Genomic DNA, 57,551 nt, shown 5'->3' on the forward strand with positions numbered 1-57,551 from the left:
ATTAGGCCGTAAAATGGGTAAAAAATTACATGTCTATCGTGGCGCTGACCATAAACATGAGGCACAAAAACCAGAAGTTTACGAACTTCGCGGATAATTAAAAGGAGGTTACCATAGTGGCACAAGTACAATATTACGGTACCGGACGCCGTAAAAGTTCAACTGCTCGTGTACGTTTAGTTCCAGGTACTGGACGTATTCTTGTTAATAAACGTGACGCGGAGAGCTATTTCCCTTACGAAACTCTTCGTACAATTATCAAACAACCATTAGTAGCTACAGAAACAGAAGGCAGCTATGATGTATTAGTAAACGTAGATGGCGGAGGTTTCACTGGTCAAGCTGGTGCAATCCGTCACGGAGTTGCTCGTGCATTATTAGAAGCTGATCCTGAATACCGCGCTACATTGAAGCGTGCAGGATTCTTAACACGTGACGCACGTGAGAAAGAACGTAAGAAGCCAGGTCTTAAGAAAGCCCGTCGTGCTCCTCAGTTCTCAAAACGTTAATAAACCAACGTTCAAAGGCTCTTTTCACTTATGTGGAAAGGGTCTTTTTTTGGGGTAATTAAGTATTAAATATGTTTTGTAGAATTGATGTGAAAGGCTTATTTGTTTTGCTATACTTACTATAAGTGTAATAGGGCTTTCATGGGTGTGGTTCGCCTCTTTTTGAGAGGGGGTGACACTATGTAAGTATTCGAAACATTAATGTTTATCTATACTATAATATTGAGTAGGTAATAACGTATTCCACGTTATTATTTACTCTTTTTTTATATCTACATACTTCTATTAACTGTACTTTTAATATATAGTATTTATAGTTTACATAGATAATAAGCGTTAAGGGAGTGATAGATTGAAGGTTCAAGAAATATACGTAGATGGAAGTACAAGATACATGCTGCTTGATTCAGAAGGATCACCTGTAATTGTGGTTACTAAGTATTTAAAGTGTTTGGATCAGATAGGTAAAGCAGGAAACACTCTTAAATCTTACTCTTATCATTTAAAATTATACTTTCAGTTTTTAAGGGAAAATCAAATTGATTACAAAAATGTAGCCCTTAATATATTGGCCAATTTTATTGGATGGTTAAGGAGCCCATATCAATCCACAAAAATATTGACTTTGAAAAGCGCTAAAGCAAGACGCTCAGAAAGATTAGTAAACACTACTTTAACTTGTATACTAAGCTTTTACGATTTTTTATCAAGGTTAGATCAGGACAAGAAATGATGTATATCTAAAGTTTGATTATATTATTTTAAATCCTCATATTAAGAGAGAAATTAGATATTCTATTGCTTATCGGTTAACAGATGTATTTTGCAAGGGAAATGTACACAAAATTGCAATGAAAATATACATAAGCTTGCCAGCCTAATTTAGTCAGTTATTTCTCGATAATGCATGGGTGATTCTAAAACTATCACCAGTGAAATTCTGAAAGAAGAGTTCAGCACCCTCGGTGGTAAAAAGGACGTATCCCATTTCATCCAAAATGATGAGATCAACATTTCTGAATTTGCTTTGGAAAGCCCCCAGCTTATCCTCTTTCCAAGCTTTCTCCAAGTTCCCCACCAGATCAAATACACTGTAAAACCTTATTTCCACTCCTATCTTGCAGTGCCTCATAGCCGATGGCAGTCGCTAAATGTGTTTTTCCTGTACCTGGCGATCCCGTTAAAATTAGATTTTCTTTTACTTGAATAAAATGTAGCCTCTCCAGCTCTTTCGCATCCATTCGAGGAGGAAAGTGAATTTGGTCGTGCCATTGAAAAGAAGAAAGAGGCTTTTCTTGAAGAAAGTGAGCCTTCTTAATTAATCTTTCTACTTTTGCTTCTACACGTAGCTCCAATTCCTTCGCTAGTATAGACTCCAAATACTGGCGTGGATTCTCAAAAGGGATACTTTCATACCCGTATAGGCGAGGCGAAGAGATTTACAGATAGCTTTCAATTCACTCATCTTGCTTCACCTGCCAAACCAGTTAACTTTTGAAGCTAATCATATTTGGACCAATCAATGTCATAAGGGTGGTGAGCCGGCTCCTTAAGAGCTGAAGGTTGCATACTTACCAACTCATAAAACTGTTCATTGATCTCTGTTATCTCATAAATGGCAAGTAATGAAATTAACCACTTCATTCTTTCTTTTCTGATGTCGTGGTTCTATTCAGCGATACGGCCAGGCAAATAAGTAGCGTGAGCTGCATTATTATGTACTTTTATTTTGCCAAATACATCATGAACCTTTTTTTATTCATTTTTCGACATAAAACACCCCTTTAGACAATTATATCCAAAGGGGTAAAACGGTACGATTTTATTTAAAACGATACATCTTTTTTATAAACGGTGCAACTTTATTTCAAATCCACATCAGTTGGATTCTTTTTTTGTTAGGTAATACCGTACTTATCTAAACTAACATACCCATTTCCATCCAAGTGGTGATATAATACCATCGAGGGAAGACATTAACGTTACAAAGAGATTAGTCGAAGCCGGAAAGTTATTAGGCATCGAAGTACTTGATCACTTAGTGGTAAACAGTGATAACAGTTTTACTAGCTTAAAAGAAAGAGGTTATATTTAAAGGGAGAAACAACTCCCTTTTTTCATCAAGATATATGTTAATATGTTAAATAGAATGTGCATTCCTTAAATATTGAGTTATTTTATTCAATATAATTTTTCTTCAACTAACAGGTTAGTTTATTAAGAATTGATACGGAAGGCGGTTGTATTGAAGGGAATATAATTTTTAAATTATTTGGAGGGAATTATGAAAATGACACAAATTCATGACCGTTTAAAAATTAACATCACGCCAAAGGAATCAAAAACAAATGAACCCATTTCTTTTCAAATCTATACCAATGAACCATCAAGTCAAATCGTTATTAAAGCTTCAACTAAAGACGACCGCCAAGAGAGATTTGTTTCTGAAGCAACATTTATATCCGATGAAAACGGTATTATTGATTTAAATTTACATTCACCGATAGAAGGTGACTACGAAGGCATCGATGTATTTGGGTTATTTTGGTCGATGGAGTCTAAGAAAGATCGAATGTTTATCAAACACAGTTCAGATCCGTTAGTGATTAATATAGAAGTTTATCATAATGGAGCATTATTGGCTTCGGAACAAATTATTCGAACTTTTTATCAAAAAAACATTATTAAAAAAGAATTGAATGATGATTCTATGATTGGGACATTATTCTATCCTGAAAATGGTGATTCATTGCCTGCTGTTGTTATTATTGGTGGCTCAGATGCGGAAGTACACGAATCCTCTGCTGCACTCGTCGCGAGTGAGGGATACGTAGTATTAGCTCTAGCTTATTTCGGACGAAAAGGGTTGCCAAAAGGGATTGTAGAAATACCTCTTGAGTATATTGACCATGCGTTTCAATATTTAATGAACTTAAGACAAGTTGATCAAAAACGACTTGGCATCATCGGTTTTTCACGTGGTTCTGAACTAGCGTTATTATATGCAAGTCATTTTCCTAACATAAAATCAGTAATAGCTGTCGCCCCAAGTGCAATAATTTTTTCAGGGCTTGTTAATATGCAGCCAGTGGAAAAGTCAGCTTGGGCATATAAAAATGTACCACTTCCTTATTTTCGGGCACAACGCACAAAACAAGATACATTTTCCTTCTTCAAACATTGGATTCTGGGAAAACCTTATTCGGGTTTGGATGTTATGAACCGTATTATACAGGATGAGCAACAATTGGAGGAAACAGCAATTCCAATTGAAAATATTAAAACCCCAATGATGTTTTTTGCCGGAGAGGATGACCATATCCAACCTGCCGTATTTTTTACCAAACGGATAGAAAGTCTTCTACAAAATCACGAGTATAAAAAACAGAATGAGTTTATTTATTATGAAAATGTTGGGCATTTTGCCACATTTCCTGGTAGCGCTCCGAACCTCCCTCAAATCACAGGAAACATGCAATATAATATGAGGATGATTTTTGGGGGAACAAAAAAAGATAATGCAAGGGCGGCAAGTAATTCATGGGAGAAAACGGTGAAATTTTTAAACGAGACATTGAAGGGTTTAACTGAATAGGATTAATTTACACAGCCACCACTTACCATCTAATTAGCAAGTGGCTAATACATAGTTGGTGGATCTCGGTCTTTTGAAGGAGTGTTACGCTAACCAGTAACGTTAGTTTAATAAAGAACGCGACTGTCTAGGTTTGTGTGCCTGGTCAGTGACTGCTTTTTTTTGCGAGTCCGTTTAATTTATTTTGCTTAGGTGAGGATGTCGTTTGAGCATAAAGTAAAGAGAAACGCCAAGTCGAACATGATTCAGGGCTAAGGGTATACTTTCGTTAAAATGTTGGGGGTCCCACTCTCGTAATTACATGTTAAAATCAAAGTTACCCAACAAACAGGCGCTATCCTTGAATAAGGATAAGCGCTTATTTTTCATTGTAGGGCCTGAATAAGAGAAGGCATTATTCTAAGTAAAGCTATGTTATAAGTAAGATGAACTGAGGAAAATATATTCACCATCTTGACAGTTAGCGATATATCGGTTATTCTAAAATAACGATATATCGCTATTTTAGAATAACATCAACATGATGTTGTTAATATGTACAAAAGATCTGATATACCCCAATATCCTTTTTTAAAAGCACAGGGTCATTTTTATCATCAAGGTGTTGTACATTGGGTTTACACGGTAGGTATATTGGAGAAAAGATTAATTCCAGTCGTCCTTTTATCAGTTAAGAAGGGGCTCCTTGTACTTTCATGATAGAATGATGAAATTGTCCCATCATCGAGGCAGGTCGTTGCTGTGTTCAAAATAAAGGTACGTACGGTTATCAGGGGTGCGCATACAGAGAAGCCGACTCCTGTCAGAAAGGCGACTTCTTGTAGCATACATCCAACTCGTCAGGAACGATCATGTAAATGTTCCTCTAGATTTTTTTAATGCTAATAATGTCCAATATGTCTTACTAGTAAAGTTAGAGACTGGAGCGGTTTCGCTTAGCGAGCACCACCGCCGCCACCTCCACCAGCTCCGCCACCACCACCAGCGCCTGTAGCACCACCGCTGCCGCCGGAAGAAGTTGGAGTTGCAGTGATGGACTGAAATCCGCCGCTGGACAATCCTGTGGACCAGCATGTACGAGTATAGTAAGTCCCATACCAATAATGATGGTAGATCCAGTCATCATTATATTTGTTATCAGGGACTAAACCGTCTAATTTTTTAGACAATTTTTCACTTTTACCAAGTAAAACATTCCATATCATGATATCTTTAAAAGATAATTGCTTGGAATCACTCGTAAATTCCTCTATATCAACTTTATTTAAATAATTATCAAATTGAACCAAATGATCAGCTAGTTGATCGCCCTCTTTACTTGGCACGATGATAGGCTGTTTCATTCCGAATATTTTTATTTCTTCAAAGGAGAACCATCCTTTTTGGGCCAAATATTCTTCAGAGTAGTCTTTTAGATAGTCAGCAAACGTACTGACTTTATCCGCATGCTCTTTACTCCATTTTTGTATGCTGTCATCTGTAACTACTCCATTTGTATTCGCAACTTCCAAGAGCATCGTCCATAAACCAGTTTCATACGTTTCGTTATATTCTTTGGCTTCTATTTGGTTAATCATTTCATCAAAAGTTGTTGGATAATTAGCTAGTTCATGTTCAAAATTATTGATGGTAAGGGTAATGCGATGTTTTTTTCCAAAAAACTTACTTTCTTCTTCGGTTTCAATCGTAATCTTTTCCTCCACTGACCATTTCAATAGATAAGCTTGGAAGATGTCTTCAAAATAACTAAACATTTGAGTTAAAAGGGCGCTTAAACCTGCATAATCTTCACCAGAATATGGGATGGACTCGTATGTTCTATCTTTATTTTCTATTATCCGTTTATAGAGAGGCTTCATAGCGCCAGCTTCTCTTTTCACTTGATTAGTTTTGCGAATAATTAGGAAAGTTCCTACTCCAATCAACAGACAAAGGCCAACAACTGCGCTAACGATGACAAGAACAAAAGTGGTATTGTCACTTGTGTTATAGGTAGATCCCTCCATTGCTTGTTCTTGTTGTTCGGATAATGTAATGTCCTCTGTTTGTTGTGCTTGAAAAACACCTGGCGGGAATTGTGTGAGAACAATCACATCCCCATCTGCTTCACCGTTTGATTCCCATACAATTCGATCACCGACAAGCTGCATATCTCCGTCAAAACCAAATCCCCAGAAATTCACGGTTTCTTGAGTGAATGGTTGAAAACTAGAAATTTCAACCGTTAAGTTTTGAGCGGGAATATCGGAAAAGGTGTCAAAGTTCCATAACATCGCTTGTCCATCTTCTAAATTTCGAACAAGATTAGATAGTGTGTAGGTTAAGGTATACGTATTTTCACCGTAGTCACCAATTCCCCAAACTAATTCAAATCCGTCATTTGTAGATAATGTTCCATATTTTCCTGCCTTTTCTTCCCGTGAATCATCGGAGTCCCAATTGGGCTCCTCTATAAAACCATCGACTGAAAAATCCAATAGCTCTGATCCATCAAGATTGTCCATATTTATGAAAAGTTCCGTACCTTCATCCATATTCATTTGACGATGTTCTGTAATGACTCCTGATCCATCTTCTTGCAGCACTATTTCAATATGTAGATCACTCATCTTATTTTCAGCAAAGACAGTTAGTGTGAGTCCTGTGTTCAACATGATTACTATAGTAAAAGCAACAAGAATCTTTATCCATTTATTATTCATTGTGTCACTCCCTTTCGTCATTACTATCTTTATACGGTTCAACTTATCTATTAGTTTCAGTTTTTAAAGCATATTGCCGCCTGTAGTTACATTATAGCAGATAGTCACTTCGGTACAGAATGAAGTTTCAAAGACATGAGCAGTGTTTTCATACCTATAGGTTACGGATAGAACGATAAATTGCTGCTACTCTGATAATGGCTGAATAGTATCTATTATCAAACAATAGACATCGGTAACATATCACATACGTTTCATTGAGTTTTTCTTGACTGGAAGCAGGTCAATCAACCTTTTATTCTATTTGTGTGTTTCACTATAAATATTTCTAGCTTCATTTTTAAAAAAGGATTTACAATAGGGAATCAAATTGTCGTCTCACTTTTTGCAGTATAGGTTCGTTTGTTACCTTCTTTTTTGTCTTTTTATGCGACTAGAACAAAATAAAAGGGCATTTTGCTGAAAAAGGGCCAAAATACTTAGAAACTTTTAATGATTTAAGGAAGCCAGAGACATCATCATCGATGATTGTGCAAGGTGTCTTAACCCAAACTATTTCTAGAGGAAAACGTCGGTAAATCCTTACTACAAGGATTTGTGATTTCAACGAAGGCGAAGTGGAGTATAATGGACGCTAACACCTTTTTTTTGCTGTATACTAAATAGGGTATATCCCAATATCTACAGGTGAAGGAGAAAAATAAATGAAGCATATTAGTATTATTTTATTGGTAATGATAATGTTAACGGGCTGTTCCTTATTAGAGGAATATGTGGGTGAAGAAGATCAAGGTGAGCTAGAAACAGCATTTAAACAAGATACAGGAGAAGGAGTTCTTGAATTGGTCACACCAACCATTACTACTGCAGATGAGATAGTTGAAATTAAAGTGAGTGGTATAGATGAGGATAAGATCACTTTTATTTCGGTAGCAAACGAATCCGTTTTTGAAGGAACAATGGAGAATGATAAAGTATACAAATTGGATATCAGTGGTATTGAAGGGGCATTTCCAACCGATTACAAACCAAAATTACAACTGCTTCAAACGAGTGATGACAAAGAATCAGGGGATATTATTACTTTTAAACAAGTAAGATACACTGTGGAACAAAAATAAATGGTGCTTGTTTATATAGCTGGCTGGGCAGTACTTTAAGCACATAAAGGAGTTATTTATGAAAAAAATACATGCGAATGTGATCCAATTTCGCGGCAATCATTATGATTTTGGTTATTATCAGGGCCAACTATTACAAAATCACATTTTATTAGAAAATCGTGAGAGGCAATGGAAGGTGAGAAGACCGCTTTTTGATATTAAAGCAGAGGAAACCAAAGCTATTTTCCAAGAAGTGGCGCCTGCCATTTGGGAAGAGATAATCGGTCTTCAAGATGCACTCGAATGGCCGATCGATCGAGTCTTACTTGAATTCGGCGGGTACCGCAGTACATTAACTCCATCAGGGTGTTCGATCTTAAGTGGAAAAGACTTTCTTGTTCGTAACTATGATTATCATCCGAAAACATATGATGGCTGTTACACCGTCTATCAGCCAACAGATAAGGGCAATGCAGTGATTGGGGTTACTCAGAAAGTGACAGGCAGGTCAGATGGTATGAATGATAAGGGATTAGCAATGGGCTATACATTTGCTCATCGTAAAAGACCGGGAGATGGTTTTGTGTGTAATATGATCGGCAGGTTGATTTTAGAGACTTGTACAGATATAGCTGAAGCCGTTTCTTTATTAAAAAATATCCCGCATCGCGGGTCATTTAATTATGTGTTATTTGATAAGAGGCATGAAGAGTCCACAATTGTTGAAACGTCTCCGAGAAAAGTAGCGGTGCGTAACGGATCGGCATGTACAAACCACTTCCAGTTATTAACGGAAGAGAATAGATATTATCTGGAGGATTCCAAACGCCGCTTGGAATCAATCGCAGAGCGGCAAGTAAGCCCATTAAGCGGAGAAGAAGCCTTTCAATTACTAAACGGAACAGAGCACGGGGTATTCTCCAAATTGTATGGACAATGGGCAGGTACGATTCATACTTCTGCTTATTTTCCAACGAAATTAGAAACATGGTTTGCACTTGGCGGTGACCGAACCCCAGTCAGTTTTGATTTTTCTGCTTGGTTAAAGGGCTCCGATTTCTCTGTCACTAAGGTGCTGGGTGAGGTAGATACAGATATTCCATTTGTACATATGGAAAAGGTAGATTGGTATAAATCACTATAAGGCGAGATGTCATGGGATAACATCCAGAACCCCCGGCAATCGCTTTATTTACAAAATGTGATAAAATCTTTCCATTGTCAGGTTATCTTTACGGATAAATTCTATCTTTTTCGCCTTGACTAAACTCTCTAAAAAGATACAAACATGTCCAAATATCCTATATTTCCCTGTCGAAAATCGGTCGGCAGGGGCGTCATATTCTTGTACCAGAAATTCGCACACATCTTCTGCAGCAAAATCTGACTCAGGCCAAGTATAGATAAAATGAATAACACCTATTTCTAATTCTTCGTCTAAAGGGGAAGACCGTTTGATTGGAGACAGGCTGTTGTATTCTTGAATACTCCTGTTCTTTGTTTGTGATAATCGGTTCTGCTTTTCTCGTTCTAGAGCTTCTTTCTTGCGTTGCTGTTCCTGCTCCATCTTCACTTGGATTAGTTTTTTTAAACGGGAAATTTGCCTGTCTAATAACGGTATCTCATAGTCTAAATGAGCCTGAATATCATTTGGCAAGCCTGCAGGAATCTGGCCAATGCCTTCGTCTGCCAGTGTCCATCCGTCATTTATTTTTAACAGTATTTCATCTAGTTCATAATCAATTTCCGTGATCCCTTTTATAATTTGATTAGCCAGTCGAGGTGGTATGCCGGTATGTTCCCGGAAGTGATCTCTGCCAAATCGGACAATATCATTCGTTTTTCTATTCTGAACCACGTATTGATATCTTAACTTTCTGCCACACATACAATAAAGTGAGGAGTTGTTTTGCCAATTTGGTCCAGCATCTAAGTAGTCCAGCAGCTCCCAGTCATAGGTTGCCGATCCAGCCCCATCCACTGCCTTTTCTTTTGCGAGGATATTAGCAAATATCGTCCTTCTCCCGCGTTTCAGCATGTCTTCCAGGAATTCCTTTTGATTTGCAGATAAGCTGCTTGTAATAATTTGTCTTTTTTTGTCATTAAGATGGAGCGTCATATCAGCCAACCTCCCTTTTTATTATTATAGAGGATGTTAAAAAAGTTACCAAATGATAGAACAAGCTTGTTGTCAACAGGGGTTTACGGATGATTATACGGAGATGAAAAAGTCACCAGCAAAACAATAGCAATTTGAAAGAAATCTATTCATTATTTGCTTGGTATACTATAGACATTAAGGAAGGTATAGGAGGAGTATGACGATGATTACACAGGCTGTTCAACTATCTGTTTTAGTGAAAGATATGGAGGAAGCAAAACAGTTTTATACGGATGTATTAGGGTTCGTCATTCGGGACGAAATAGAGTTTACACCAGAATGGAGGTACCTGACAGTTTCGCCAAGTGCCTCTAATGAAACCAAATTAGAATTAGTCGAAGCCAAGACATCAGAACAAAGAGAAATGATTGGCAGACAAGCAGCAGATCAAGTAGTAATTATGTTTTTAAGTAATGATATAGAACAAGACTATCATGAAATGAAAGCACGTGGTGTGGTGTTTCATGGGGAGCCCAAGTCGGTTCCCGGAGGAATCGGGGTAGGCTTTGAAGATTTGTATGGCAATATTTTCGACCTGTATCAACCGACAACAGAGAATGAAAATGAGATTAGTCATTATCAGCCAAGGTTAAAGGCGGGGAATAATATTGCCCTAAAAATCCCCAAATATAAATATGAAGAGACACTGCATTTTTATCAAGAGATCGTGAGGCTTCCTTATTTGGGTTATCTGTCTGGTTCGCATGCATTTCAATTTGGGGAGATGACCTTATGGTTAGACTGTATGGAAAATTATGCACAACAAGATGTCTGGTTAGAGATAACAGCAGCTCATCTCGAAGCGGCAGCTGATTATTTGGCAGAGCACAGCGTAAATAGAAGGGACGAAGTAGAAATTCATGAAAATGCCAATGGCTATTGGATTTCTGATCCCGCTGGAACGATTTTAAGGGTAAATCCAAGAAAATAAGAGGATGTGAGCAACACTTGTCAGAAATGGCAGGTGTTGTTGCAATTGCAATGGAAGCAAAGTGAAGAAGCTGTACGAGAATTGATATGATGGGATTTATGGGAGCTCCCAGAGGGAATATGATTTATACTATAGTAAAATGAAAATCCACTTAATTCTTCCTCAAGAAACAGGAAGAGGCTGGAACAGAAAGCGAAAGAAGGGAATAAGAATGCGAAGACGGCTCTTTACTTAGCGGAAAACTCCAGCGAATTATTATCCACGATCCAAATTGGGATTACGTTAATCGGTATTATTTCTGGTACGTACTTTAAACGATTTTATGCAGGTTATTGTTAGAGAAATCCAGAGTGAAGGGAGCAGAATTAGGGCCTCCATTACTAAGCGGGATGAACAGTCTTGGCTGGCAGATGGCCAAGTTCCATTTGATACATTCCTGCGCTATTTTGACCTAGAAGATAAAGTAGATATCGATATGATAAAAGACACCTCATTTCAGACACTTGGAGGCTATCTGACGAATGAGCTGGGAAGTGTTCCAGAAGAGGGGGATTATAATTATCTAGAGGAGTTGAAATTAGAGATAGTTGATATGGATCAAGTGCTTGTTGATAAACTATTGATCACGAAACAGTCAGAAATAGAGGTGTAAAACATCTCATCCAATTTTTGTGAAATATTGAACGAAAATTCCGTGTATTGCCAAGTCAAAATAAGATAGTCAGCTGTTTTTTCTATTAAAATGTTTGTAATTTCTACATGAAAGTGTCATACAATATATGGGCAAGGAGATTGTTTCCTTTCTGCGTTACAAGTGTGATTAGACATAGAGCGGTAAAAATAATGAAGTCCCTCAGCCTGTTATAACTGAGGGACTGTATTATTTTTTATACTAAAGGAGAGCATAAAGTTTATGGGTTATAGTATAAGTAAAGCTAAGCCTTTCACCATAAAGACTTGGTGATAAGCCAAACTTTTTTAATGAAACTTTTGGTAACATTGAAACAGACATATCCATTGCTCATAAGAAATCGGAGCAGCAGGTTCTAATGGCGGGAGATTGGCTAATTTTAAAGCCGTCGAAATCTGTTTTTTTGATAATAATTTACGCTTGCCATACAATCCCCATTGAAAAGAATAGCGGAGAAATTTTTCAAAAGCTTGCAGCTCATGGAAGCCTATATCAGGGGATTCTTTTTGAGATAAATAGATCAGTACGGAGTCGACCGATGGCTTCGGGTGAAAGTCGTCTCTTTTAAAATGATAAACAATTTTAATATCCCAAAAGGGTTGGAGCAGCAACGATTTAATACTTTCATTAGGCTGCCCTAGAAAACGTTTAGCTGCTCCCTTTTCCATTGTAAGCCACATGTCGGTTGGCGGATTATGGCTTGTTGTTAATTTTTTGATAATCTTTGTGGTCAAAGAATAGGGTATATTTGCAAAAACTTTATATTGTTGTGCCGCTGGCAGCGAATATTTTAGGAAATCAGCATGTATGCAACGAATATTATAGAATGGTTTAAGCCTTTGTTTGGCCTTTCTGTACAGGACAGGGTCAATTTCAACAGAGTAGACGAGCTTACTTCTGCGTGCTAACTCTGCTGTAATATGCCCCTTCCCAGTGCCAATCTCAAGCACTGTATCCTCAGACTGAATCGTACTTCGTGCCACGATTCGCTTAATGATAGCTTTACTGGTAATAAAATTTTGTGAAATCGAAAATGAATTCTTTTTCATAAGTATCCTCCTGTTTTTTATTGCTTGAAAAATAAAAAGGCAATAAAAAACAGGAGTGTCTATCATAATTGGACAGACTAATCCTGTTACGCATTCTTAGGGAATACAGTGAAACTTCGTTCAATGGGTGGATTCCATCCCCCGCTGAACGTTAGCTGAACCGATCAGGCCGTTACACTGCGATAAACTAATACCCATGATATTAGCAATGCAAACCTTCACTAAGAAAGAGCATGACAAAAAAAGCCTACCTAAAAATGATAGTTAACAAACTGCTTTTTATTGCCATACTGTTCTTAAACGAATCGATTGCATTTGAAATTCCTCCCTATGTATTCTATGTTTATAGTATAAAAGATTGAAGATTTTTGCAAATAGCATCCGGTAATTTAATTATGCTTCAAACAGCAGATGAAGAGAAGTACTGATGTGTTGAAGAGGCAATGAAATGGATTGTTGTGCATGGGCTGGATAAAACAAACATGGTAATGATCACAAAAAAGCAGGTATTACCAAACCGCCAATCTACTATTATATTTTACTGGTCGTTATAGTCCCATGGTTGGCTCAGATTGTTTTTAGTAATTGGTGATAAAATTCCGAGATTCGTTGCGTTCTTTTTATTGGGCTTTTTGAACAACCTTCTTGAACTGCATGTATATGCCTTTAATCAAAATTTTGGTAAACTAATATGTGTAATAAACGAAAAAAAGGAGGCACCGCTCTATGGCTATAACCATCAGACCCTATAAAGAAAGTGACCTAACACAAATGATAGAAATATGGAATGAGATTGTGGAAACTGGTGATGCTTTTCCGCAGGAGCAGCCTTTAACACGTGAGGAAGCAGAATCCTTCTTTAAAGAACAATCATATACAGGTATTGCGGAAGAAAATAGTGAGATTTTAGGCCTTTATATCTTACATCCTAATAATGTGGGGCGCTGCGGCCATATTGCCAATGCCTCGTATGCTGTCAAATCAGGACAAAGAGGTAAGCGTATTGGTGAAAAGTTAGTGGTAGACTCGATACATGTGGCAGAAGACCTGTCCTTTCGAATTTTGCAATTTAATGCCGTTGTTGTTTCGAACAAGGGAGCGATTCATTTATACAAAAAATTAGGATTTACTCCATTAGGTGTCATCCCTGGTGGCTTTAAACAAAAAGACGGGAGTTATGTGGATATTTTACCTTTTTATATCGACATTGCTTCCTATAAAGATAAGCAATAGGTTATGCTTAATTCCGAGAAGCGGGGACAAACAATCTCCGTTATCGATTCATTAGATTTAACAGAAGGAGTAAGAAGGAATAATGACTGTAGAAATAAGAAAATGCAATCCAAACGATGTACAAGAACTGCAGGAGATAAGCAAGGAAACATTCTATGACAGCTTTAAGGACGATAATCCACCAGAGATAATGGAACCTTATTTAGAAAGTGCTTATCATATAGAAAAACTGCAAAGGGAGTTAAGTAATCCTTGTTCAACGTTCTTTTTTATCTATTTTAAAGAAAACTTGGCTGGATATTTGAAGATAAATATCGGTGAGGCCCAAACAGAGCAAATGGGATCCGAATCGCTGGAAATAGAGCGCATCTATCTAAGGCGTTCATTTCAGAAAAAGGGACTTGGAAAAAAATTGATCAACAAAGCAATAGACATTGCTATTCAATCACACAAAAAACAGGTTTGGTTAGGTGTGTGGGAAAAAAATGAGAACGGCCTTGCCTTTTATCGGAAAATGGGTTTTGTTCGAACGGGAGAACATTGGTTTAATGTGGGCGGTGATGAGCAAATGGACTATATCATGACCAAAACATTAACAGGGGTCACAATGCAGCAATAAGTAAGCTGAATCTATAGGAGACCGGATACGATCGAATGATTGTCTTTCCAGTCTTTCCGCTTTTTGATCAACAGATGAAGCATTTCCAATTTGGTCGTATTTCTACAGAAGGTAAGGATTCCAGATGATCTGCCAATTCCAGACACTGATGGCTGCACTGGCTGTTAACTTTGCAACATCAGTCACTAGAATCTCTCGCTCATCTTATCCGATACAGTTCCATCGCATCAAAAAGGGAAATATAATAAAAGTCCGCTTTGACTTGGATAGTTCGTTTATACCTATTTTCTTCAGGGTATACGAGAAAGAAGATATAAAGTTGGAAAGAGGTGTTTGGAATGGTTCAGCTGCTTGATAAGGCCAGATTCCCTATTGGAATGGGGACATGGCATATGGGAGATAGCCCGGCTAAATGGAAACAGGAAATAGAGGCACTTAGATATGGACTGGAACATGGTATAGAGGTGATCGATACTGCGGAAATGTATGGAGAGGGCAATGCCGAGTGTTTGATTGGCGAGGCGATTCAGGGGATAAATAGGGAAGATATTTTGCTGATTTCAAAGTTCTATCCTAATCATGCAGCAGAACCGGACTTAGGCCATGCTCTAAAGCAATCTTTGAAACGGCTGGGTACGGATTATTTAGATATGTATCTGTTACATTGGCGAGGCAGTATCCCACTTCAACAGACAATATCCGACCTTGAAAAATATGTCGAACAGGGCATTATTCGTTCATGGGGTGTTTCTAACTTTGATATGGCAGATATCCAGGAAATGTGGAAGTTAGAAGGTGGAAAACATGGTGCAGCCAATCAAGTGTTATATAATATCGCCAGCAGAGGGATTGAATATGATTTGCTTCCGCTGCAAAGAAGCAGGTCGCTGCCTACCATTGCCTATTCTCCAATTGCCCAAGGGGATACACGCGGGGATGCGGTTACAGAGAATCCAGTTGTGCAGGAAATCGCAGAGCGTCATGGAGCGACAGTATTTCAAATCATGCTGGCATGGACGATTCGCCAGGGTGATGTCGTGTCGATCCCGCAGTCCAGTAATGTGAAACATATCCAAGAAAATATAGAAGCAGCGTCTATTTCGTTTTCTGAGGAAGATATACGACTGCTGGATCAAGTGTTCCCTGCACCGATTCGCAAAATGCCATTAGATATTATTTGATAAGGTTACCGACCAGTATGATTCTGCCAGCATCGAGCATAATAGTAAGGATAATTTAACACATTATAGAAGGCAGTGGTATGTTTCTTTTGGAAGTCAGGTATAAAAGTATGACTCTATTTTTGGAGAATAAGGAAAATAACCACTATGAAAAATCAAAGGGATGGTTACTATGATCTCCGTTCAATCCACATTCAATCTAAAAGGATTAGGAATGCTGATGCGGCTGGTGGCTGTATTTTTTTCAAGTGTAGCAGCGATTCTCTCCACACTCCTGCCCTTAATTTTCCATTATACTATTCCTGGGGCAACTTTAGTGGGGATAACCTCTGTGTTACTTATCGGTGCGCTGTTGATCCATGGACTATTAACCCATGTATTAAATGATATAGCAGATTATCGGTCAGGGACGGATCAATACAGCCCTGGTATACTTTCTGGCGGGAGCAGAGTGCTCCAAACCAATACGATGACGATTACCATGCTGGAACGGATCGGGCTGCTGCTTTGTGCTTTTCTCGTGTTGATGGCATGTTTATTTTGGCTATTGGGATATTTTGAGCTGGCTGTCTTAACTTTGGTTGGTATATGGAGTGCTGTCTCCTATTCTTTGAGACCGTTTCAATTGGCCTATGTGCCGTTTGCGGGCGAGTGGCTCAGCCTATTTCCTGCTATGTTATTGCTTGGTATCGCAGCGCCATGGCTTACCCTTTCGGCTGTGCCAGTTTGGGCATGGCAAAACGCCCTTATAAATGCCATTTGGTGTATGGGATGGGTGATGTTTCATCATATTCCTGACCGGCACGCCGATCAGAAGGCCACACCGGTTAAACGCACATCAGTCGTATGGGCGTTAGAAAAATGGGGGATCAAGGGAGTTAAATATCCAGTCTTTCTGTATTTCATACTAGCAGGGCTTTTGTTTGGCTGGATCGCTGTTACTCGCCCAGTTGCGGCACTGGGTGGGATCATCATATTAGTGTACGCTATTTTTATTACGATAAGAGTGAACATGGATGATGTTGAAGATTTAACCAATAGTGAGAAAAAATTGTTGATTCTTGCCTTTGTGACGGCAGTTTGGCTAGGGGTTTTTGTTTGATGGAGAAGTCAAATTGTTTGTAAGCTTCCTATTTCCGGAATTGGAGAAATTGCCAAGAACTCGAGATGATGGTTGGACATTCCGCCTCCTATCAGCGGGGGAGAAAAGCTCCCCTGATAGATAGTACCTTCCTATAACATAAGGATTTTATGAGATTAAGTATTTCTCCCTTGCCACAATTTCTTCAAGATTATCATTATGCCCAAAATCATAACTAGGATTAAAGTAATCGTAGCTCCTGGGGGAGTGCCATATTCATAGGATGTAACCAGTCCGCTCAGCATGCCGGCTAACGCAATAGGAAAGCCAATTAGAATGGTGCCGTTAAAGCTTTTGCTTATACGCATCGAAATGGCTGCCGGCAGAATCAGGACGGCAGAGACAAGCAATGCACCGACAATCGGCATAATAATAGCGATGGTGACACCAGTTAATACATTAAACAAGATCGACATGACTTTGGTTGGCAAGCCGGCGGTAAAAGCTGTATCTTCGTCAAACGTTAATACATACATCGCTTTGTGAAAAGTGACATACAGCACAATAATGAGAATGGTCAGTATCAACAGCATCCAAACCTGCTCTGTACTAATCGTGACGATGGAGCCGAATAGAAATTGGGTGATATTGAGTGTTGTCCCGCCTTGATTCAAACTCATAAGAAACAATGCTAATGCCATTCCTGCCGACATGAGGATGGCAATCGACACCTCTGAATAACTTCGGTAAAGCATACGTAAGTATTCGAGCAGAATCGCAATGGCTACTACCATTAAGATATTGGTCCATGTTGGATTAATGCTAATTAATAGCCCCAGTGCAACCCCTGCTAAAGAAACATGGGATAAAGTGTCTGCCATAAGGGACTGCCTGCGCAGTATTAAGAGCAGCCCTAACATAGGCGCAATTAATGAGATGAGAAGTGAGGCTTGGAAAGCTCTTTGCATGAATCCATAGAGAAACATCTCCAAGGCAATCCCTCCTTTCGTACGAGTTCGATATGTTTATTACAATAGTTTCGGAGTTCTTCATGATCGTGTGAGACCATCAAAATACCCTTTCCATGCTTTTCGCTGTTATGTCGTAATAATTTATAAAATTCCTCACGTGAATGTACATCCATACCTGTAGTAGGTTCATCTAATACAAATAAATCTGGATCTGTAGCAAATACACGTGCAATAGAAATACGCTGTTTTTGTCCGCCTGATAGTTCACCAATCTTCTTATAACGCATATCCCACATCCCAACCGCGTCGAGGGAGCGCCTGATTTGTTCTTTATCTGCTTTATCTAATTTTTTCAGCCATTTTCCTCGTTGATAACGTCCCGATTGAACAAGTTCTAATACAGTACTTGGAAAACCGACATTAAATGAGGCGACTTGTTGAGGTACATAGCCAACAACTAGTTTTTGCCCGGAACGGTTTTTTACAGCCAATTTGACCTGCCCTGTGGTGGGTTTGAGCAGGCCTAAAATATTGCGTAATAACGTGGTTTTGGCGGCTCCGTTCTCGCCAGTCAGCATGACAAAATCTCCTGGGTTTACTTCGAAGGAAATATTGGTTAATACAGGTTCCTTTTCATAGTGAAAAGCGAGATCATCTACTTTAATGTAGTACATGATTAAATCTACCTTTCTATTACTGTTCTACATGGAAAAAAGGAAGCGAGGCTCTATAAAATTTTTATTTATAGAGCCTGTTCCTTTTGACTGCTACTGGATACTGAGGCGTAATGCTTCTAGGTTACTGCGCATAGCCTCCAAATACCCTAAATCTTCTTCCATTATTTCTTCAGACTGTACTTCTAAATCATATAATACAGCTGTTTCTGTTCCGGTTTCTGTAGCAACTGTTTGAGCAATTGCTGAGCTTGCACCTTGTTGATAATAGATAACTGGTACATCATATTCCTGAACCAATTCGCCAATCTCTGCCATACGGGACGGGCTTGGTTCGACTTCGGTGGACAGCCCACCAATGGCGACCTGTTCTAAGTTATAACGATCTGCAAGGTAGCCAAATGCCTGGTGCTGTACGACAAAAACGCGATTTTCCGCATCTTCAAATGCGGCTTGATATTCTTCATCTAATGTTTGAAGTTCTTCATTAAAGGCTTCTGCATTAGCTTCGTAGATGTCTTTTCCATCAGGGTCTGCCTCTATCAAGGCATCACGGATGGCAAGAACTTGATCTTGTGCTAAAACTGGATCAAGCCAAATATGCGGGTCTTGCTCTTCATGGTCATCTATGAGCACGGAAACAGGTTCTGATTCTGCGTAGACATTGTGATCATTATCATAAAGTACAGCCTTTACTTCAAAGCTTTCTCCCGTTGTTTGGTATTCAAAATGATCCGTCATTTGTTCAGGTACGGCTTCCCAGTCTTGATCCGCATCTTCTCTCATAAACCAATGCCAGTGATCATAATCTGCTGCTTCACTTAATTCAGCAATAAGTGTCACCACATCGCCTGTATGATAATGGTCTGCTAGTCCAACAATTTCAACGGTTCCTGCACCTTCTGCAGATTCTGATTCTGCATGGTCGCCATGGTCATGATCTTCATGCCCTTCGTGCTCTTCGTGCTCATGATCAGCTTCGCCACCATGCTCATGATCTCCATCATGGTTATCAATGTGAATGGCTATCGGTTCTGACTCTCCATAGACATTATGGTCATTATCATAAATAACAGCTTGAACCTCAAAACTTTCTTCTGGTGCTTCAAGGGTAAATGTTTCGGTACTTTGTCCGGAAATAGCTTCCCATTCTTCGTCAGCGTTTGTCCTTTGGTACCAATGCCAGTGATTATAATCAATATCTTCTGATAATGCAGCAGTTAATACAATTTCATCACCTGTATGATAGTGATCAGCAGCACCTTCAACTTGTACATTTCCTGTATCGCTAGGCTCTGCTTCATGATCATGCTGATGGGCTTCCTCAAGACCATCGGCCGCACGTGCTACGACTAATTTATCATTTTCTACGGTATTTAGTAAGCTTTCTACCCAAAATTCCATTTCTTCACTGCTGTATACAAAGACATCTGCTTCATTGACAGATGCAACATCTTGTGCACTTGGTTCAAAATGGTGGGCATCTTGCCCTTCAGAGACCATCAACTGTACATCTGCTCGATCTCCAGCCACCTGTTTGGTGAATTCATAGATAGGTAAAAATGAGGCAACGATAGAGATTTCGGTCTCTTCATTATCTGAACTGTCCTGTGATTGACAACCAAAAAGGACAACAGCTGCAATAAGGCAAAGCAATAGGGCTTGGGCCCATTTTCTATACATAAATTAATTCTCCTTTGTTAAAAAATAAATAAAGTGATATGTGTCCATTGTTCTATATCTAACATGTTGGGGAGTAGATGAACAAATGCACCGAGATAAATGAAAAAGCGGAGAGAAGCAAGCCGTTCATAGGCTTGCCTTCTCCTCGATTGTGGTTTGCATTGCTAAGAAAGAATATTTCTTAATGTGCCAGCATATCGCGAACTAAACCATCTGCGTCTAAATCAGAAGGGTAGTAAGTTGGCCAATTGGTTACCTCTTCTAATAACTCCTCACGATTATCGCCCCAATATAAATGGTAATGATGGGAATCGATAGGGAAAATATTGTGATCACTAAATTGAATATATTCTGGCATATCCTCTGATCCATCAACTAACTTATACACAAAACGAACGCCGCGATTACCTGCTTCATATTCTAGAATTTCATATCCATCACTTGCATATTCCCCGGATATTTCCTGATCGTCCGTAAAGAAGGTAACCATACCATCTTCAATCGTAATTCGATCTACATCTGTCTCATAACCGACGGTATAATATTCTTTGTATTCTTCGGCCGTCATATCTCCTTCTTCTGCTTTATGTTCAAATACTTCGTCCAATTCTCCGTCTAAAAGGTATGGATACACAGATTGCCAATCTCCATCCCAATCCGATAATTCACGATCTTCTACTTGTTCATCTTCAAAGTATCCTTCATAGATCTGTTGGCTTTCTTCATCATGTCCATGGTGATCGTCAATTACAACGGTAACAGGATCAGATTCAGCGTAAACCTCATGGTCTTCGTCATATAAGGTAGCTTTGATTTCTAAACCGTCAGTAGTTGCTTCACCTGTGAATGTATCCGTTTCTTGTCCATCTGCTGCTTCCCATTCGGTTTGGTCACTTTCTTTAGTAAACCAATGCCAGTGGTTATAATCGACATCTTCACTAAGTACGGCGGTCAGTTCGATAGCATCTCCTGTATGATAGTGGTCGGCGACACCTTCTATTTCTATCTCTCCTGCTGTATGTACCTCTGTTTCTGTCTCTCCCTCTTCAGTTGAGGCATCATTTGTAGCTGCATCTTCTTCTGTATTCTGGCAAGCTGCTAGAAAAATGCTTAAAGCCAATAAACTAAATAAGAATAGATATGATTTCTTCAAGTACGTTCTTCCTTTCTTTTTTTGGTTGTAAATCGTAATAGTTACGTTTTATAGATTACATGGACTTGAATAGGATGTCAAGTAGATTGTTTTTGGAACTTTCCATGAAAAAGATGTGCAGACTGCCACATTTGGTGTTACGATTAGTGTAATGAAATAACTAAAGGAGCAAGGCCAATGAAGCAAAGTCAACAAAAGAAATGGAAGTCTGCTATTGGACAATTTTTCTTAACAGGTTTTGTCTTAATAGCTGTTTTTCTGCTTCTTTCTTGGTTAGTCAGTTATGTAGGCGATTATCCGGATGAAGTACAGAATCGCCAGGGGTATAGTGAACAATACCCGGCATTAAGTGAGCAGATTTGGGAGTATAGGCCATTGGTAGAAAAGTATGCCGAACAATATGGTGTGGCTGAGCATGTCAGTACGATTTTGGCTATGATGATGCAGGAATCAGGCGGACGAGGGAACGATCCGATGCAGTCTTCTGAAAGCCTCTGCGGCGAGATTGGCTGTATTGATGATCCAGAACGCTCCATTGAACAAGGAGTTTCTTTTTTTGCCTTATCCATCGAAAATGCAGAGGGTGATGTAGAGTTGGCCGTTCAGGCATATAACTTTGGCCAAGGCTTTATTCAATATATAGAAGAAGAGCAAGAGGGCTATTCAGAAGAAGCCGCCATTGCTTTTTCACAGAAGATGTATCAAGAGGCAGGAAAAGAGGAGTCGATTTATTCCTGCCGACGGGCAGAAGCAGAGGAGTTAGAGGCTTGTTACGGTGATATCTACTATGTTCCTTCTGTCATGTCTTATAAACAAGCCATTGAAGCGGAATTAGAGAAAGGCTAGCGGTCTTTTCTGAATGGTAAGCTTTTTGACGTGTGGATAGGAGGGTTTTTAGGATAAGTCACTGCTTTAAGATCCTAAAAGCAAAGATTAGTCTGTTATTTGTTTAAAAGTCACAGCCTTAAGACCCAAACAATAAGAATAAACGTGCAATGCGATGAAAAGAGATTTTTGGAACCAATAAAAACAAATCATAGAAAAAGTAAGCAGGGACTGTTGCAACATGCGAATGATACGATTTGCACAGCCTCTGCTTATTTTTTGCTCCACAAACAAGTACCTGTGTGAGGCAGCTCTTTTATTTAATCTTTGTTGAGATTTTTTATTCCGGTGCCACAGTTCGTAAGGCCTTTACTTCAAGGTTTTGTGAGATGTAAAGGAAGTTGAAGTGGGGGACGGACACTAATACTTTATTCTCGTTATCCCATATAAACACTGTCACATGTTCCAGGCGCTGGTTCATAAAAACAATGTTGTTTAAATTGACCAGAGAAGGGTTGGTCATACCATGTTGGCGGACACGGAGCATATGGATTAAAGTACCAGAGAGCATATTTCGCTGGGTGTTCTCTCCAATGTTCCAAATTTTGCCTTGCTAATCTTCTCTCAGAGTCTCTTGCTCTTTGATAAAATACATTCCCTTTTTGAACGGCTTCAAATGAATAATTTCCTCCTTGTACGTGAAAAATGACTTGTTCAATTGTTCTTAAATCATTAAAATCACTACAATCTGCTACAGCACGATTAACAATTACATTACCGACATATAGCATCCCCTGTTTTCCCTCTCCCACAGCCTCTGCTCTCATCATCCTTGCCATTAAATCAACGTCTGCACTTCGGTAAGCTACTCTTGGCATTTTTTCACCTCCAAAATATAATATGAAGGAAAGCCTGTATTCATGCCCTTATTGGTTATACCTTATTTAAAGGTAAAGGATATATTGGTTTTTGAACATGCATTAATAAGAACGAATTGAAATATAAGCCAAACATTTACTAACCCACAGCAAGGATACGATACAGTCGATTGCTAAACAAGTTGGCTATACGAACGAAAACAGTTTTACGCGCTCTTTTAAGACAGCAGAAGGCATCACACCGAGAATGTATAGGAAGTTGCATGGTACTAAGGGCAATGATACATAACATGTCAGCCTAACGAGCCCAGAATCAAGTGAGGCTGATTTATTCATCTAAATTCCTTTGCCATATCAAGGGCTAGAAGTTAGGATCTTGCAAATGGAATAACGCGAAATTTAGGGAATTTGAAACCTTTTCGTTGAAAAAACGTATGATAGTAATGAGGGGGATAAAGTGGGAATACATATCCATTATACAGAGAAAGTGTCTTGCATAAATAAAACGGTTATTGAGGTGATTAGATGGACAAAGACAATTATCAGCAGACAGTGAATGAGGAGACAACGGACAGGAAAGAGCAAACAGAGAAGAATACTGCTGGGCAGGAAGGGCAGCAGGCTGACGGGCAAGAGAAAAAGAAAATAGGTAATTTTGATTTTGCTGAAAGTATGAAGGAAGCCCAGGGTATTGCTTTAGATGCTGTTCTAAGGCCACATAAAGTAGTAGCTTCCAATCGATCGATAAAAATAGAAACAAGTGGAATTATTTTGGCTGTATTAGCTTTATTAATCAGTATTAGTAGTTTTCTTTTTTATAAGTACGGTTTTGATGGATTGTTAAGCTATTTTGAAGATGTTGGTTTTACCTTTGCATTAAAAACCTTTTTCGCTTGGATCATTACCTTTGCGGTTGGCTATTTTTCTATTTATTTACTTTTGAAACACTTTGGGAATCGAGACATGGCTCACAAAGAGCTGCTGACCAAATATGCAATTGTCAGTATTCCCTTTGCTCTAGTTTTTTGTTTAGTGATTTTGTTTTTTGGTTTTGTAATGGTCGACCTTTTCGTCATTACTTATGTATTTGCCTTAATGTTGTATGGGTTAATGCACATTTATTTATTCCTAGTCCATATGCGAAAATCGAAATTTGATTTGTATTGGACGATGATGGGGTATTTATTATTTTTAATTGTGGTGACTTATCTATTAAACGGAATGGATTTTTCGTCATTTTAAGAGCATGGCAAGAACAAAAGCAGTTATAGGAACACTGCTTTTGTTTTTTAACCGTTAAAAAGAATAAGGAGAATTAAGTTATGACAAAGAAATATCTTGTTTTATCTCACTCAGTGTTTCCAACACCAAATATAGAACAAACAGCAGCGTATTATGAAAATGTAATGAGTTTTCGAGCAGTATCATATATGAATGCAAAAGAACCACATATTTGTTTATATCGAGATAATACAGAAATCATTTTAACAATAGCAAATACTGAAAAAGTATATCCAAATAGAGAACTTTACGGTTATGGATATGATGCATATTTTATTACCGATAATCAAGAAAAATTACAAGATGAATTTCTAGAAAAAGGAGCTAAGATTGTTAAGTCACTTCAGAAAACAGATTATCAGAATTGGGAATTTGTTGTTGAAGATATAGATGATCGCTGGATTGCTTTTGGTATTAAAGAGAGTTAGGTTAAGTTTTGGTAAATACAAAGTTGAAAAGCAGGTAGAATGCAATAATACTTTGTTCTAAATTGAATAAGTAAAAGATAGACAGTTCATACTACTTGGTTTTTCTTAACTCAGAAAGGGCTCAGGTTCTTTATCTAAACGTCTGAAAAGATGGCGATGAAATAGTATTAAATCGGTATTTATAATTTATCAGAGGACCTCCTTGCTACTGTTTCCATGTGTCTCTGTCAGATATCAGACAGAGACCACATTTATATCCATTCTTTTATTTTGTGCACCCATGAGAAGAGAGCGGAGGTAACTTAAATCATTTCTATTCCCGAAGTTTATCTTTTGAAAATAGATCTGGCCGTAGATGTTTCAATTCTGCGACAAAGGTTCTGTTTTAAGGATTGGATTCGGCAAATGGATAGCATAAGTTTCTCTTGAGTTCATTAGTAAATAAGTTCCAGGGTCATTTAATGCCTCCTCTTCCTCTTTTGTGGGACGAGGAGGCTTTGTATAAACATAAGCATTATGTGGGTATAAGCTGGTTCCTGGTGTTTTACCAAATACACTTTGTTTGGTATGAAAATAAAGAGCCGTATATTCGCCAGAATCGACATGGGCCAGTCCGCGAGGTAAGATAACGAGATCTCCAGCCTTAAATTCATATCTTTCCACTGCACATGTTTCATCTCCTAGACCAATGGTTACAGCGCCAGATCCATTCAGGATATATTTATATTCTTCAATATCTGGGTGTGCATGTGAGTCGAATGGCCGGTCAATATCTGAAGCTGCATTCTTTTCTGCGAGATTACAAATAGCAATGTCGTCATTCCAAGGACCTTGCTGATATGATTTATGCTTTATCAAATATTTTCAGAAGTAATTTGAATGACGGTAAAGAATACAATCTATTAGAAAAAGAAATGACATTTATTGAAAACTATCTTATCTTGCAAAAGTTATCTAAATCGTTTGACTATGAAATTCATTTGGATGACACAATCAAGCAAATGAGGATTCCTAAGCTGATTATTCAACCTATTGTGGAAAATGCCATCATGCATGGTCTTAAGACACTTAAAGATCAAGGGCTATTACAGGTGAAGGCTTTCTGTGAGAATGATAAGATTACTATACAAATAACAGATAATGGAGTAGGTATTCCTTCTGTGAAATTAAAGAAAATTCAGCAGAGTATGGATGAAATAAGCCAAGATGAAGAGTCGCTGTTTGAAAATGACGTTGGTTATGCCTTGAGCAATATAGCGGCACGGCTGAAATTAACATACGGTCCGGGTATGGCTTCATTGACTATTAATAGTACGGAGGGGATGGGCACAAGAGTAATCATACAAATCCCTAAGGAAATGGAGGGTTTTCAAGTTGTGTAAACTATTTATAGTTGAAGATGAACAGGAGACATTAGAAGGGATTAAATCTGTAATCAATTGGAAATCATATGGAATTGAGATCTGTGGTCAAGCTACAAATGGCTTGGAAGCATACGCACTCATGGGTAAATCCCAACCTGATATTATTCTTAGTGATATAAGAATGCCTGACATGGATGGTCTGCAATTTATTTAACAGTCGAGAAAAGCTGGCTTGACTTTTGAAGCGATACTATTAACAGGATATGAGGAATTTGAGTATGCCCAAAAGGCTTTACAGCTGGATATTCGGGACTATATTTTAAAACCAGCCCAGCCAACACGGATTTTGGAAGCGGTTTTACAGGCCAAACATATGATAGAAGAAAAACAAGAACAGGATACCTATGTACAGCAATTAGAGACAAGCTATAAGAAAAACCTTTCAACTATAAAAAAAGAAACATTAAGCCAATGGATAAAGGAAACACCCTCTGATTCTATAGAAAAACGAAAGCAGGTGCTGCAAGATTTAGGTTTGAACATTCATTCTGGACGTGTGCATGCAGGAGTCATTCGCTTATTTACACATGAACGAGAGCCATCGCCAATAATGGGACATACCCAGCTTCTCTATACGGCACTTTTCAATATTACATTAGAGACCATCTCTTCTGTTTTTCAAGATCAAATTGAAATGTTCCAAGAAAATGAAGATATTATCTGGGTGGCAAATATTCCAAGCTCATTAAATAAAGATCGAATAAAAAAGGCTCTCGTACATTTAAAAAACAATCTCGAAACATATTTGAATATTTCAATTGGGATTGGGGTAGGTACAGTAAAAGAGGCTATAAATGAACTGGAAACATCCTATGCAGAGGCATGTCTAGCCATTAAAAGGCGTTATTACAGAAAGGATAATGGCATTCTGTTTTTCGATGAAGTGTCATGTGAGCAAGAAACGCAAAAAATTATCATTAATACGCAATTGCTGCAATTAGAGTCAGAAATTCTCACCTACATGGCAAATCATATGTTTGATGCAGCTTTTGGGAAACTTGAGCAATGGATTGATTATATCAATCTTCACCCGTTATTTGATAACCAAGACGTTAATACACAGGCATTTTCATTAGTTGGGCAAATACAGCGTCTGCTTCATGAAAAGGAATGTACATCGATAGAAGAGAAAGAAGAGGTCATCTATTGGATTGAACAAATACCATATATTGAAAGCTTCACTGATTTGTCATCTCTAATCAAAAAAGTATTCCAGGAAATGATAAATATTATGTGCGCTAATAAGCCTATCCATCGCACGATACGATTAGTGCAAGCCATTATCCATAAAAACTATCACCAAAACTTAACATTAGATAGAATGGCAAAAGAGGTCTATGTTTCTTCTGCTTATTTAAGTGCTTTATTTAAAAAGGAGTTAGGAATCAATTATTTAGATTATTTGCATCAATATAGAATAGAGCAATCTAAGCCTCTATTAAAGAAAAATCTAAAAATATATACCGTTGCTAAAATGACAGGTTATAATGACGAAAAAAATTTTAGCCAGACTTTCAAAAAATGGACTGGCATGACTCCTTCTCAATTTCAAAAAGGGAAATAATCAGCCATTAGGAGCACTGGCTTCAAATTGGAGTGGGCTATACACCAATATACCTTTTTTATTTGGTACCATCATTGTTATCCGGCTTGTATACTCTGACTTAGTGCTTACCCTTGATTCATTGACACATAGTTGTTAGGCGGCGAGATATTTAAATTAACCCGCGTACTTTTATCCTTGACTAAACTTCACATATGTGTATAATCTAAGGTAATTGTATAGGTTACATGTTTTCTAGGGTTCCGCAACAAACTGTTGGTCTGGTCCGAGAGAAAACTCACAGCTATGCTGTGCCACGGAGGGACAAAAGCCTGGGAGATACTGTTTTTACAGTGTTCTCTTAGGCTTTTTTAATTTTTGGGCATACTAACAATTTGGAGGTGTTTTATAAATGAATACAGATTGGATGAAAGTGTTTATTGCTGCTTTCTTTGAAGTCTTTTGGGTTATTGGTTTAAAACATGCATATGACTTTTGGACGTGGGCTGGAACAGTCATTGCTATTGTTGTAAGTTTCTATTTAATGATTATGGCAGGACGAAAGCTGCCGGTCGGAACGGTATATGCAGTCTTTGTTGGATTAGGTACCGTGGGAACTGTTTTCTCTGAAATTGTATTTTTTGATGAACCATTCAGAATAGAAAAAGTAATCTTGATTCTAGTCTTATTAGCTGGTGTCATTGGTTTGAAATTAGTTACACCAGATCAATCACAAGAGGAGGGAGATTCCTAATGGCTTGGATTTCATTAATTTTAGCTGGTTTGTGTGAAATGTTTGGAGTTGTTATGATCAATAAACTGCACCATGATCGGGATTGGAAAGCATTCTTATTATTGGTTCTTGGGTTCGGGGCAAGTTTTATATTCCTTGCCTATTCAATGGAGACACTGCCAATGGGGACCGCTTATGCGATTTGGACAGGAATTGGTGCTTCGGGTGGAGCTATTTTAGGAATGATTATTTATGGGGAGTCAAAAGATTGGAAACGGCTTGTTTTCATAGGCATGGTACTAGGTGCAGCGGTAGGATTAAAACTGGTCTCATAAGCAATGCTTTCCCTCTTTTTTATAGAGTCTCTTTCCTATGTTTACCAATAACTCTCTTGTGGTATTACTAAAAATGTAGGGTATACTAACTCTAGAATCTTTAAGCGTTTGTTCAGATTTATCAGTCTATTTGAACACGCAATTTAAAAAGGAGTGTTTTTGGAAATGGCTAAGATCGCAACAGTTATTACCGATTTATTTGAAGATGTGGAGTATACAGATCCTGCAAAGGCGTTTCACGACGCTGGACATGAAGTTATCACGATCGAAAATGAAGCAGGTAAGGAAGTGACCGGTAAGCAGGGTGAAGTATCTGTCGCTATTGATAAAGGAATTGATGAAGTATCGCCAGATGATTTCGATGCCTTATTTATTCCTGGAGGTTTTTCACCAGACCAGTTAAGAGCTGACGATCGCTTTGTGGATTTTGTTAAGCACTTTATGGATGAGAAGAAACCGGTATTTGCTATTTGTCATGGTCCACAGCTGCTCATTACGGCAAAAACATTAGACGGCCGTGATGCGACCGGCTTTAAGTCGATTCAAGTCGATTTAGAGAATGCTGGTGCAAAGTTTCACGATAAAGAAGTTGTCGTATGTCAGAAGCAATTGGTGACAAGTCGTACACCAGATGACTTACCGGCATTTAATAGAGAAGCTGTCAACCTATTGGCATAAGGAAAAAAGAGGCTGTTGCGCAACAGCCTCTTTTTATTTAGGGCTAGTATCACACGTCAGCATGGACTGCCTCTGTGTTAAAATAAAGTCAGAATATCTAAAACGGTGTTGCGGCATGATATGAATAAAAGGAGGAATAGGCTATGTTAGCTGTTTTAGAAAAAACAAAGGAAAGTTACACAGCTGTTTATCAGCGCCCATTAGCAGCTTCTGTACAAGCGGTGTGGTCTGTTTTAACAGAGAATGATCAACTTCAACATTGGATGCCAAATTTAGAGGTGGCAGATCTGCGGAAGGGTGGAACAATAAAGTTCCATATGAACGATGGGACAGGAGAGGCGTTCGATATTGCCATTTTAGATTTCAAGGAGTTTGTTTATCTGCAGTTTGAATGGGGAGAAGGATCGGTGCGATTCGAATTAACACCTCAAGCTGAAGGTTGCCTGTTGCGGTTGACAGAGTACCTCCCTTTTCTTAATGATCATACCCCTAAAGATTTAGCTGGATGGCATGTATGTCTGGATATGTTTCAATCTGTTTTGAAAGGCGAGCATATGGACTTCCCGGAAAAGGAATGGGCCATATGGTATGAGAAATATATGCAGGTATTACAACATTATAGGTAGTGTGAAGACCGGATCGTAATTTTTTTGCAACCCACCAAGGTATTCTTTCGTATTAGCAGTATATAGATTGTCGTAATGATCTATGCAGTAGCGAAAGTTAGACGTCTGGATACCTGTTGGTGAGTCTGTCAGTGCTCTTTCATCTTCGCTGATAAATAGTGCACCTTATCTAAATTCTTTGATCTTCTTGAAGTTTTAGGTGAGGGAATTACGGCGGTTAACTCTATGAAAAAATCTATAAAACTTGTTATCTTTCTTCTTTTTATCTTATAGTGCGTGTTCAAAAAGTCCAGTGAAAAGGAACAAGAAGTTCAAGGCGGCGCAGCCTTTGAGCCACGGAACGTATGCTTTTAATACGTGAGTAGCGGAAAAGCAAGCCAACGCAGAAATTCACCGTGTCATTTTTATTGGACTTTTTGAACAACCTCTTATAGCCTATAGTCATAAAAGCTTCTATACAGTGGAATATAAAGAGAGACTAACATACTAGTTTTGGCAGGGATAAACTGAAACACAGAGGAGTAATTCATCATGAGTCAGTATGTAAAAATAATTGGTGTGGGAAAATATATGCCGCGTCGGGTAGTAACGTCTGAGGAATTGGATCAGAAATTAAGGGTGAAGCCAGGCTGGGTTGAAAGGAAAACCGATGTTCGTTCTCGGCATTATGCAGAAACAGAAACAGCTTCCGAGATGGGGGCGTATGCCATTCAAGAGGCATTAGAGGCGGCGCAGCTTTCATTTGAAGACATTGATTGTATAGTGGCTGTCAGTGGGACGGCTGAGCAGGAGATTCCTTGTACAGCTTCCCTGATTCAAAAGGCATTAGGACAAGAACATTCAGGTGTGCCTGCTTTTGATATTAATTCCACTTGTTTAAGCTTTCTTGTTGGGTTAGATATGATGTCTTATGTGATCGAGGCAGGGCGGTATCAGCGAGTAGTATTTGTCTCCTCCGAAATTGCCTCAATTGGTTTAAATTGGGAGCATAAAGAGAGTGCCGCCTTGTTTGGTGACGGTGCGGCCGCCGTTATTGTCGAACGGGGCGATCAACAGGCAGTTTCACGAATTTTGTCGTCCAAAATGGAAACCTATAGTGCTGGAGCGGAGTTTTCTCAAATCCGTGGGGGAGGCACGAAGCTTCATCCACGCATCACGCAAGAACTGGAGCCCTTTTTATTTGAGATGAATGGCAAGGCCATCTACAAAATGGCGGCAAAGCTGCTCCCGGATTTTGTCGATACATTATTGAAGGAAGCCAACTGTACGATGGCAGATATAGATGTGGTGATACCGCATCAAGGCAGTGCGATGGCGATGCGGCTAATTACAAAGAAACTGGGTATTTCTGAGCAACAGTTAATGTATATTACCCCGACACATGGTAATACCATTGCAGCTTCTCTGCCAATGGGATTATATGAAGCCCTTCATCAGGGGCGCCTGAAGCGGGGAGATCGTATTCTTCTGTTGGGAACATCGGCAGGACTTTCTCTAGGAGGGATGGTACTTGTCTACTAAGGCATCTTGCCGTATTCTGCTAACTGGCGGTCGTGCACCTGTCGCATTGGAACTCGCTCGCCATTTGAGTGCGGCAGGCCATTATATTGTGATCGCTGAAAGTTGTTCGGCACCTCTGAGTGGTGTGTCTCATGCCGTAGCGGCTGTATACCGTATTCCGGCACCTCGTTTAGCTACAGCGGCCTTTGTCGAGGAATTGATTGATGTTATAAAAAGGGAACAGATCGATATAGTAATCCCCACTTGTGAAGAGATTTTTTATATTGCTGCAGCTGCTGAACAGCTGCAGCCTCATTGTCAGCTGTTTATGGATGACTATGATAAGCTGATCGCCTTGCATAATAAAGGCCGGTTTGTTGAAATGAGTCAGGACTGTCACTTAGCAGTTCCCGAAACTTTCGTATTGAACAGCAGACAGGATTGGGAGGATATGATTAGTCAACCTGGGAAATGGGTATTAAAACCGGTATACTCTCGTTTTTCTACCAACGTACAAATTATTAATGTTCAGACAGATGGAATCATTTATGAGGCGGAAACGAATACCCCATTAGCAGCAAAAAAGCTTTTGGAGAGATATTTAACAACACCGGGCAGCTGGATTGCCCAATCCTATATTGAAGGTCAGGCCTATTGCAGTTATAGTATCGTACAACACGGTCAAATTGCTGCTCATGCAGTTTATCCCGTGGAATTTACTGCTGGGTCTGGTTCGTGTATTAGCTTTCGTATGGTGGAAAGGCCAGATATAACAGCATGGATTCAGCAATTTGTGACATCTTATCAGCTCCATGGTCAAGTTGCATTTGATTTTATTGTAGAGGCGAGAACAGGTCAGGTCTATGCCATTGAATGCAACCCCCGTGCAACAAGTGGTGTTCATCTATTTCAGCCAATGGATCGACTAGCAGCAGCATTTTTCCCAGGAACAGTAAGCATCGAACCGCGCTCTGATGCTTGTGCAATGATTGCCATGGCCATGTGGTCGTTCGGTATCACTTCGTTAAGGTCGTGGAGGGATGTGCATAAGTGGTGGCGGTTCATCTGGCAGGGCCGGGATGTTGTCTTTCGCTGGCGGGATCCGTTCCCTTTTTTGCAGCAAATTCGTTACCTGTGGTTCGTGTATCATCTAAGTAAACAACAGCAGATCTCTTTAATGGAAGCAACAACATTCGACATAGAATGGAATGGTGATAGCAGATGAAGAAAATCGTGGTGACAGGAGCGACAGGATTCCTTGGAAAACAATTAGTACTGCAATTATACGAGAATGGCTATGAGGTGACAGCAACCGGAAGAAATGAAAAGGTTGGTCAGCAGTTAAAGGCGCTTGGTATTCCTTTTCGTCGAGTTGATTTATTGGAGAAAGAACAGATTAAGCGTTTATGTAAGGGGCAGGAAACGGTTATACATTGTGCAGCATTGTCCAGCAGCTGGGGCAAATATCAAGACTTCTATCAGCATAATGTGCTCGCTACCCGCCATGTGGTAGAGACGTGTGCAGCAGAACAGATAGAGCGGTTGATATATGTATCAACCCCAAGTGTATACAGCAATGGGCAAGATCAATTGCTTATTACAGAAGATAGGGAACTGCCTGCGGCATACAACAATCACTATGCAGCGACTAAACGATTAGCAGAACAAGAGGTGGAACAAGGATTTGCACAGGGATTGGCAACGATTATCCTGCGCCCGCGAGCTATTTTTGGGCCTCAAGATCCGAATATCTTACCCCGAATTATGGAGGCCAATCGTCAAGGAAGGCTACCTTTTATTGATGGCGGCCAAGCTCAAATTGATTTAACCTATATAGATAATGTGATTCAAGCATTGATGCAGGCAATCCACGTTTCTAAGTCTAGTGTTGGAAAGATCTATAATATATCGAATGGGGAACCGATGGCCCTTCACGATTTAGTCACTCTCTTTTTCCAAAAGTTAGGTCAGCAAATGCGTCCTAAGCATGTATCTTATCAGACAGCCTATAGGTTGGCGGCAGCGTTGGAGTGGAAAGCGCGTATTTTCCATCCCCGCAAAGAACCGATGTTAACTCGAACGACGGTAGAAATGCTGGGGAAGAGTTTAACATTGGATATTTCGGCAGCACAGCAGGAACTTCATTATCAGCCTATGGTTACTGTGGAGGAGGGAATCGATCGTTATGTGGAATGGTATCAGTCACAATCCCTCCCTTAAGGCAGTAGATATGGTGGAAGTAATTACTACGGGCACTTGTATACAGAAAGAGAAGCTTACTTGTCGAACAAAACGGTGGCGGAATGTATCGATCCCGGCACATTGTGTGATCATCCATCATCCAATCCATGGTATTATCCTATTTGACACTGGATATGCGGAGCATTTCTATCAGGCTAGTCAAACGTTCCCATACAGCCTCTATCGATATGCAACCCCGATTCAATTTCAAGCACAGGATAGTGCCAGTGCTCAGCTGTTGGCTCGTGGTGTGGATCCGAAAGCTGTGCGTTATGTGATCCTGTCTCACTTTCATGCCGATCATATATCAGGCATACGTGATTTTCCTAACGCCAAGTTTATTGCTTGTCAGTTTGCCTATCAGGAGTTGATATCATTACCCGCTTGGAGGCAAGTGAAGGCTGGCTTTTTGCCAGAGTTATTGCCGGAAGATTTTACGGAGCGTTTGCTGCCAATTGAGAGCTTGCCAGAGATATCTTTATCTGGACTGGACCCTTTTCAGACAGGTTATGACCTGTTGGGAGATCAAACATTGGTTGCTATTAATTTACCGGGTCATGCGATCGGACAATTTGGTTTATGGTGTCAAACCCTACAACAGTCCTATTTCTTGTGCGCTGATGCAGCCTGGTCGAAAGAAGCAGTAGAAATACAATCTTTGCCGCATTGGTTAACTTATCTGATTATAGACGACCGCTCGGCCTTGGTTGACAGTTTTCAACAATTGGGAGAATTTCAGAAACAGCATCCAGCCTGTCAGTTGATTGCCTCGCATTGTCCAGCGGTTTGGAAACAGAAGGTAAGGGGGGATGAGGATGCATGATTCATTACGTATTTTAGGGCAATACATACGAAGAAATTACCGCTTTTTGCCCAAAGATCGGCAAAGCTTAGAACGTTGGCAGGAAAAACAAATTGTCGACCATATCTCATTTGTCAGGGCACATTCCAAGTTTTATCGTGATTGGTGGCAGGGTTATCAAGATAGTCAATGGCGTCATTTTCCTGTCATAGATAAAGCGGTGATGATGGCACATTTTGATCAGTTAAATACAGTCGAAATTACCAAGGAAGCAGCATTGTCTGTTGCATTGCAAGCAGAGGAGAGTCGAGACTTTTCTCCAGCGATTGGCTCGGTTACCGTAGGCTTATCATCAGGGACATCAGGCCACCGCGGAATATTCTTGGTCAGTCAGAAAGAGCGAACTCGTTGGGCTGGTGCGATCCTTGCTCGTGCGTTACCACGGCCGATTTGGCATAAACAGCGGATTGCCTTTTTTCTGAGGGCAAACAGTAATTTATATCAGAGTGTAGGCAGCCGCCATTTACAATTTCAATTTTATGACTTGCTTTCACCTTTTTCTGTCCATCGGGAAGCATTGCAGAAACAACAGCCAACGATTTTGGTGGCACCGCCTTCCATGTTACGTATGATTGCAGACTCTGTTCGACTTGGTGAACTGGTGATTCAACCCAGCAAGATTATTTCAGTGGCCGAGGTACTAGATCCGTTGGATGAACAGATTATCGAACAGCAGTTTAATCAGCCTGTTCATCAGATCTATCAATGTACGGAAGGCTTTTTGGCGCATACTTGTACAGAGGGGACACTCCATTTAAATGAGGATATCGTGAAGATAGAGAAGCAGTATTTAGATCGGAAGTCAGGTAAGTTTATGCCGATTATTACTGATTTTTCCCGGAAAGCTCAGCCCATTATCCGTTATCGGCTTAATGATATTTTGACAGAACAACAAACGATTTGCCGCTGTGGTTCTCCTTTTACAGCGATTGCCTCTATTGAAGGCAGGACAGATGATATTTTTTATTTTTATCATACGGAACAAGCACGACTGGAGCCATTCTTTCCTGACTTTATTCGTCGTGCGATACTGCAAGTTACAGCACCTATTCTGGAGTATAAAGTAATTCAGCATCAGCCAGATCGGGTGGAGGTTGCCCTTTGCCTAGAGAATAAGCCAACTGAAGAAACAAAGCTTTTGATTTATCAGCAGATTGAGCAACGGCTGCAGGATCTTTGCCGGCAAACCGCTTGCCGCTGCCCTGTTCTTGCCTTTACGGACTGGCAGGATCACCGGTCGCCTGCAACAAAGCTCAAGCGAGTAGAGAGGAAGTTTGCCATTGAATAATCCAACCAGAATTGCTTTATATGATAAAACAATGAGTGGACGCATTCCTTGGCCAGATACAGAAGACGGCCGTTATGCTCAGGCATTTCTGGAACCAATGCTCACCGAATCAACGCAACATTTTATCGATAATGCCCGAACCGATCTCTATATATTAAGAGTGGATGATTTGGTGCTGCCGCTTACTGTGAATGAAACGGAATATGACAACACCTATGTTTGCTCTCCTTATACCCATTATTACTCTTATGCAGAGGAAGAGCTTTATCTTATTGACCAGACATGGCTGCGAAATACCTTCTCTACATTGCTGAAAGGGCTAAGCTGGGTCTATAAGCGAAGTCAGATCAACCGTGTGGTGCATGTGAATAATTGGCTGGTATCAACTAATCTATATCCTGCCATCTCAGAAGAACAATTAGAACTGATCCTGGCTCTATTGAGAGAGAGGTTTCCTAACCATGCTTACATATTCCGATCCTTGCATCGAAGGAAGCATGCTGTTTTGCTGAAGTCCTTTGCTGAGCAAGGAGCTAAATCTGTAGGGTCGAGACAGATTTATGTGATGGATCCAGCCGGTGACTCCCTTCGAGCAAAAGCACGTAAGCAGCTGCGGCGTGATTTGCGGTTGGCAGAACAGCAAGGATACCAGTGGATAGATGCTAGTCAATTAGAGTCCAAGGATATTCCACGAATAGCATATTTATATCGAGAACTCTATATTCAAAAATATTCTCCTTGTAATCCACAATTTAATGAACGTTTTATTCAATTAGCCTTAGAGAAAAAACTGCTCCATTTCCATGTTTTGCGTAAAGATGGCAGAATTGACGGGGTACTCGGTTATTTTAGCCGAAACGGCCAGATGACTACGCCATTATTAGGTTATGATCTGAACCAGCCTTTGACAACAGGCTTATATCGAATGCTGGTAGCACAATTATTTGTGTTTGCTCGCGAGCAAGGATTGTTTTTAAACCGCAGTTCCGGAGCTGCCGCCTTTAAGCGCTATCGTGGGGCGCAAGCGGAAATAGAATATTCCTGTGTAGTGGATCGCCACTTACCTTGGCGCCGACGGGTGATTTGGACTGTACTAGAAAAGGTGATTCGTAAAGTTGGTATTCCATTATTACAGAAGTACAAACTGTAAAGGGAGGGTACAATGTGGTGGAAAGACAAGTAGCATTAGTGACAGGAGCTTCCAGTGGCTTCGGTTTATTGACGGTTATCGAACTGGCAAAGGCAGGCTATCAGGTGATTGCGACTATGCGTAACCTTGATAAGCAAGGACCGCTGCTAGAACAAGCGGAAAAAGAACAAGTCAGAAATCAAATAGTCGTGTGGCCGTTAGATGTCACCGATCGAGCGCACATAATAAGGATTCCTCAAAAAATTAGTGAGACGTTTCAACGCTTGGATGTACTAGTGAACAATGCAGGGGTGTCGATGGGGGGCTTTAGTGAAGAGATCTCTGAGCAAGATTGGCGTACAAGCATGGAGACAAACTTTTTTGGGGTTGTGTTTTTAACACAAGCCTGCCTGCCGATCATGCGACAGCAACAGCGTGGCAAAATTATTAATATAAGCAGTGTCGGGGGCGTGGTCGCCTTTCCGGGTTACAGTCCATATTCTGCTTCGAAATTTGCCTTAGAGGGTTTTAGTGAATCCCTCCGATTAGAGGTGGCGGTATATGGGATTGATGTAGTGTTAGTGGAGCCGGGAGCCTATCGGACAGAGATTTGGTCTAAAGGTTTTTCTCATATTGAGCACACAAGTCAAGCGGATTCTCCTTTCCGACAGCCTATGCAAGCAGTTGTATCATTCGGTAAACTGTTGACAAGGCAGGCGGATCAGCCAATCGCCGTGGCCAAGAAAATTGTGCTTATTACTCAAAAACGTAAGCCGCGGCTGCGCTATGCTATGGGCAAGGGAGCCGCACTTGCGATTGCACTGAAATCATTGCTACCATGGAAGATTTTTGAGGCAGTCATTATTAAGCAAATACATAAGAAGTAAGTAACGGATTGTTTAACAATATAAGCTTAATATGGTAAGTTATATAGAGGTTAAATTATAGAGGGGGACATAGCATGAAAAGTACAGGAATTGTGAGAAAAGTAGACGGATTGGGAAGAATGGTTATTCCTAAAGAGCTACGAAATATACTGGATATCCAAATCAAGGATCCAATTGAAATTTTTGTCGATGGAGAAAAGATTGTGCTGCAAAAATATGTTCCGGCAACAGCATGTTTGATAACAGGAGAGGTACGTCCAGATAACATCACGCTTGCAGACGGTAAGATTACACTTAGTAAAGAGATGGCTGAGGAAATTGTAGAACAGCTTAAGACCAAGTAGCGCTGGCAGGGTTGTAGTAATGATGTGTATTACTTCTATTACAAGAGAAAGAAAATGTACATAACATATGACTTATCAAGGTGCATAGCTATTTCCGTCTAGACACGTCTGCATTAGTAATATCGTATCTGAGAATGGAAATTACCGCTACTGCACTTTGGCAGCATTGCCAATTAAGATACATCAGATGTCATTTATCTGATTAAGTAGAAAAACGCCTTCGAGCTTTCGGGCATGGGAGTGAATGTTTAGAGAACAGATTAGCAATCTATCGTTATTCTTCAAGCTATTATAACCATTATTTAAGTTAATTCCACTATGTGGTTGTTGTCCTTCCATATCGAAAAATCCCTTTGAAAAGATTTCTCAAGAACCAAATAACATGACGTGGCGAATTTCCCTGTGTTAATAGAAGGCAAGGTTAAGAAAACAATTAAGTCGAAGCTCAAACAAACATACATGGTTTTTGCAATCGGTATTATGTTTGTCTTTCTGGCTGCATGTTCAGCTAATCCGGAGAAAACGATTGAAAAGTTTTCCGGTACGGTAGAAAACAGGGATCCCGATTCCCTTTTTGAACTCGTGGTAGTAGACGAGGATACATATTGGACAGTGCAACAGGCAAATGATGTCATTGGTTATTTCCATGATGATCGTGAAGCCTATCAGGAACAATTAACTTTACTTCACCAACAAGCTCAGGCGCTGGATAATGATACAATGTTATCCAATGAAGAAGGTCTTCTTTACTTTAATGAAGACGGTGATTTAAAGGTAAGAAAATATGAAATCACTGCTTCGAGTGATTCGGCAGCTGCTGCACCCGATCATATTTCTGTCACGTATTGATGAAAGTGATGCGATCGAAATCGACAGTTTAGATGATAGCGCATTAGGTTTGTATGGTCCAGGGGAGTATGAATTTCAGGCCGAAGCTGAATATGCCTATGCTGCTGTAAACAATAGCGATAGTTTTTCTTTAACAAGCTTAAGTTCCTTTACGAAATCTATTAATCTTGGCTTAACGGGAGAGTATATTAGGGTTACTTCATCTATTCCAGATACGAACCTTAAGGTTAATGGAGAAGAAGTAGATTTTAGTATGGACTCAGATAGTGAAACTCCTAGATTTGGTCCAGTTTCTGCTGATATCACGATCCAAGGAACAGCTCCGTTGCCATGGGGAGAGGCAGTCAAGAATTAATTATGGTGCGGTGTCATACGAACAAGGTTCTGGCGGAAAGCATTATGTCAGTTTACCGGTAGAATTTCATGAAGAATTTATAACCATTCGCAAACATCATATTGGTGATGACGAACCAAAAGAGGAGTATCGTGATCAAACAGTTAAATTAGAGTATCTAGAAGAAGAAGATAAATGGATTGTTCATAGTGTAGACTCTAATTGGGGCAGCGATATGACAGGTGATGATATTGTAAAAACAGTTTTTAAAAAGTTATGCAACAAGAAATAGATAGCGGCCTTCCCACCGAAAATTAGAGGGAAGGCCGCTATTCTATGATTTAGTATATTACAGATAAACATGCACAAGGTTGGAGCCGTCAGCTTTTAGTATTTCTGCTAAATCTGCCTTATCTAATCGGAATCCACCTTTGCGGTAAGGGTTCTCTAAATTTGTTGTTTGTATATCCTGACCATTTACTATCACCTTGCGTTGTGAGGCTCCTGTATGATATACAAAGGTTACTGGTTTGTTTAAGCACTGGAATTCAAATTGAAGTCCGTCTAAATCTGTTTCGATGACAGGGTCGATTATCACATAGTCTGGCATTTCCCGAATTCCTAAAGCATTCGAGATAAGTTGATTCAGGTAGATTCCCGGGCCGCTGGAATAAATACGCCAGCCGCCTTTTACAGTAACATCCCCTGTACGCAGTTTATCAAACGCTTCTGCTGCTTGATAACGGGTGGCAAAATTACCGTCAGAACTGCTGAAATAAGCATTGCTTTGCCGCAGCTCTGCATTAGCTACTACCTCTTGAATACCAATCGGATTAATTACTGCTAAGCCGCGCCAAACTTCTTCTGGTTTCCCTAACTTGGCCATTGCCTCAATAAACCGAATGTGAGCATGTACATACTGTAAGCCAATCTCACGGCCAAAGTTACTTGCTTGTTCGGCACGTTTGAAATGTGTGCTGACGCCGCCGTTATAAGGAGCAGGCTGACTCATCAGCCGCACACCGTCAGGGAAATACAGCTTATTTCTGATCAGCTGATAATGACTCTCTGCCTGTTCTTTGGTGAATAACTCACTAATAATTCCGCGTTGCATTGGTAACAGCCGATATTGGATACCTGTGCGCTGGTCTGATGGATGGAGGATTTTCTCTGGGTGAGCCGTATCTTCCATATAAATAAACCCAGGCATTACCTCGTCATCTAACATATAGGTCTGCACATCCTGTTTGATGACTTGAGCCAACTCATTCCACTGTGCAGCTTGCTGATAGCCGTGTTGTGCTCCAATTGTGGCAAGTTTGGTTAGTGATTGATAAAGCAGTGCCGTTGTCCAGGAGCTGACCATGTTGGTTTTGAATGCAGGATTGGCTGGTTGTAAGGTGTCATCCCAATCTCCATCATCATAAGCAGGTAAGTGTGTACCATGTAAAAAGTTTTGTTTCACATATTCCATTTGTTTCTCAAGGTGATGCCATAGGGAATATGTCTGCTTAGTGAAATGTTTACTATGTCGGTCAACATAAGGGAGTTTCTCCTCTAATAGCGATGTATCCCCAGTGGCTTCTAAGTAATCCCCGATAACTTTTAATGGCCAAACAATAATGTCTCCATGGCTTTCTTCCTGTTGGATCGAAGTATATTGATCAAACATAAACCATTGCGGCCAATTCCCTTTGTCGTGATACTGGTGGGCATACACGGATTTGATAATCTCTTTCACTGTTTGGTAGTTGCCGGTTGCCATGAAATACTCAAGCGGTCCTTGATTGACATCCCTCGTGCCCCAGGCGGCTCCGCCATATTGCTCTAAACCATGTGGATTAGAGAAGTGAACAAGCATATTGTGGGTATACCACCAGGCAAGGGTGTTCAGTTTCTCGATCGCTGTTTGCTTGGTTCCTTCTATTTTAAGCTGGAATCCACGTAACAATTGCTGATAAAAGGCGCGGTAGCGTTCTGCTTCCTGCTCGAAATCGGCAATATCTAACGATGGCATCGGTTTTCTCACATCCCCTTGCAAGACAACGGTGAATTGTTTAGTTGCGGTTAATTCAGCAACTAATAGGGAGGCTTCCCCAGACTGGGCATTGGAAACAAGCCTGCCCTCATCATGAAACATTACCTCGCTGCCGGTAATCGTCATTTGATAATGCAGCTCTGGGTATATTTCCTGCTCCGCTTGCTCCTTAGCAAAATATAGCTTTTCTCCCTCTATTTTTGCAGTGGAGAAGAAAGACTCTGTTAGCTGTTGTGTTAAGAGATAAGGATAAGCCTGTCCGGATTTAGATTCTACCCGTAGCTGCACTTGCTGCTGATCGACCATGGTAAAGTTGGTAACGATAATCGTATCGGTATTGGTTTTATAGTACCAGCGCACATAGTTAAAACCTATTTCAAACAAAGATGGCATAGTCAGCAGCTGATAATGATCATCTAGTTTGATGTAGATTCGCTGGCCGCTTGTTTTGAAACGATTCAATGAATTGCGAGAATTAGTCATCCATTTATTGAGTTCCACATTACCTGCTGATACTTGTGAATTAAAGATTCCATAAATATACGAGGTGGAGGTAAAGACATCATCGCGGACTTTCTCATTATTGCCGCTTAATAAGATATGCCCATGAGGGCGTTCTAATAATTGTTCTTTCTCCTTGAGCACAATATGTTCATGTGTATCTGTGAAAAAGGATAACAATTGATCTTCTTGATATTCCTCTAGTTTTCGGTTCGGAAAATAACTGGTGATCTCGTCTATAGTCATTGGATCGGTTTGAAGCGGTTCGGCAAATTCCTCTAACCATGTCATAGTAGGCTTTGTTTCATACGTTGTCTGCTGCTTGCTGACTGTTAGCCATGCCTGTTGAATGGTCTCAGTAAATGCTAGCTCTGTTACAGCGTCTGGATGATCTGCTTGAAAGTGTCCATAAAAAACAAATTGCTGCTCGCCGTCTAATGTGAATCGTTCAGACTGCAAAGCTGTATAAGCAAATTCATACTGATAAATGCAGTTGGCTAATTGTTTATTTGCCAATGCCTCTGGTTGATTAGTTGTTTTATAAGATAAGCCAAAAAATTGGAATCCATCGGTCGAATAGCTGGTTGTTTTGCCTAAGGCTCCTTGCTGCAGGTAAGGATGCTGCCCGTCTTGCGACTGATTTTGTCTTGCACATACGACATATCCTTGTTGTTTGTCTTCAAAAACTTGATAATCGATGTATTGCGAAACATATGATTCATTTGACTGAACCGCTCCTTGGCTAGCCAGTCCTACATCTTGGCCATAGATAAGATCTGCTTGTTGATTGGCACCATTTAGATTAACCTCCCAGAACCAAGTAGAGGAATGAAGGTGAAAAATCACTTCATAATCTACACCAGCAAACCTCCCTGTCCATTTGGCCTTGTTATTACCTAATAAGAAGGTGCTGTTGGATTGTACCCCTAATAAAGGAGCAATAACTGGAGTGTCATCTGCTTGGAATACACGTAAATATATATTCTGTAAAGATCCATCTAGACTGTTTGATAAAACTTGGTTGATTAGCGTCTCTTGGTGTTTGATGTGATAGATATCACCGCTAGATAAAACAGAGACGGCTAATGAATCAGAAGTAATAGTCTGTATAGGTTGTACTGTCACTGTTTTCACTTCCTTTCAGGATATTAAACGAGTGTGAATAATTGACTTGCTGTTTCTTGACTGTTTGGTCCCACCAATACCTTAAAGCTGCCTGGATCACTGCTGTAACTCATATCTGCATGGAAATAACGGAGTTGCGCTTCCGTTAATGTGAATTGTACTTCTTTTTCTTCTCCTGGCTGTAAGCTGACTTTTTCGAAAGCTTTTAATTCCTTGACAGGCCGTACTACCTCACCGACTAAGTCCTGAACGTACAGCTGAACGGTTTCTTTACCTGATGTATGACCTGTGTTTTTAACCTTGACCGTGATAGTTAATGTCTCATCTTTTGTTAATTGATGAGTGGAAAGGACAGGTTCTTGATAGGAAAAGGTGGTATAGCTCAAGCCATAACCAAATGGAAATAATGGTCCATTTGGACTGTCAAGGTATTGTGATACATATCTTACTTGTGCATCAGCTGCATCTTTTGGTCTGCCGGTATTGTAGTGGTTATAGTAAACAGGGATTTGGCCGACACGGTTTGGAAACGACATGGTCAACTTTCCTGAAAAGTTCTGCTCACCGTACAGTAGGTCTGCTAAAGCATTTCCGCCTTCGGTACCAGGGAACCAAGCTTCCACTACGGCATCAGAATGCTCTATGACACCATGTAAGTCAAGTGGTCTGCCGTTAAAAATAACTGTTACAATCGGCTTATTTAATGTTGCTAAATTTTCTAATAACGTTAGCTGTGCTTCAGGTAATTGAATGTCTGTTAGCGAGCCTGCTTCACCGCTCATTGTGGCGTCTTCGCCAAGGGCAACAACTAACACATCTGCCTGTTCACCGATTATTAGTGCTTCTTCTACAAAAGCTGCAGTTATTGCTTCGATTTCGCTTCCTTTAGCAACAAATGGTTCTTGCTGTAATTGATTAGCAAATCCTTGACGGAGTGTAACGGCGTCTTCTTTTGAGCCTTGCCATGACCACTGTCCAAGAATATCTCCACTGTCTGCGAATGGACCGATCAGTGCTACTTTTTGTGTTTTTGTTAAAGGCAATACTTGCTCATTTTTTAGTAATACACAGCTTTCTAATGCAACCTGCTTTGCTACCTTTCTATGTTGCTCTGATAACACTATCTGTTTTTCTAGTTCTGGATCTGCTCCGCGATATGGATTTTCAAATAAACCTAGATCATCCTTTAACTGCAAAATGCGTAAGACAGACTGATCAATTAAGCTTTCTTCGATAACACCGGTTTCTACCAATTCTTGAAGGTGGCTGGTATAACAGTCGGTCATCATTTCAATATCTGTTCCGGCACGTAATGCCTTGGCAGCGGCTTCTGCTTTATCTGCTGCCACACCATGTGGAATGAGCTCTTTTACAGCGCCCCAGTCAGAAATCATTACACCATCAAAACCCCATTCCTGACGAAGAATTCCGTTCATTAAATGTTGATTTGCGGTAGCAGGGATGCCATCTACCGTGTTAAAAGAAGACATGACCATTCTACAGTCTTCATCAATTGCAGCCTTATAAGCAGGTAAATACATTTCTTGCAGCTGACGATCAGACATATTTACGGTGTTATAATCACGTCCGCCTTCTGCTGCCCCATAAGCCGCAAAATGTTTTACACAGGCTGCTACATGTTCTTTGCTTTCTTTTAATTGGTCACCTTGAAATCCGCGAACTTGGGCTTTGGCAAATTCACCGTTTAAGTAAGGATCTTCACCAGTGGATTCCATTACACGCCCCCATCTAGGGTCCCTCACCAGATCTACCATAGGTGCAAAGGTAACATGAATCCCGGAAACGGCAGATTCCTTGGCTGCGATCCGGGCGCTTTCCTCAGCAAGATCAGTATTCCATGAACAGCCGATAGCCAAAGGAATCGGAAAAATGGTCTTATACCCATGCACTACATCTGACATAAATAACAATGGAATGTTGAGTCGATTTTCTTCCAAATGTTTTGCTTGGATAGCCCGAATATTTGCCGCTCCAGATGCACCAAGCACAGAACCAGCATTTTGAATGTTTCCTTCTTTTATGTTCATAGATAACATAGGTCCGGTTATTTCTCCTGCATCTTTTGCGCCCTTAAAGAAGGGGGTTGCTAATTGAACTAATTGATCGATTTTTTCTTGCAGTGTCATCTGATCCAGTAAAGGTTGTAATTTGGACATATAGCATTCCTCCTGAAGTAAAGTATTATACACGATTTGTAGAAACGTTTCATCAAAGATAAGAATGACTCCCTTTTTGAAAAAACGAATGTAACTATTTAGTGTATATGATTCAAAAGTCTAACACAATGAATTAAAAAAATCCTTGCACACGGTTACAAGATTTATTATAATGAATTTGTCGAAACGTTTCAATGATTTTTAACAAAAACATGAAAGAAATGATCCAAATGATTTGATGAAATGGAGCCGACATACAAACCATAATAAATAACCTATTTAGGAGGGAAAGACATTGACACTTAAGAGAAAGATGGTAGGATTGTTTCTATTTGGCGTTATCATGATAGCTTTGGCAGCTTGTTCTTCAGATGACGAAAATACGGATGAGAACACCATTCAAGTTTGGACCATGTCAGATGGGTTGGGTGATTTTGTAACAGAATATGAAGAAGAAACCGGAATGAACGTAGAGGTGCAAGCCATACCTTGGGACAATGCACATGATAAATTAGTGACGGCAGTTGCTTCCGGAAAAGGGCCTGATGTCTTACAAATAGGTACAACTTGGATAGCGGAATTTGCAGAAGCGGGTACTTTTCTGGATTTAACGGATTATGTAGATGATTATGAGAATCTAGGTGCGGAACACTTCTTCGACAGTGCTGTGGCCTCGACAAAGTTTGAAGGTCAGACAATTGGTATACCGTGGTATGTTGATACGAGGGCATTGTTTTATCGGACGGATGTGTTGGCAGAGGTAGGCTATCCAGAAGGACCATCTACATGGGATGAAATGATTGAGGCCTCGGAAAAATTAGCGGCACGGGGAGAAGGACAATATGCTATTGATTTACCAGATGATGATCCACAATTCCCTTTTATTTTGGCGTGGCAGCAAGGCTGGGATTATGAGATGGACAAACAGGCCGCTAACTTTGAAAAGTCAAGCCTTCGTGATGCAGTAGCATTACATCACTTGTTTTACGACAAAGGGTATTCCCAATTAGGAGAAGGGAAGGAATTCTTTCAGGCATTTAGTGATGGATCGAAACCGATGTTTTTCAGTGGGCCATGGGATATAAGAACGATTCAAGAACGGGCGCCTGAGATTGAAGGGGACTGGAGCATACGTGTGATGCCGTCTGCTGAGAATAATCATTCCATGATGGGTGGTGCTCATTTAACGGTCTTCCATAACTCCCAAAAGAAAGAACAAGCACTTGATTTTATTAACTGGATGGCTGATCCGGACACACAAATAAAATGGTATGAGTTCTTTAGTGAATTGCCAGCAAATGAGGAGGCGTGGGAGGATCCCGTCCTTGCCGATAATGAAATGGTGATGACATTTGGTGAACAGCTAGAGGCGACACAACCATTACCTCTTATTCCGCAGTATGAACGAATTGGCGGTGAGCTCTTGGATACACTGGAGAAAATAAATCGTGGTGGCGAAGATATTGACGAGGCGCTGGAAGAGTTTATTAGTCAAGCGGATAGTATTTTAAACAGATAAGCAGGATGCACAACATTCGCATCTACCTGAAAAGGGAGTGAGAAAAGAAGATGAATAACTTCAAAACAAAAATGACACCATTTTTATTTATTGGCCCGGCCGTTGCTATTTTATTGCTGTTCGCCTTTTTACCTATTATTGTAGCTTTGGTGATCAGCTTTACAGATACCAATTTAGTTGGTTTGGCGAATTACTCCGAAATTAATTTTATTGGTATCCGTAACTATATTAATTTGCTGAGTGACGGCAACTTTCTTCAATCTATAGGGAATACCTTTTTCTATGTGATTATCGGTGTGCCGTTGTCCGTTGGATCTTCCTTCCTGATTGCGGTACTCCTTCACTTAGTAGGCAGCTGGTTAGCCTCGACCTTCCGAGTGATTTACTATGTACCATCTGTTACGAATATTGTAGCGATTGCGGTTGTGTGGGGCTTCTTATATAACCAGGAATATGGTCTGTTCAACTATTTATTATCTCTAGTTGATATAGGAAGAATACCTTGGTTAGAAGATCCGTTTGTAGCTAAATTGTCTTTGATTCTGTTAGCTGTTTGGAAAAGTAATGGAGTAAGTATGTTGATCTTCTTGGCAGCCTTACAATCGATTCCGCGTTCCTATTATGAAGCAGCAGATATTGACGGAGCAAATAGATGGCAAAAGCTAAGATATATAACGATTCCATCGATGAGTTTTGCCACCTTCTTTGTGACGATTACTACTTTAATCGGCTGGATGCAGTTTTTCGAAGAACCATTTGTTATGACAGACGGCGGACCGTTAAATGGTACGAATTCCATTGCCTTGTTTATTTATCAGGAAGGTTTCCAATATAGTGAGTTCGGTTATGGTGCAGCGGCGTCGTTTATCTTGTTTGCGTTTATTATTATTGCGACATTGATTCAGTTCAAATTCCGAAATAAAGATCAATCATTGTGAGGTGAATGAGGATGTACTTACGAACAAGATTAGAGAAAACCATTGTTATAGTGATGTTAACGATTGGCGGTATTTTAGTTTCCCTTCCGTTTGTTTGGATGATCTTAAGTTCTTTTAAGAATGACCAAGAAGTATTGAGTATTCCGCCGACATTGTTTCCTCAAGATCCAACGTTAGAGCATTATATTAATTTGTTTCAGAATCTAAATTTTGACGTTTATTTAGTAAATACGTTGATTATTGTCTTCTGTTCCATGATTGGCTTGTTATTCAATACGATGGCTGGTTATGGATTTGGTAAGTTTCAATTTAAAGGAAAAGAAGCCTGGTTTGTGGTCGTTTTATTAACGATGATGCTGCCAGCTCAAGTTACCATGGTGCCTACGTATTTAATTTTAAATGAAATGGGCTTAACAAATACAATGAGCGGGATTGTGCTCCCTGGTTTGGTAGCAGCCTTTAATATTTTCTTGATTAGGCAGTTTATGGTGACGATCCCGGATGCATTAATAGAAGCAGCACGATTAGATGGCGCAGGAGAGTTTTATATTTTCTTCCGCTTGGTGCTCCCGTTATCAATGCCAGTGGTAGCTGTACAGATTATTCTGACCTTTATTGCCGCATGGAATAGCTTCTTATGGCCATTGATTGTAGCTAATGATCAATCGCTGTATACACTATCTGTTGGTCTGGCATTGTTACAGGATCAGCATGTGACCAATTATGGTTTGCAAATGGCAGGTTCCGCCTTTATGGTTGTGCCGATTATCATTATTTTTATTATTTTCCAGAAATATATTATGGAAGGCTTTAACATTTCGGGCATTAAATAAACCGACAGGAAATGTTATAATGAAAGAAAAACGCAGTGTAGTAGTAAGGGGGAAGATGCAGTGGCAACTATTAAAGATGTAGCAAAATTGGCCGGTGTGGCGGTGTCGACTGCTTCTTATGCCTTGAATAACAATGGCCGGATCAGTCAGGAGACCAAAGAGAAAGTGTTAGAAGCGGCCAGGGTATTGCATTATCGAAAAAACGGCATGGCATCGGATCTGAAGCGGACAAGAACGAATACGATTGCCCTCATATTGAGCGATTTATCTGGGCCCTTTTACTCCGAATTAATCAAAGGTGTGCAGGATATTGCGACAGCGAATGGCTTTGATTTAATTGCATGCAGCTCGATAGGCGGCACGCAGTCGACAGCAGTAAAGTTTTTGATGGAAAAGCGTGTCGATGGTGCGATTATTTTGGCGAATAATATTAGTGATACTGTTACTCTACAAGCATCACAAGGCGGGCTCCCGCTTGTGGTGCTTGATCGGAAGGTGCAAGGCGAACATGTTTATCATGTGGAAGTAGATAATGAAGATGGCAGCTTTAAGGCGGTTGAGTATCTGATTCAACAAGGGCATCGCCATATTGCCTTTATAGGCGGACCTAGTGATTCTTACGATAATAAAAAGCGTTTGAAGGGATATCAAAAGGCGCTTGTTAAACATCAAATTGCTGAGCAATCGAAATGGAATCTAAAGGGAGATTTCACCAAACAAGGCGGCTATAAAGCAACAAGGCTCCTTATTGCTCAGGGGGAATTACCGTCTGCTATTTTCTATGGCAATGATGAAATGGCTATAGGGGGTTTACAAGCGTTTAAAGAAAGTCGGATTCGTGTGCCGGAGGATATATCAATTATCGGTTTCGATGATATCCAGCTTTCTGAGTATGTCTCCCCAACATTAACCACGGTGAAACAGCCGAAGTATGAAGTAGGCGCATTGGCGGTGCACCTTATTTTACAGCTGTTAGAGGGGAAACAGATTAATGAACAGTACAAATTATCAACAGAGTTAGTTATCAGAGACTCAGTACTTGCAAGAAAAGGGTAATCCATAGGAGGTAATGATCAAATGTTAATCAAAAAGAAATATGTACAAGCAGACCATGAACTGCCTTACTTGTTTCACGCACCAAAACAGGCAGGACATGAAACAGCAGGTTGGCCCCTCGTTCTATTTTTACATGGAGCTGGTGAACGGGGAACGGATTTAACTAAGGTGACAGACCACGGATTTGCAATGAAGATGACAGAACCAGATTATCAAGAGGCGCCATTTATTTTTGTGGCGCCGCAATGTGCAGAGGATTCTTATTGGACGGAAGAACTGCAAATTGTAAGCGATTTATTAGAGGAGATCATGGTGTCCTATCCGGTAGACGAACGGCGTATCTATTTGACTGGTTTAAGTATGGGGGCTATTGGTTCATGGCATCTCGCTTTAAAATATCCGAATCGGTTTGCGGCCATGGTGCCTGTTTGCGGCTCAATCACATTACCTGCTCATCGTCTGGAAGAGTTTCCGCAAATTTTGGCTAAAGATGACATATGGAAGCAACTCCATGTTTTGAAGGATCTGCCGATATGGGCCTTTCATGGAGAGGCTGACGATGTGGTGCCAGTAGACGAAACGGCAGAAATAATCGATTTTCTAAAGCAGTTCAATGACCATGTGCAATTAACGATTTACCCTGAGGTTGGCCATGATTCCTGGGTACCTGCCTTTGAAGATCCGCGTTTATATGCTTGGCTGTTTAAACAAGGCAGGTAAAGACTGTATGTTGATAAAACTTGTTAAATACATAGGAGGCTAAATAATGCGAGTGTTATTATTAGATTTAGATTCGACTAGACCTGATCATATGGGATGTTACGGCTACCATCGCAATACTACTCCAAACATTGACAAAATTGCGAAAGAAGGTGTCCGTTTTACTAATTATTATACAACAGATGCGCCGTGTGCCCCTTCGCGAAATGCACTGATGACGGGCAGGTTCGGTATCCACACCGGTAATATCGGGCATGGCGGAACAGCCGGTGATATGCGATTAGAGGGAGAGGATCGTGAGTTTTTTGATACATTGAAGACCGATAGTCTGCCGACGATCTTTCGACAGGAAGGGATGAAGACAGCATTAATTAGTCCGTTTGCGGAACGGCATTCTTCCTGGCAGTTTTATGCAGGTTTTAATGAAATGTATAATACCGGTAAAACGGGCGGTGAATCAGCAGAAGAGGTGACCCCGACCGTTTTAGACTGGTTAGATTGCCATCAAGGACAAGATGATTGGTTTCTATATGTCAATTATTGGGATCCGCATACACCTTATAGAGTGCCAGAATCATTTGGTGATCCCTTTAAGGACGATCCTTTACCAGAGTGGATCACAGACGATGTGCTAGCAACCCATTTAGAAAGTATCGGCCCGCACTCAGCACGGGAAATTAATATGTATGACAATAGAGAGCAGCCTGATTTTCCGCGGCAGCCGGGTGAGATTACGGATAAAGCAGGGCTAAGGCGTGTGATCGATGGCTATGACACAGGTTTGCATTACCTAGACCAACATTTAGGTAAGGTATTTGCCAAACTAGAAGAGCAAGGTGTATTAGAAGAAACAGTTATTATTATAACAGCTGATCACGGAGAAAATTTGGGTGAACTTGGTATTTACGCCGAGCATGGTACGGCGGATCAAATGACGTGCCGTCTGCCAATGATTATTCGCTGGCCGGGGCTGCAGTCAGGCCATGTGGATGAAGATTTGCATTACCATTTAGATCTGGGTCCAACCTTAGCTGACTTACTGCAGCAGAAACCGCGTGATTCTTGGGATGGACAAAGTTATGCGGCTGTATTGAAGGAGCGCGAACGTGCTGGCAGGGATTATGTCGTGTTCTCACAAAATGCACATGTTTGTCAACGCAGTGTACGATTTGATGACTGGTTATATATTCGTACCTATCATGATGGTTTTCATTTGTTTGAAAAGGAAATGCTTTTTCATTTGGCTGATGATCCTCATGAACAGCACAATTTGGCTGCCCAAAGAAAGGATATCTGTAAAGAAGCCGTTTACCTATTAAATGAATGGCATGATGAGATGATGTTCTCGATGAAATATGATGTCGATCCTATGTGGACGGTTATTAAAGAAGGCGGTCCATACCATGCAAAACCGGCAGATCTCAAACGATATCTAAAGCATCTCAGAAACACAGGGCGTGAAGCAGGTGCAGATCAACTGGAAGAGAAATATGCCGAACAATTAAAATAAGTATGTGGAACTGCTTATAGAATTTTAGGAAGATTCAATAAAATATTTATACAGCATCATGTTAAGTAGTTGTATATAGTGTAAAAGAAAAAGATAGATGAACGGGACAAGACCTGTATGCATCTATCTTTTTGTATAACAATATTTTATTCGGGGGTTTAATTAACGCACCAAATCGTATGCTAGGTTTATTGTTTATAGGTTTTATTTGAAGTGATCCATTCCATAAATTGTTCATACGGATAATATACTTTTCCGTTTAATTCAATCTTGGGTACAGCTGGGTATTCATTTAAGCATCTGTCCGTTTGTATGCTGATTTTCAGCGATGAAACACATTGGTTTAAAACAAATAAAGGCTTGTCCTATTGTTGAAAACAAGGCGATCTCCAACTCGTTTAGCTTCATCTGTCTTTCTTTTTATGTAAGAAGATATTTACTAGCTGATTATAGGTATAATCGCGTCGCTTGTCCCATATATTATGTAGCATAATATCTGTTTTGGCGGGTACTCATGCCAGTCAGATTGTCGGAAAGGGGAAAAGCACATGCCTAAGCCACTTGGCGTCATTGCTTGGTTATTCGGTCTTTTTTTGTTAATTATTCTTATTCAATATCCCATGCAGGAAACGATGGATTCATCGCAGACCTGGTCGCTGCCATTAGCCGGCAAAACGATTGTGATAGATCCAGGACATGGTGGAGCAGATGGCGGTGCCAAGGGGTCGGATCAAACAGAAGAAAAGGAGATAGCGTTAATCGTGAGCCAACATATTCGTGATTATTTACAACAAGCAGGTGCTATTGTTTATTTAACCAGAGAGGGAGATTATGATTTAGCCGAGGCTGAAACACAAGGGTTGTCGCGCAGAAAAACCGAAGATATCCATAACCGTGTGGCCTTTATTAAGGACAAAGAAGCAGACCTGTTTTTAAGTATTCATTTAAATGCCTTGCCAGATAAACAATGGAGAGGGGCGCAGACTTTTTATCATCCAAGGCAAGAAACGAATAAGCAATTAGCCGTGGCAATTCAATCGGAAATCAAACGGAATTTAGAAAACACGACCCGAGAGGCCTTGGCCATTGAGCAGATTTATTTGTTGAAACATTCCGAAACAACAGGTGCCTTAGTTGAAATTGGATTCCTGTCTAATGAGGAAGAGCGCAAATTATTACAATCAGCTGACTATCAGCGGCAAATGGCTGCTAGTATATATGAAGGCATCCTGCAATATGTCACTTCTGAGTAGATAATATGGACGGGCTGGATGGGCAGCTGTTGCCATAAAGGAACCTGCACCATCTCCCGCTAAATAAAAAGCGCCTCTGCTGATGGGAACTGCACTTTTATGTTATACTAACAATAAGCTATAGTATACAAATGAGGTGACCAATAATGGTAACAGAACAACAAGTCATGGAACTTCTGCATAAGATGAAAGATCCATTTTTACATAAGACTTTTAAAGAAACAGATGGAATTGAAGAGGTAACAATTAAGCCAGAGAAAAACCATGTTAGTGTGAAATTGGCGATTGCTAAGATAAATACGGCAGAGCAAATGCAACTTCAGCAAGAACTGGTAGGGGCACTGAAACAGATTGGAGCGGTGACAGTTGGTCTTCGTTTCAGTCAGCTGCCAGATGAGGTAATTGCAAAATTTCAACCGACACAGGAAGAAGATACCTCTTTGTTAGGGAAGAACTCCAAGACGAAGTTTCTGGCTATTGCTAGTGGAAAAGGCGGCGTAGGTAAGTCTACGGTCACCGTTAATACGGCAGTTGCTTTGGCTCGTCTTGGAAAAAAAGTAGGGATTATTGACGCCGATATCTATGGTTTTAGTGTTCCAGATATGATGGGGGTAGAGGAACGTCCAAAACTGAAAGGTAATAAAATAATTCCGGTAGAACGCTTCGGTGTGAAGGTTATGTCGATGGGATTTTTTGTAGAAGATAACTCGCCGGTAATTTGGCGCGGTCCTCGTCTAGGTAAGATGTTGACCAGCTTCTTTAAAGAAGTAGAATGGGGTGAATTAGACTTCTTACTGCTGGATTTACCTCCTGGTACAGGAGATGTGGCATTAGATGTCCACAACATGATTCCGTCATCAAAAGAATTGATTGTGACGACACCACATCCGACGGCAGCTTTTGTAGCTGCTCGGGCAGGGCAAATGGCTATAAACACGGATCATGAAATACTTGGTGTAATTGAGAATATGGCTTATTTCCAAAGCAAGGTAACTGGTGAGAAAGAATATGTCTTTGGGAAAGGCGGAGGGGATAAATTAGCAGAAACCTTAGATACAAAGGTCATTGGCCGTTTATCCTTACAACAGCCTTATCAAGAAAAAGATGTCTTTGCCCCGTCTGTATATCAGGAAGACCACCCGAATGGCAAGGAATATATTGAAGTGGCTAAGCAGATCATTAAGCAGTTCTAACTTTTAGGGTTAAGTAAATCCGCATGAAATCTTATAGGTCTGTGTTGAGGTGCAGCACCTACTTGATATCATGTGGTTTTTGTTTTCATGTGCGAGAGTTACCAATCGTTTGAGTATCCTCTGAAGTCATGTGTAAGATATAACAGACCAATTTAGGATTCAAATTCTTATTATTGGTTCTCTTCTTCTTTACCAGCTACTCCCTTGTCGTTTCCTGGTGCGGGTGAACTCTGATTGCCGCCACCGCCGCTATTGGAGAGCATCTCTGCTATTTTGGCTTGAAACATAGGGGAATTTATCGTCTCTTCTATAACCGTCCCCAAATGTTCGCGAAATTGTTGACTTGTCAATAGGGTTAAGGTTTGCTTTTCCATTTCAGGGTCACTCAGAATTTCCATCATTTTCTTTTGGTATTCAGGATCGCTCATAAGTTTCTTCGAGACTTCAGTTTGCTGATCCTGTAATGTAGTGGCAAAAGGCTCAACAAACGTAGGATCCTGGAACATTTTTGTCCAAAATTCCTTCCCCTGATCAGAAGAGAGCGATTCGGTTACCGCTTGTTTGACGACGCCTGTATCAATGACGTAGGTCTGCTGCATGTCATCACTAGCCAAGACTTCTGTAATCGCCCTTTTGCCATCATCTGTTTTTAGTATATCTGCTACCATTTTCTTGGTGTTCTCGTAATCGGTGTTCTCTTTTGCCTCTGATTGAGTATTATTGCATCCTGTTAATAAGCATAAACCTAACAATACTATATAAATAAATCGGTACACTATTACCGCTACCTTTCTGTAAAAAAATAAGCTGTATTTATAATATGGAGTCATTTATAATTAAATATGTATGATGAAAGAAAAAAAACAAAAGACGTGTTAAAATACGTGATAAGGACGTACATAAAAGTGAGACTTTCATCAGTGAAGGCTGATCCTTTTATTGATGACGAGGTACTGTAGGAGGATATTATTTTGAAAAGTCGTGATGTAGTAAGGTTGTTCTTTTCTACTTTAACGGTTGGTGGGGTATCTACACTAATCGCAAGTTTTTTTGTGAAATCGAGTGTGTATGCAGAATTTATAAGCCCATTCGATTGGTTTGAAATATTGGGTTTACTGATCTTTTTTCTTGCACTGGGCTTTGTATTTAGCTTGGTTAGTCAGATGGGTTTCTTTGCCTATTTAACGGTTAATCAATTTGCTTTAGGAATATTTCGCAGTTATTGGCCGATTGTTCAAATTGGCATTATTGCTTTTGCTTTGTTTGATCTCGTTTACTTTCGCTACCGGGGTGTAGAAACAGGCAGTTTAACTATGTTTATCATAACAGCAATTGCCTTGTTTATTTATGGTTTGATTATTGCTTGGTTAAAAGCGAAGGAAACACATAAAAAGGCATTTATTCCTGCCTTGTTTTTCATGGTCGTGATTACATCGATTGAATGGGTTCCGGGTTTGCGTACAAATGATGGAGATTATGCCTGGTTAATGATTGTCCCATTAGTACTATGTAATACATATCAATTACTTATATTACATCGTTTAACACACAAGGAACAGACTGCATAAGGTCTGTTCCTTGTGTGATTATAGAAGTTAACACAGTTATCAGTATTCGGTTGGAGATAGGCTGAGCGGTTTATTTTACACTGTAGTGCCAAGTTGTTCACCCTTTTATTCCAACAGCTCTTGTTGGGTGTCTGTTTGACTGATCAATTCGGAAATTGTAACAAAATCCCGAGATTCTTTAATGGCAGGCAAGACGATTTCCAAGGCCTTTTCTGTTTGCTTTACTGTATCGGAGGCATGCAAAAGTATAATATCTCCATTTTGAACATTGGTAAGAATGTCCTCAGCTATTTTTTTAGTTCCTGGATTTTTCCAATCGTTAGGATTTAAACTCCAATGTATGACAGATAATCCTTGTTGTTCGGCTAGGGATACGACTTCCTTATTTAAATGTCCATTTGGTGCGCGCAGCAGATAGATATCTTCATAACCCAATTTGTAAAAGGTATCCCGTGCCTTATTCAAATCTTTGCTTACTTCTTCAGGTTCTTGCTCGGTGTAAGATATATATTGATAACCCAGCATGCCAATTTCATGCTGTTCTTCGGCAATCTTTTCTAACAAATCAGGATGACGTTCTGCCCATTCACCGCTAACAAAAAATGTCGCAATCACTTCTTCCTTTTTTAAGCGCTCTAGAATGGGGAGGAGCTGTTCACTCCCGTGGCTGATATTAAAAGTAAGGGCAACAGTATTGGCTTGTTCATTCCCTGCTTGTAATGCCCTGGGATTATCCTTGGTGGAGAATACGGTTGTTGTGTAGTTAGATTCGAGGAATAAAAAAAGGGCGATAAAAAAGGAAATAGGCAGGATCAACAACAAGGCTTTTCGTATACTAATAATATATAAACGTCTCAATTCATATCTCCTCCAATGGCTTATGCTTGTCTTAAGTGTATGTGGCGAATGAGGGAATTATGTTTGAATTCTCAATAAAACAGGAATAGAAATAATAGTGCTGGGGAAGTTAGTATCAAAGGAATGTTTAGGAGTGAAAGCCATGTTAGGTTTATTAATTACAGAAAATGAACAGCAGGAATTACAATACATTATTAAGCGTGAGTTGGAAGAATTATTGTTAGATTTAGAAGATCAACGTATTGATAAGCTTGTTAAGCAGGCGATGAAGGAACGTTATAAAACCATTTTTCATCTATATACAAGAGTAGCCAGTGAAGAAGAAATAAAGAAATATATACCTCATAAATTGATCATGGAATAATGTTTGCCTGAACTATATCTTTTTCGTATGATATAAGATATAGTTTTTTATTGGCTAAAAAGGGGGATCAGACGGGGAGGCAGGCCGTCTTTTAACAATATTTCATATTTTATAAAAAAATGAAAAAAAGCTATTGCTCTATAAAGATCGATGTGGTATATTATTTCTTGTCGTCAATTTGAGAATGAAATATTTCAAAGCTGTTAAAAAAAGATTAAAAATAGTATTGACTTACTATTATCAACATGATATATTATATTTCGTCGCAAAATGACATCATAACATTGATCATTGAAAACTGAACAAAACAACCAGTATGTAAAAGAAGAAAAAAGCAATATGCTAGCTTGTCAAAAGCGAGCACAAGACAACTATAT

58 protein-coding genes, 3 pseudogenes and 1 riboswitch (1 of these 62 cut by a window edge) are annotated in these 57,551 nt (G+C 39.9%); of the genes and pseudogenes, 46 read left to right on the forward strand and 15 right to left on the reverse strand.

Annotation, left to right across the window (positions count from 1 at the left end; genetic code table 11):
- From rplM to JOD18_RS11905, 3 genes are all read left to right on the forward strand, one after another.
- On the forward strand, positions 1-97 hold the 3' portion of the coding sequence (gene rplM, locus JOD18_RS11895) for a 50S ribosomal protein L13 (protein ID WP_204669254.1). It extends 341 nt beyond the left edge of the window; the window shows 97 of its 438 coding nt (coding positions 342-438); its start codon lies beyond the left edge, outside the window; the stop codon is at positions 95-97.
- A 19-nt stretch (positions 98-116) separates the two neighbouring features.
- A complete protein-coding gene (gene rpsI, locus JOD18_RS11900) occupies positions 117-509 on the forward strand; it encodes a 30S ribosomal protein S9 (protein ID WP_204669255.1) in 393 nt (130 codons plus the stop codon).
- 352 nt (positions 510-861) lie between these two features.
- On the forward strand, positions 862-1,242 hold the full coding sequence (locus JOD18_RS11905) for a site-specific integrase (RefSeq protein ID WP_204669256.1): 381 nt from the start codon (positions 862-864) through the stop codon (positions 1,240-1,242).
- 153 nt (positions 1,243-1,395) lie between these two features.
- Here JOD18_RS11905 and JOD18_RS25010 read toward each other — a convergent pair.
- Both JOD18_RS25010 and JOD18_RS11915 read right to left on the reverse strand, forming a co-directional pair.
- Positions 1,396-1,888 (reverse strand): annotated as a pseudogene (locus JOD18_RS25010) (ATP-binding protein).
- Positions 1,889-2,009: 121 nt separating this feature from the next.
- Positions 2,010-2,153: a hypothetical protein gene (locus JOD18_RS11915; protein WP_204669257.1), complete on the reverse strand. Its 144-nt coding sequence runs from the start codon at positions 2,151-2,153 to the stop codon at positions 2,010-2,012.
- A gap of 289 nt (positions 2,154-2,442) precedes the next feature.
- Between JOD18_RS11915 and JOD18_RS11920 the strand changes: the two are divergent.
- Together JOD18_RS11920 and JOD18_RS11925 are read left to right on the forward strand one after the other, a co-directional pair.
- Positions 2,443-2,604, forward strand: a pseudogene (locus tag JOD18_RS11920) (JAB domain-containing protein); the annotation flags it as partial.
- A 189-nt stretch (positions 2,605-2,793) separates the two neighbouring features.
- Positions 2,794-4,104, forward strand: a complete 1,311-nt coding sequence (locus JOD18_RS11925) for an acyl-CoA thioesterase/bile acid-CoA:amino acid N-acyltransferase family protein (protein WP_204669258.1) — start codon at positions 2,794-2,796, stop codon at positions 4,102-4,104.
- A gap of 935 nt (positions 4,105-5,039) precedes the next feature.
- On the opposite strand, the gene JOD18_RS11930 is transcribed toward JOD18_RS11925, so the two are convergent.
- Positions 5,040-6,806, reverse strand: a complete 1,767-nt coding sequence (locus tag JOD18_RS11930; RefSeq protein WP_204669259.1) for a DUF2207 domain-containing protein — start codon at positions 6,804-6,806, stop codon at positions 5,040-5,042.
- Between the two features lie 704 nt (positions 6,807-7,510).
- Here JOD18_RS11930 and JOD18_RS11935 point away from each other — a divergent pair.
- Together JOD18_RS11935 and JOD18_RS11940 are read left to right on the forward strand one after the other, a co-directional pair.
- Positions 7,511-7,927: a hypothetical protein gene (locus tag JOD18_RS11935; RefSeq protein ID WP_204669260.1), complete on the forward strand. Its 417-nt coding sequence runs from the start codon at positions 7,511-7,513 to the stop codon at positions 7,925-7,927.
- A gap of 58 nt (positions 7,928-7,985) precedes the next feature.
- Positions 7,986-9,053, forward strand: a complete 1,068-nt coding sequence (locus JOD18_RS11940) for a C45 family autoproteolytic acyltransferase/hydrolase (protein WP_204669261.1) — start codon at positions 7,986-7,988, stop codon at positions 9,051-9,053.
- A 48-nt stretch (positions 9,054-9,101) separates the two neighbouring features.
- Here the strand turns inward: JOD18_RS11940 and JOD18_RS11945 are convergent, their stop codons facing one another.
- The gene (locus JOD18_RS11945) at positions 9,102-10,028 is read right to left on the reverse strand and encodes a DUF3895 domain-containing protein (protein WP_204669262.1); all 927 of its coding nucleotides are present in this window, start codon (positions 10,026-10,028) and stop codon (positions 9,102-9,104) included.
- Between the two features lie 205 nt (positions 10,029-10,233).
- Between JOD18_RS11945 and JOD18_RS24805 the strand changes: the two genes are divergently transcribed.
- From JOD18_RS24805 to JOD18_RS11965, 3 genes are all read left to right on the forward strand, one after another.
- Positions 10,234-11,001: a VOC family protein gene (locus JOD18_RS24805; RefSeq protein WP_338029534.1), complete on the forward strand. Its 768-nt coding sequence runs from the start codon at positions 10,234-10,236 to the stop codon at positions 10,999-11,001.
- A gap of 180 nt (positions 11,002-11,181) precedes the next feature.
- Positions 11,182-11,340, forward strand: a complete 159-nt coding sequence (locus JOD18_RS25015; protein WP_204669308.1) for a CNNM domain-containing protein — start codon at positions 11,182-11,184, stop codon at positions 11,338-11,340.
- A complete protein-coding gene (locus tag JOD18_RS11965; protein WP_204669263.1) occupies positions 11,324-11,653 on the forward strand; it encodes a transporter associated domain-containing protein in 330 nt (109 codons plus the stop codon). The genes JOD18_RS25015 and JOD18_RS11965 overlap by 17 nt, the downstream gene beginning before the upstream one ends.
- A 326-nt stretch (positions 11,654-11,979) precedes the next feature.
- Here the strand turns inward: JOD18_RS11965 and erm are convergent, their stop codons facing one another.
- The gene (erm, locus tag JOD18_RS11970; protein WP_204669264.1) at positions 11,980-12,741 is read right to left on the reverse strand and encodes a 23S ribosomal RNA methyltransferase Erm; all 762 of its coding nucleotides are present in this window, start codon (positions 12,739-12,741) and stop codon (positions 11,980-11,982) included.
- Positions 12,742-13,467: 726 nt separating this feature from the next.
- Between erm and JOD18_RS11975 the strand changes: the two genes are divergently transcribed.
- The 4 genes from JOD18_RS11975 (at position 13,468) to JOD18_RS11990 (ending at position 16,876) form a co-directional block, all read left to right on the forward strand.
- Positions 13,468-13,974 (forward strand): GNAT family N-acetyltransferase, encoded by a 507-nt coding sequence (locus JOD18_RS11975; RefSeq protein WP_204669265.1) that lies wholly within the window; start codon positions 13,468-13,470, stop codon positions 13,972-13,974.
- An 82-nt stretch (positions 13,975-14,056) separates the two neighbouring features.
- Positions 14,057-14,593 carry a spermidine/spermine N(1)-acetyltransferase gene (gene paiA / locus JOD18_RS11980; RefSeq protein WP_204669266.1) on the forward strand — a complete coding sequence of 179 codons (537 nt, stop codon included), beginning with the start codon at positions 14,057-14,059 and terminating at the stop codon, positions 14,591-14,593.
- A 338-nt stretch (positions 14,594-14,931) separates the two neighbouring features.
- Positions 14,932-15,774 (forward strand): aldo/keto reductase, encoded by an 843-nt coding sequence (locus JOD18_RS11985; protein ID WP_204669267.1) that lies wholly within the window; start codon positions 14,932-14,934, stop codon positions 15,772-15,774.
- Positions 15,775-15,946: 172 nt separating this feature from the next.
- On the forward strand, positions 15,947-16,876 hold the full coding sequence (locus JOD18_RS11990) for a prenyltransferase (protein ID WP_204669268.1): 930 nt from the start codon (positions 15,947-15,949) through the stop codon (positions 16,874-16,876).
- 155 nt (positions 16,877-17,031) lie between these two features.
- On the opposite strand, the gene JOD18_RS11995 is transcribed toward JOD18_RS11990, so the two are convergent.
- The 4 genes from JOD18_RS11995 to JOD18_RS12010 form a co-directional block, all read right to left on the reverse strand.
- Positions 17,032-17,847: a metal ABC transporter permease gene (locus JOD18_RS11995; protein WP_204669269.1), complete on the reverse strand. Its 816-nt coding sequence runs from the start codon at positions 17,845-17,847 to the stop codon at positions 17,032-17,034.
- Positions 17,784-18,500, reverse strand: coding sequence for a metal ABC transporter ATP-binding protein (locus tag JOD18_RS12000; protein ID WP_204669270.1), 717 nt, complete (start codon positions 18,498-18,500; stop codon positions 17,784-17,786). Before JOD18_RS12000 ends, JOD18_RS11995 begins: the two co-directional genes overlap by 64 nt.
- 93 nt (positions 18,501-18,593) lie before the next feature.
- Positions 18,594-20,183 (reverse strand): metal ABC transporter solute-binding protein, Zn/Mn family, encoded by a 1,590-nt coding sequence (locus JOD18_RS12005; protein ID WP_204669271.1) that lies wholly within the window; start codon positions 20,181-20,183, stop codon positions 18,594-18,596.
- A gap of 181 nt (positions 20,184-20,364) precedes the next feature.
- Positions 20,365-21,336, reverse strand: a complete 972-nt coding sequence (locus JOD18_RS12010) for a ZinT family metal-binding protein (RefSeq protein WP_204669272.1) — start codon at positions 21,334-21,336, stop codon at positions 20,365-20,367.
- Positions 21,337-21,513: 177 nt separating this feature from the next.
- On the opposite strand from JOD18_RS12010, the gene JOD18_RS12015 reads away from it, so the two are divergent.
- The gene (locus JOD18_RS12015; RefSeq protein WP_204669273.1) at positions 21,514-22,182 is read left to right on the forward strand and encodes a lysozyme family protein; all 669 of its coding nucleotides are present in this window, start codon (positions 21,514-21,516) and stop codon (positions 22,180-22,182) included.
- Positions 22,183-22,598: 416 nt separating this feature from the next.
- Here the strand turns inward: JOD18_RS12015 and JOD18_RS12020 are convergent, their stop codons facing one another.
- Complete coding sequence (locus JOD18_RS12020; RefSeq protein WP_204669274.1) at positions 22,599-23,039, reverse strand: cell wall hydrolase; 441 nt, start codon at positions 23,037-23,039, stop codon at positions 22,599-22,601.
- 139 nt (positions 23,040-23,178) lie between these two features.
- Here JOD18_RS12020 and JOD18_RS25020 point away from each other — a divergent pair.
- The 3 genes and pseudogenes from JOD18_RS25020 to JOD18_RS12035 all read left to right on the forward strand — a co-directional run.
- Positions 23,179-23,328 (forward strand): annotated as a pseudogene (locus JOD18_RS25020) (helix-turn-helix domain-containing protein); the annotation flags it as partial.
- Between the two features lie 236 nt (positions 23,329-23,564).
- Complete coding sequence (locus JOD18_RS12030; protein WP_204669275.1) at positions 23,565-24,281, forward strand: hypothetical protein; 717 nt, start codon at positions 23,565-23,567, stop codon at positions 24,279-24,281.
- An 80-nt stretch (positions 24,282-24,361) separates the two neighbouring features.
- Positions 24,362-24,748 (forward strand): VOC family protein, encoded by a 387-nt coding sequence (locus JOD18_RS12035; RefSeq protein ID WP_204669276.1) that lies wholly within the window; start codon positions 24,362-24,364, stop codon positions 24,746-24,748.
- Positions 24,749-25,108: 360 nt separating this feature from the next.
- On the opposite strand, the gene JOD18_RS12040 is transcribed toward JOD18_RS12035, so the two are convergent.
- Positions 25,109-25,606, reverse strand: coding sequence for a cupin domain-containing protein (locus JOD18_RS12040; protein WP_204669277.1), 498 nt, complete (start codon positions 25,604-25,606; stop codon positions 25,109-25,111).
- On the opposite strand from JOD18_RS12040, the gene JOD18_RS12045 reads away from it, so the two are divergent.
- The 18 genes from JOD18_RS12045 to JOD18_RS12130 all read left to right on the forward strand — a co-directional run bounded on the left by JOD18_RS12045 (position 25,588) and on the right by JOD18_RS12130 (position 39,813).
- Positions 25,588-26,130, forward strand: a complete 543-nt coding sequence (locus JOD18_RS12045) for a sensor histidine kinase (RefSeq protein WP_204669310.1) — start codon at positions 25,588-25,590, stop codon at positions 26,128-26,130. The genes JOD18_RS12040 and JOD18_RS12045 overlap by 19 nt on opposite strands.
- Positions 26,123-26,326, forward strand: coding sequence for a response regulator (locus JOD18_RS12050; protein WP_204669278.1), 204 nt, complete (start codon positions 26,123-26,125; stop codon positions 26,324-26,326). Before JOD18_RS12045 ends, JOD18_RS12050 begins: the two co-directional genes overlap by 8 nt.
- Positions 26,327-26,344: 18 nt before the next feature.
- A complete protein-coding gene (locus tag JOD18_RS12055; protein ID WP_204669279.1) occupies positions 26,345-27,736 on the forward strand; it encodes a helix-turn-helix domain-containing protein in 1,392 nt (463 codons plus the stop codon).
- Between the two features lie 223 nt (positions 27,737-27,959).
- A riboswitch (guanidine-I (ykkC/yxkD leader) is annotated at positions 27,960-28,056 on the forward strand.
- A 71-nt stretch (positions 28,057-28,127) separates the two neighbouring features.
- Positions 28,128-28,469 carry a DMT family transporter gene (locus tag JOD18_RS12060; protein WP_204669280.1) on the forward strand — a complete coding sequence of 114 codons (342 nt, stop codon included), beginning with the start codon at positions 28,128-28,130 and terminating at the stop codon, positions 28,467-28,469.
- Positions 28,469-28,783 (forward strand): DMT family transporter, encoded by a 315-nt coding sequence (locus tag JOD18_RS12065; RefSeq protein ID WP_204669281.1) that lies wholly within the window; start codon positions 28,469-28,471, stop codon positions 28,781-28,783. Before JOD18_RS12060 ends, JOD18_RS12065 begins: the two co-directional genes overlap by 1 nt.
- A gap of 165 nt (positions 28,784-28,948) precedes the next feature.
- Positions 28,949-29,461: a type 1 glutamine amidotransferase domain-containing protein gene (locus tag JOD18_RS12070; protein ID WP_204669282.1), complete on the forward strand. Its 513-nt coding sequence runs from the start codon at positions 28,949-28,951 to the stop codon at positions 29,459-29,461.
- A 143-nt stretch (positions 29,462-29,604) separates the two neighbouring features.
- A complete protein-coding gene (locus JOD18_RS12075) occupies positions 29,605-30,087 on the forward strand; it encodes an SRPBCC family protein (protein ID WP_204669283.1) in 483 nt (160 codons plus the stop codon).
- 528 nt (positions 30,088-30,615) lie between these two features.
- Entirely contained in the window at positions 30,616-31,608 is a 993-nt protein-coding gene (locus JOD18_RS12080; protein ID WP_204669311.1) for a beta-ketoacyl-ACP synthase III, read from the forward strand.
- Positions 31,598-32,812 (forward strand): ATP-grasp domain-containing protein, encoded by a 1,215-nt coding sequence (locus JOD18_RS12085; protein WP_204669284.1) that lies wholly within the window; start codon positions 31,598-31,600, stop codon positions 32,810-32,812. The genes JOD18_RS12080 and JOD18_RS12085 overlap by 11 nt, the downstream gene beginning before the upstream one ends.
- Positions 32,809-33,807 carry an NAD-dependent epimerase/dehydratase family protein gene (locus JOD18_RS12090; protein WP_204669285.1) on the forward strand — a complete coding sequence of 333 codons (999 nt, stop codon included), beginning with the start codon at positions 32,809-32,811 and terminating at the stop codon, positions 33,805-33,807. Before JOD18_RS12085 ends, JOD18_RS12090 begins: the two co-directional genes overlap by 4 nt.
- The gene (locus JOD18_RS12095) at positions 33,773-34,651 is read left to right on the forward strand and encodes an MBL fold metallo-hydrolase (protein WP_204669286.1); all 879 of its coding nucleotides are present in this window, start codon (positions 33,773-33,775) and stop codon (positions 34,649-34,651) included. The genes JOD18_RS12090 and JOD18_RS12095 overlap by 35 nt, the downstream gene beginning before the upstream one ends.
- Positions 34,644-35,978, forward strand: coding sequence for a F390 synthetase-related protein (locus JOD18_RS12100; RefSeq protein ID WP_204669287.1), 1,335 nt, complete (start codon positions 34,644-34,646; stop codon positions 35,976-35,978). Before JOD18_RS12095 ends, JOD18_RS12100 begins: the two co-directional genes overlap by 8 nt.
- The gene (locus tag JOD18_RS12105; RefSeq protein ID WP_239588088.1) at positions 35,971-37,128 is read left to right on the forward strand and encodes a GNAT family N-acetyltransferase; all 1,158 of its coding nucleotides are present in this window, start codon (positions 35,971-35,973) and stop codon (positions 37,126-37,128) included. The genes JOD18_RS12100 and JOD18_RS12105 overlap by 8 nt, the downstream gene beginning before the upstream one ends.
- Before the next feature lie 14 nt (positions 37,129-37,142).
- Entirely contained in the window at positions 37,143-37,994 is an 852-nt protein-coding gene (locus JOD18_RS12110) for an SDR family oxidoreductase (RefSeq protein ID WP_338029535.1), read from the forward strand.
- 74 nt (positions 37,995-38,068) lie between these two features.
- Positions 38,069-38,338, forward strand: a complete 270-nt coding sequence (locus JOD18_RS12115; protein WP_204669288.1) for an AbrB/MazE/SpoVT family DNA-binding domain-containing protein — start codon at positions 38,069-38,071, stop codon at positions 38,336-38,338.
- Between the two features lie 402 nt (positions 38,339-38,740).
- Positions 38,741-39,187, forward strand: coding sequence for a TcaA second domain-containing protein (locus JOD18_RS12120; RefSeq protein ID WP_204669289.1), 447 nt, complete (start codon positions 38,741-38,743; stop codon positions 39,185-39,187).
- Positions 39,123-39,542 (forward strand): TcaA 3rd/4th domain-containing protein, encoded by a 420-nt coding sequence (locus JOD18_RS12125; RefSeq protein WP_204669290.1) that lies wholly within the window; start codon positions 39,123-39,125, stop codon positions 39,540-39,542. The genes JOD18_RS12120 and JOD18_RS12125 overlap by 65 nt, the downstream gene beginning before the upstream one ends.
- 10 nt (positions 39,543-39,552) lie before the next feature.
- The gene (locus JOD18_RS12130; RefSeq protein ID WP_204669291.1) at positions 39,553-39,813 is read left to right on the forward strand and encodes a hypothetical protein; all 261 of its coding nucleotides are present in this window, start codon (positions 39,553-39,555) and stop codon (positions 39,811-39,813) included.
- 57 nt (positions 39,814-39,870) lie between these two features.
- Here the strand turns inward: JOD18_RS12130 and JOD18_RS12135 are convergent, their stop codons facing one another.
- Entirely contained in the window at positions 39,871-43,185 is a 3,315-nt protein-coding gene (locus JOD18_RS12135) for a GH36-type glycosyl hydrolase domain-containing protein (RefSeq protein ID WP_204669292.1), read from the reverse strand.
- A 23-nt stretch (positions 43,186-43,208) separates the two neighbouring features.
- Positions 43,209-45,362, reverse strand: coding sequence for a glycoside hydrolase family 3 N-terminal domain-containing protein (locus JOD18_RS12140; RefSeq protein WP_204669293.1), 2,154 nt, complete (start codon positions 45,360-45,362; stop codon positions 43,209-43,211).
- Positions 45,363-45,657: 295 nt separating this feature from the next.
- Between JOD18_RS12140 and JOD18_RS12145 the strand changes: the two genes are divergently transcribed.
- The 8 genes from JOD18_RS12145 to JOD18_RS12180 all read left to right on the forward strand — a co-directional run bounded on the left by JOD18_RS12145 (position 45,658) and on the right by JOD18_RS12180 (position 54,384).
- Positions 45,658-46,881: a sugar ABC transporter substrate-binding protein gene (locus JOD18_RS12145; protein ID WP_239588089.1), complete on the forward strand. Its 1,224-nt coding sequence runs from the start codon at positions 45,658-45,660 to the stop codon at positions 46,879-46,881.
- A gap of 50 nt (positions 46,882-46,931) precedes the next feature.
- Positions 46,932-47,819, forward strand: coding sequence for a carbohydrate ABC transporter permease (locus JOD18_RS12150; protein WP_204669294.1), 888 nt, complete (start codon positions 46,932-46,934; stop codon positions 47,817-47,819).
- A gap of 11 nt (positions 47,820-47,830) precedes the next feature.
- Positions 47,831-48,652, forward strand: a complete 822-nt coding sequence (locus JOD18_RS12155; protein WP_420827802.1) for a carbohydrate ABC transporter permease — start codon at positions 47,831-47,833, stop codon at positions 48,650-48,652.
- Positions 48,653-48,712: 60 nt separating this feature from the next.
- Positions 48,713-49,708, forward strand: coding sequence for a substrate-binding domain-containing protein (locus JOD18_RS12160; RefSeq protein WP_204669296.1), 996 nt, complete (start codon positions 48,713-48,715; stop codon positions 49,706-49,708).
- Positions 49,709-49,729: 21 nt separating this feature from the next.
- A complete protein-coding gene (locus JOD18_RS12165) occupies positions 49,730-50,428 on the forward strand; it encodes a carboxylesterase family protein (protein WP_204669297.1) in 699 nt (232 codons plus the stop codon).
- Between the two features lie 46 nt (positions 50,429-50,474).
- Positions 50,475-51,938 (forward strand): sulfatase family protein, encoded by a 1,464-nt coding sequence (locus JOD18_RS12170; RefSeq protein WP_204669298.1) that lies wholly within the window; start codon positions 50,475-50,477, stop codon positions 51,936-51,938.
- Positions 51,939-52,486: 548 nt separating this feature from the next.
- The gene (gene cwlD, locus JOD18_RS12175; protein WP_204669299.1) at positions 52,487-53,191 is read left to right on the forward strand and encodes an N-acetylmuramoyl-L-alanine amidase CwlD; all 705 of its coding nucleotides are present in this window, start codon (positions 52,487-52,489) and stop codon (positions 53,189-53,191) included.
- Between the two features lie 146 nt (positions 53,192-53,337).
- Positions 53,338-54,384 carry an Mrp/NBP35 family ATP-binding protein gene (locus tag JOD18_RS12180; protein WP_204669300.1) on the forward strand — a complete coding sequence of 349 codons (1,047 nt, stop codon included), beginning with the start codon at positions 53,338-53,340 and terminating at the stop codon, positions 54,382-54,384.
- Between the two features lie 170 nt (positions 54,385-54,554).
- Here the strand turns inward: JOD18_RS12180 and gerD are convergent, their stop codons facing one another.
- A complete protein-coding gene (gene gerD, locus JOD18_RS12185; protein ID WP_204669301.1) occupies positions 54,555-55,160 on the reverse strand; it encodes a spore germination lipoprotein GerD in 606 nt (201 codons plus the stop codon).
- Between the two features lie 195 nt (positions 55,161-55,355).
- On the opposite strand from gerD, the gene JOD18_RS12190 reads away from it, so the two are divergent.
- Positions 55,356-55,952 carry a KinB-signaling pathway activation protein gene (locus tag JOD18_RS12190; protein WP_204669302.1) on the forward strand — a complete coding sequence of 199 codons (597 nt, stop codon included), beginning with the start codon at positions 55,356-55,358 and terminating at the stop codon, positions 55,950-55,952.
- A 105-nt stretch (positions 55,953-56,057) separates the two neighbouring features.
- Here JOD18_RS12190 and JOD18_RS12195 read toward each other — a convergent pair whose 3' ends face one another.
- On the reverse strand, positions 56,058-56,810 hold the full coding sequence (locus JOD18_RS12195; protein ID WP_204669303.1) for a polysaccharide deacetylase family protein: 753 nt from the start codon (positions 56,808-56,810) through the stop codon (positions 56,058-56,060).
- Between the two features lie 142 nt (positions 56,811-56,952).
- On the opposite strand from JOD18_RS12195, the gene JOD18_RS12200 reads away from it, so the two are divergent.
- Positions 56,953-57,174 (forward strand): hypothetical protein, encoded by a 222-nt coding sequence (locus JOD18_RS12200; protein WP_204669304.1) that lies wholly within the window; start codon positions 56,953-56,955, stop codon positions 57,172-57,174.
- The last annotated feature ends 377 nt before the right edge of the window (positions 57,175-57,551 follow it).

Origin of the sequence: Gracilibacillus alcaliphilus (genome assembly GCF_016909015.1) — a bacterium.
Classification (GTDB): Bacteria; Bacillota; Bacilli; order Bacillales; family Amphibacillaceae; genus Gracilibacillus; species Gracilibacillus alcaliphilus.

Coding starts and splice junctions, on each gene's coding strand:
- JOD18_RS12150 (WP_204669294.1), top strand. CDS start 46,932: ATGAATAACTTCAAAACAAAAATGACACCATTTTTATTTATTGGCCCG.
- JOD18_RS12125 (WP_204669290.1), top strand. CDS start 39,123: ATGAAATCACTGCTTCGAGTGATTCGGCAGCTGCTGCACCCGATCATA.
- JOD18_RS11945 (WP_204669262.1), bottom strand. CDS start 10,028: ATGACGCTCCATCTTAATGACAAAAAAAGACAAATTATTACAAGCAGC.
- JOD18_RS12030 (WP_204669275.1), top strand. CDS start 23,565: ATGGACAAAGACAATTATCAGCAGACAGTGAATGAGGAGACAACGGAC.
- JOD18_RS11925 (WP_204669258.1), top strand. CDS start 2,794: ATGAAAATGACACAAATTCATGACCGTTTAAAAATTAACATCACGCCA.
- JOD18_RS11985 (WP_204669267.1), top strand. CDS start 14,932: ATGGTTCAGCTGCTTGATAAGGCCAGATTCCCTATTGGAATGGGGACA.
- JOD18_RS12155 (WP_420827802.1), top strand. CDS start 47,831: ATGTACTTACGAACAAGATTAGAGAAAACCATTGTTATAGTGATGTTA.
- JOD18_RS11940 (WP_204669261.1), top strand. CDS start 7,986: ATGAAAAAAATACATGCGAATGTGATCCAATTTCGCGGCAATCATTAT.
- JOD18_RS12075 (WP_204669283.1), top strand. CDS start 29,605: ATGTTAGCTGTTTTAGAAAAAACAAAGGAAAGTTACACAGCTGTTTAT.
- JOD18_RS11965 (WP_204669263.1), top strand. CDS start 11,324: ATGCAGGTTATTGTTAGAGAAATCCAGAGTGAAGGGAGCAGAATTAGG.
- JOD18_RS11990 (WP_204669268.1), top strand. CDS start 15,947: ATGATCTCCGTTCAATCCACATTCAATCTAAAAGGATTAGGAATGCTG.
- JOD18_RS12090 (WP_204669285.1), top strand. CDS start 32,809: ATGAAGAAAATCGTGGTGACAGGAGCGACAGGATTCCTTGGAAAACAA.
- JOD18_RS12035 (WP_204669276.1), top strand. CDS start 24,362: ATGACAAAGAAATATCTTGTTTTATCTCACTCAGTGTTTCCAACACCA.
- JOD18_RS12000 (WP_204669270.1), bottom strand. CDS start 18,500: ATGTACTACATTAAAGTAGATGATCTCGCTTTTCACTATGAAAAGGAA.
- JOD18_RS12115 (WP_204669288.1), top strand. CDS start 38,069: ATGAAAAGTACAGGAATTGTGAGAAAAGTAGACGGATTGGGAAGAATG.
- JOD18_RS11935 (WP_204669260.1), top strand. CDS start 7,511: ATGAAGCATATTAGTATTATTTTATTGGTAATGATAATGTTAACGGGC.
- JOD18_RS12165 (WP_204669297.1), top strand. CDS start 49,730: ATGTTAATCAAAAAGAAATATGTACAAGCAGACCATGAACTGCCTTAC.
- JOD18_RS12180 (WP_204669300.1), top strand. CDS start 53,338: ATGGTAACAGAACAACAAGTCATGGAACTTCTGCATAAGATGAAAGAT.
- JOD18_RS12140 (WP_204669293.1), bottom strand. CDS start 45,362: ATGTCCAAATTACAACCTTTACTGGATCAGATGACACTGCAAGAAAAA.
- JOD18_RS11975 (WP_204669265.1), top strand. CDS start 13,468: ATGGCTATAACCATCAGACCCTATAAAGAAAGTGACCTAACACAAATG.
- paiA (WP_204669266.1), top strand. CDS start 14,057: ATGACTGTAGAAATAAGAAAATGCAATCCAAACGATGTACAAGAACTG.
- JOD18_RS12100 (WP_204669287.1), top strand. CDS start 34,644: ATGCATGATTCATTACGTATTTTAGGGCAATACATACGAAGAAATTAC.
- JOD18_RS24805 (WP_338029534.1), top strand. CDS start 10,234: ATGATTACACAGGCTGTTCAACTATCTGTTTTAGTGAAAGATATGGAG.
- JOD18_RS12070 (WP_204669282.1), top strand. CDS start 28,949: ATGGCTAAGATCGCAACAGTTATTACCGATTTATTTGAAGATGTGGAG.
- JOD18_RS12095 (WP_204669286.1), top strand. CDS start 33,773: ATGTGGAATGGTATCAGTCACAATCCCTCCCTTAAGGCAGTAGATATG.
- JOD18_RS12015 (WP_204669273.1), top strand. CDS start 21,514: ATGAAGCAAAGTCAACAAAAGAAATGGAAGTCTGCTATTGGACAATTT.
- cwlD (WP_204669299.1), top strand. CDS start 52,487: ATGCCTAAGCCACTTGGCGTCATTGCTTGGTTATTCGGTCTTTTTTTG.
- JOD18_RS12170 (WP_204669298.1), top strand. CDS start 50,475: ATGCGAGTGTTATTATTAGATTTAGATTCGACTAGACCTGATCATATG.
- JOD18_RS12200 (WP_204669304.1), top strand. CDS start 56,953: ATGTTAGGTTTATTAATTACAGAAAATGAACAGCAGGAATTACAATAC.
- JOD18_RS12065 (WP_204669281.1), top strand. CDS start 28,469: ATGGCTTGGATTTCATTAATTTTAGCTGGTTTGTGTGAAATGTTTGGA.
- JOD18_RS11930 (WP_204669259.1), bottom strand. CDS start 6,806: ATGAATAATAAATGGATAAAGATTCTTGTTGCTTTTACTATAGTAATC.
- erm (WP_204669264.1), bottom strand. CDS start 12,741: ATGAAAAAGAATTCATTTTCGATTTCACAAAATTTTATTACCAGTAAA.
- JOD18_RS12060 (WP_204669280.1), top strand. CDS start 28,128: ATGAATACAGATTGGATGAAAGTGTTTATTGCTGCTTTCTTTGAAGTC.
- JOD18_RS12020 (WP_204669274.1), bottom strand. CDS start 23,039: ATGCCAAGAGTAGCTTACCGAAGTGCAGACGTTGATTTAATGGCAAGG.
- JOD18_RS12045 (WP_204669310.1), top strand. CDS start 25,588: ATGATTTATGCTTTATCAAATATTTTCAGAAGTAATTTGAATGACGGT.
- JOD18_RS12005 (WP_204669271.1), bottom strand. CDS start 20,183: ATGTATAGAAAATGGGCCCAAGCCCTATTGCTTTGCCTTATTGCAGCT.
- JOD18_RS11915 (WP_204669257.1), bottom strand. CDS start 2,153: ATGAAGTGGTTAATTTCATTACTTGCCATTTATGAGATAACAGAGATC.